Source organism: Microbacterium sp. UBA3486 (assembly GCF_002377845.1).
GTDB classification, from domain to species: domain Bacteria; phylum Actinomycetota; class Actinomycetes; order Actinomycetales; family Microbacteriaceae; genus Microbacterium; species Microbacterium maritypicum_A.
Genome location: NZ_DFQP01000039.1, coordinates 135,625 through 192,488 on the forward strand (window position 1 = coordinate 135,625; position 56,864 = coordinate 192,488).

53 protein-coding genes (1 of these 53 running past the window's edge) are annotated in these 56,864 nt (G+C 67.4%); 18 read left to right on the forward strand and 35 right to left on the reverse strand.

The genetic code is table 11. The annotated features are described in order from the left end of the window. Positions 1–460 precede the first annotated feature (460 nt). The 3 genes from ligA to B2869_RS05490 are packed head-to-tail and all read right to left on the reverse strand — an operon-like array spanning position 461 to position 5,115. Positions 461–2,794, reverse strand: a complete 2,334-nt coding sequence (gene ligA, locus B2869_RS05480; protein WP_292763516.1) for an NAD-dependent DNA ligase LigA — start codon at positions 2,792–2,794, stop codon at positions 461–463. Between the two features lie 38 nt (positions 2,795–2,832). Further along, entirely contained in the window at positions 2,833–3,930 is a 1,098-nt protein-coding gene (gene mnmA, locus B2869_RS05485; RefSeq protein ID WP_292763518.1) for a tRNA 2-thiouridine(34) synthase MnmA, read from the reverse strand. A gap of 9 nt (positions 3,931–3,939) precedes the next feature. Beyond that, complete coding sequence (locus tag B2869_RS05490) at positions 3,940–5,115, reverse strand: cysteine desulfurase family protein (RefSeq protein ID WP_292763520.1); 1,176 nt, start codon at positions 5,113–5,115, stop codon at positions 3,940–3,942. Between the two features lie 100 nt (positions 5,116–5,215). Here B2869_RS05490 and glgX point away from each other — a divergent pair, with 100 nt between their 5' ends. From glgX to glgB, 3 genes are read left to right on the forward strand one after another with little or no spacing between them, the layout of a single operon-like run. Continuing rightward, positions 5,216–7,288 (forward strand): glycogen debranching protein GlgX, encoded by a 2,073-nt coding sequence (glgX, locus tag B2869_RS05495; RefSeq protein ID WP_292763522.1) that lies wholly within the window; start codon positions 5,216–5,218, stop codon positions 7,286–7,288. Then, on the forward strand, positions 7,285–9,426 hold the full coding sequence (locus B2869_RS05500) for an alpha-1,4-glucan--maltose-1-phosphate maltosyltransferase (RefSeq protein ID WP_414683268.1): 2,142 nt from the start codon (positions 7,285–7,287) through the stop codon (positions 9,424–9,426). The genes glgX and B2869_RS05500 overlap by 4 nt, the downstream gene beginning before the upstream one ends. Further along, positions 9,423–11,627 carry a 1,4-alpha-glucan branching protein GlgB gene (glgB, locus tag B2869_RS05505; protein ID WP_292763524.1) on the forward strand — a complete coding sequence of 735 codons (2,205 nt, stop codon included), beginning with the start codon at positions 9,423–9,425 and terminating at the stop codon, positions 11,625–11,627. The genes B2869_RS05500 and glgB overlap by 4 nt, the downstream gene beginning before the upstream one ends. Before the next feature lie 28 nt (positions 11,628–11,655). Here glgB and B2869_RS05510 read toward each other — a convergent pair whose 3' ends face one another. Both B2869_RS05510 and B2869_RS05515 read right to left on the reverse strand, forming a co-directional pair. Continuing rightward, entirely contained in the window at positions 11,656–12,579 is a 924-nt protein-coding gene (locus tag B2869_RS05510) for a tetratricopeptide repeat protein (RefSeq protein ID WP_292763526.1), read from the reverse strand. Next, complete coding sequence (locus B2869_RS05515; RefSeq protein ID WP_292763528.1) at positions 12,576–14,522, reverse strand: glycosyl transferase; 1,947 nt, start codon at positions 14,520–14,522, stop codon at positions 12,576–12,578. The genes B2869_RS05510 and B2869_RS05515 overlap by 4 nt, the downstream gene beginning before the upstream one ends. A 181-nt stretch (positions 14,523–14,703) precedes the next feature. On the opposite strand from B2869_RS05515, the gene B2869_RS05520 reads away from it, so the two are divergent. After that, positions 14,704–15,765, forward strand: a complete 1,062-nt coding sequence (locus tag B2869_RS05520) for an AI-2E family transporter (RefSeq protein WP_021200487.1) — start codon at positions 14,704–14,706, stop codon at positions 15,763–15,765. 12 nt (positions 15,766–15,777) lie between these two features. Here B2869_RS05520 and B2869_RS05525 read toward each other — a convergent pair whose 3' ends face one another. The 9 genes from B2869_RS05525 to rpsB all read right to left on the reverse strand — a co-directional run bounded on the left by B2869_RS05525 (position 15,778) and on the right by rpsB (position 22,515). Further along, positions 15,778–16,500 (reverse strand): alpha/beta hydrolase, encoded by a 723-nt coding sequence (locus B2869_RS05525; RefSeq protein WP_029265441.1) that lies wholly within the window; start codon positions 16,498–16,500, stop codon positions 15,778–15,780. Continuing rightward, positions 16,497–16,784: a hypothetical protein gene (locus tag B2869_RS05530; RefSeq protein ID WP_029265442.1), complete on the reverse strand. Its 288-nt coding sequence runs from the start codon at positions 16,782–16,784 to the stop codon at positions 16,497–16,499. The genes B2869_RS05525 and B2869_RS05530 overlap by 4 nt, the downstream gene beginning before the upstream one ends. Positions 16,785–16,793: 9 nt before the next feature. Continuing rightward, the gene (locus B2869_RS05535; RefSeq protein ID WP_231479828.1) at positions 16,794–17,468 is read right to left on the reverse strand and encodes a transglycosylase SLT domain-containing protein; all 675 of its coding nucleotides are present in this window, start codon (positions 17,466–17,468) and stop codon (positions 16,794–16,796) included. A gap of 66 nt (positions 17,469–17,534) precedes the next feature. Continuing rightward, positions 17,535–18,113 carry a DivIVA domain-containing protein gene (locus B2869_RS05540; RefSeq protein ID WP_292763676.1) on the reverse strand — a complete coding sequence of 193 codons (579 nt, stop codon included), beginning with the start codon at positions 18,111–18,113 and terminating at the stop codon, positions 17,535–17,537. Continuing rightward, positions 18,113–19,258: a phosphatidate cytidylyltransferase gene (locus B2869_RS05545; protein ID WP_292763534.1), complete on the reverse strand. Its 1,146-nt coding sequence runs from the start codon at positions 19,256–19,258 to the stop codon at positions 18,113–18,115. The genes B2869_RS05540 and B2869_RS05545 overlap by 1 nt, the downstream gene beginning before the upstream one ends. A 5-nt stretch (positions 19,259–19,263) precedes the next feature. Further along, positions 19,264–19,818: a ribosome recycling factor gene (frr, locus tag B2869_RS05550; protein WP_021200482.1), complete on the reverse strand. Its 555-nt coding sequence runs from the start codon at positions 19,816–19,818 to the stop codon at positions 19,264–19,266. A 68-nt stretch (positions 19,819–19,886) separates the two neighbouring features. Beyond that, on the reverse strand, positions 19,887–20,603 hold the full coding sequence (gene pyrH / locus B2869_RS05555; protein WP_017830711.1) for a UMP kinase: 717 nt from the start codon (positions 20,601–20,603) through the stop codon (positions 19,887–19,889). A gap of 92 nt (positions 20,604–20,695) precedes the next feature. After that, positions 20,696–21,523 (reverse strand): translation elongation factor Ts, encoded by an 828-nt coding sequence (tsf, locus tag B2869_RS05560; protein ID WP_029259163.1) that lies wholly within the window; start codon positions 21,521–21,523, stop codon positions 20,696–20,698. 41 nt (positions 21,524–21,564) lie between these two features. Continuing rightward, entirely contained in the window at positions 21,565–22,515 is a 951-nt protein-coding gene (gene rpsB / locus B2869_RS05565) for a 30S ribosomal protein S2 (protein WP_029265446.1), read from the reverse strand. Between the two features lie 304 nt (positions 22,516–22,819). Between rpsB and B2869_RS05570 the strand changes: the two genes are divergently transcribed. Continuing rightward, entirely contained in the window at positions 22,820–23,344 is a 525-nt protein-coding gene (locus B2869_RS05570) for a murein hydrolase activator EnvC family protein (RefSeq protein ID WP_292763573.1), read from the forward strand. A 23-nt stretch (positions 23,345–23,367) separates the two neighbouring features. On the opposite strand, the gene B2869_RS05575 is transcribed toward B2869_RS05570, so the two are convergent. The 9 genes from B2869_RS05575 to B2869_RS05615 form a co-directional block, all read right to left on the reverse strand. Beyond that, a complete protein-coding gene (locus B2869_RS05575; RefSeq protein WP_292763575.1) occupies positions 23,368–24,270 on the reverse strand; it encodes a tyrosine recombinase XerC in 903 nt (300 codons plus the stop codon). 47 nt (positions 24,271–24,317) lie between these two features. After that, the gene (dprA, locus tag B2869_RS05580; RefSeq protein WP_292763577.1) at positions 24,318–25,529 is read right to left on the reverse strand and encodes a DNA-processing protein DprA; all 1,212 of its coding nucleotides are present in this window, start codon (positions 25,527–25,529) and stop codon (positions 24,318–24,320) included. Then, a complete protein-coding gene (locus B2869_RS05585; protein WP_292763579.1) occupies positions 25,526–27,055 on the reverse strand; it encodes a YifB family Mg chelatase-like AAA ATPase in 1,530 nt (509 codons plus the stop codon). The genes dprA and B2869_RS05585 overlap by 4 nt, the downstream gene beginning before the upstream one ends. Then, on the reverse strand, positions 27,052–27,414 hold the full coding sequence (locus B2869_RS05590) for a YraN family protein (protein ID WP_292763581.1): 363 nt from the start codon (positions 27,412–27,414) through the stop codon (positions 27,052–27,054). Before B2869_RS05590 ends, B2869_RS05585 begins: the two co-directional genes overlap by 4 nt. A gap of 157 nt (positions 27,415–27,571) precedes the next feature. After that, positions 27,572–27,898: a DUF2469 family protein gene (locus B2869_RS05595; protein ID WP_017830719.1), complete on the reverse strand. Its 327-nt coding sequence runs from the start codon at positions 27,896–27,898 to the stop codon at positions 27,572–27,574. 72 nt (positions 27,899–27,970) lie between these two features. After that, entirely contained in the window at positions 27,971–28,630 is a 660-nt protein-coding gene (locus tag B2869_RS05600; RefSeq protein ID WP_292763585.1) for a ribonuclease HII, read from the reverse strand. Beyond that, positions 28,627–29,352 carry a signal peptidase I gene (gene lepB / locus B2869_RS05605; protein ID WP_021200473.1) on the reverse strand — a complete coding sequence of 242 codons (726 nt, stop codon included), beginning with the start codon at positions 29,350–29,352 and terminating at the stop codon, positions 28,627–28,629. Before lepB ends, B2869_RS05600 begins: the two co-directional genes overlap by 4 nt. A gap of 117 nt (positions 29,353–29,469) precedes the next feature. Next, on the reverse strand, positions 29,470–29,817 hold the full coding sequence (rplS, locus tag B2869_RS05610) for a 50S ribosomal protein L19 (protein ID WP_017830722.1): 348 nt from the start codon (positions 29,815–29,817) through the stop codon (positions 29,470–29,472). A 169-nt stretch (positions 29,818–29,986) separates the two neighbouring features. Continuing rightward, positions 29,987–30,475 (reverse strand): MFS transporter permease, encoded by a 489-nt coding sequence (locus tag B2869_RS05615; RefSeq protein ID WP_167254211.1) that lies wholly within the window; start codon positions 30,473–30,475, stop codon positions 29,987–29,989. Positions 30,476–30,584: 109 nt separating this feature from the next. Between B2869_RS05615 and map the strand changes: the two genes are divergently transcribed. Beyond that, positions 30,585–31,367 carry a type I methionyl aminopeptidase gene (gene map / locus B2869_RS05620; protein WP_292763679.1) on the forward strand — a complete coding sequence of 261 codons (783 nt, stop codon included), beginning with the start codon at positions 30,585–30,587 and terminating at the stop codon, positions 31,365–31,367. An 827-nt stretch (positions 31,368–32,194) separates the two neighbouring features. Beyond that, on the forward strand, positions 32,195–32,788 hold the full coding sequence (locus tag B2869_RS05625) for a histidine phosphatase family protein (RefSeq protein ID WP_292763591.1): 594 nt from the start codon (positions 32,195–32,197) through the stop codon (positions 32,786–32,788). 47 nt (positions 32,789–32,835) lie between these two features. Here B2869_RS05625 and trmD read toward each other — a convergent pair whose 3' ends face one another. Genes trmD through rpsP form a run of 4 tightly spaced genes read right to left on the reverse strand, consistent with a single transcriptional unit; the run spans position 32,836 to position 34,838 of the window. Next, positions 32,836–33,555: a tRNA (guanosine(37)-N1)-methyltransferase TrmD gene (gene trmD / locus B2869_RS05630; RefSeq protein ID WP_292763593.1), complete on the reverse strand. Its 720-nt coding sequence runs from the start codon at positions 33,553–33,555 to the stop codon at positions 32,836–32,838. A 19-nt stretch (positions 33,556–33,574) separates the two neighbouring features. Next, entirely contained in the window at positions 33,575–34,183 is a 609-nt protein-coding gene (rimM, locus tag B2869_RS05635; RefSeq protein ID WP_292763595.1) for a ribosome maturation factor RimM, read from the reverse strand. Beyond that, positions 34,167–34,397 carry an RNA-binding protein gene (locus tag B2869_RS05640; protein ID WP_292763597.1) on the reverse strand — a complete coding sequence of 77 codons (231 nt, stop codon included), beginning with the start codon at positions 34,395–34,397 and terminating at the stop codon, positions 34,167–34,169. The genes rimM and B2869_RS05640 overlap by 17 nt, the downstream gene beginning before the upstream one ends. A gap of 6 nt (positions 34,398–34,403) precedes the next feature. Further along, entirely contained in the window at positions 34,404–34,838 is a 435-nt protein-coding gene (gene rpsP / locus B2869_RS05645) for a 30S ribosomal protein S16 (protein WP_021200460.1), read from the reverse strand. 210 nt (positions 34,839–35,048) lie between these two features. On the opposite strand from rpsP, the gene B2869_RS05650 reads away from it, so the two are divergent. After that, positions 35,049–36,200, forward strand: coding sequence for a glutamate--cysteine ligase (locus B2869_RS05650; RefSeq protein ID WP_292763600.1), 1,152 nt, complete (start codon positions 35,049–35,051; stop codon positions 36,198–36,200). An 18-nt stretch (positions 36,201–36,218) separates the two neighbouring features. On the opposite strand, the gene B2869_RS05655 is transcribed toward B2869_RS05650, so the two are convergent. After that, positions 36,219–37,190, reverse strand: coding sequence for a sugar-binding transcriptional regulator (locus B2869_RS05655; RefSeq protein WP_021200458.1), 972 nt, complete (start codon positions 37,188–37,190; stop codon positions 36,219–36,221). Positions 37,191–37,293: 103 nt separating this feature from the next. On the opposite strand from B2869_RS05655, the gene B2869_RS05660 reads away from it, so the two are divergent. The 3 genes from B2869_RS05660 (at position 37,294) to glpK (ending at position 41,389) form a co-directional block, all read left to right on the forward strand. Next, the gene (locus tag B2869_RS05660) at positions 37,294–39,003 is read left to right on the forward strand and encodes a glycerol-3-phosphate dehydrogenase/oxidase (RefSeq protein ID WP_292763606.1); all 1,710 of its coding nucleotides are present in this window, start codon (positions 37,294–37,296) and stop codon (positions 39,001–39,003) included. Between the two features lie 92 nt (positions 39,004–39,095). Continuing rightward, positions 39,096–39,848 (forward strand): MIP/aquaporin family protein, encoded by a 753-nt coding sequence (locus B2869_RS05665; protein WP_021200456.1) that lies wholly within the window; start codon positions 39,096–39,098, stop codon positions 39,846–39,848. A 26-nt stretch (positions 39,849–39,874) separates the two neighbouring features. Next, on the forward strand, positions 39,875–41,389 hold the full coding sequence (gene glpK, locus B2869_RS05670; protein ID WP_021200455.1) for a glycerol kinase GlpK: 1,515 nt from the start codon (positions 39,875–39,877) through the stop codon (positions 41,387–41,389). Here the strand turns inward: glpK and B2869_RS05675 are convergent. Beyond that, entirely contained in the window at positions 41,349–42,329 is a 981-nt protein-coding gene (locus tag B2869_RS05675; protein ID WP_292763609.1) for a LysR family transcriptional regulator, read from the reverse strand. The two genes, glpK and B2869_RS05675, sit on opposite strands and share 41 nt — an antisense overlap. Before the next feature lie 78 nt (positions 42,330–42,407). On the opposite strand from B2869_RS05675, the gene B2869_RS05680 reads away from it, so the two are divergent. Continuing rightward, complete coding sequence (locus B2869_RS05680; RefSeq protein ID WP_292763611.1) at positions 42,408–43,325, forward strand: EamA family transporter; 918 nt, start codon at positions 42,408–42,410, stop codon at positions 43,323–43,325. A 6-nt stretch (positions 43,326–43,331) separates the two neighbouring features. Here the strand turns inward: B2869_RS05680 and ffh are convergent, their stop codons facing one another. Together ffh and B2869_RS05690 are read right to left on the reverse strand one after the other, a co-directional pair. Continuing rightward, positions 43,332–44,891: a signal recognition particle protein gene (ffh, locus tag B2869_RS05685; RefSeq protein ID WP_021200451.1), complete on the reverse strand. Its 1,560-nt coding sequence runs from the start codon at positions 44,889–44,891 to the stop codon at positions 43,332–43,334. A gap of 52 nt (positions 44,892–44,943) precedes the next feature. Next, positions 44,944–45,528, reverse strand: a complete 585-nt coding sequence (locus tag B2869_RS05690; RefSeq protein ID WP_292763613.1) for a TetR/AcrR family transcriptional regulator — start codon at positions 45,526–45,528, stop codon at positions 44,944–44,946. 98 nt (positions 45,529–45,626) lie between these two features. Between B2869_RS05690 and lipB the strand changes: the two genes are divergently transcribed. Then, entirely contained in the window at positions 45,627–46,280 is a 654-nt protein-coding gene (gene lipB, locus B2869_RS05695; RefSeq protein WP_029265459.1) for a lipoyl(octanoyl) transferase LipB, read from the forward strand. Continuing rightward, the gene (lipA, locus tag B2869_RS05700; RefSeq protein WP_292763615.1) at positions 46,277–47,266 is read left to right on the forward strand and encodes a lipoyl synthase; all 990 of its coding nucleotides are present in this window, start codon (positions 46,277–46,279) and stop codon (positions 47,264–47,266) included. The genes lipB and lipA overlap by 4 nt, the downstream gene beginning before the upstream one ends. A gap of 35 nt (positions 47,267–47,301) precedes the next feature. Here the strand turns inward: lipA and B2869_RS05705 are convergent, their stop codons facing one another. From B2869_RS05705 to smc, 3 genes are read right to left on the reverse strand one after another with little or no spacing between them, the layout of a single operon-like run. Continuing rightward, positions 47,302–47,802 carry a DUF2004 domain-containing protein gene (locus B2869_RS05705; protein WP_017830742.1) on the reverse strand — a complete coding sequence of 167 codons (501 nt, stop codon included), beginning with the start codon at positions 47,800–47,802 and terminating at the stop codon, positions 47,302–47,304. Between the two features lie 44 nt (positions 47,803–47,846). Then, positions 47,847–48,719, reverse strand: coding sequence for a signal recognition particle-docking protein FtsY (gene ftsY / locus B2869_RS05710; protein WP_029259096.1), 873 nt, complete (start codon positions 48,717–48,719; stop codon positions 47,847–47,849). A gap of 57 nt (positions 48,720–48,776) precedes the next feature. Further along, a complete protein-coding gene (gene smc / locus B2869_RS05715) occupies positions 48,777–52,316 on the reverse strand; it encodes a chromosome segregation protein SMC (protein WP_292763621.1) in 3,540 nt (1,179 codons plus the stop codon). Between the two features lie 531 nt (positions 52,317–52,847). On the opposite strand from smc, the gene B2869_RS05720 reads away from it, so the two are divergent. From B2869_RS05720 to B2869_RS05735, 4 genes are all read left to right on the forward strand, one after another. After that, positions 52,848–53,132, forward strand: coding sequence for a hypothetical protein (locus B2869_RS05720; RefSeq protein WP_021200443.1), 285 nt, complete (start codon positions 52,848–52,850; stop codon positions 53,130–53,132). Positions 53,133–53,305: 173 nt separating this feature from the next. Further along, positions 53,306–54,385 carry a GNAT family N-acetyltransferase gene (locus B2869_RS05725; RefSeq protein WP_292763623.1) on the forward strand — a complete coding sequence of 360 codons (1,080 nt, stop codon included), beginning with the start codon at positions 53,306–53,308 and terminating at the stop codon, positions 54,383–54,385. Between the two features lie 101 nt (positions 54,386–54,486). Then, positions 54,487–55,182, forward strand: a complete 696-nt coding sequence (locus B2869_RS05730; RefSeq protein ID WP_292763625.1) for an ABC transporter ATP-binding protein — start codon at positions 54,487–54,489, stop codon at positions 55,180–55,182. After that, a complete protein-coding gene (locus B2869_RS05735; protein ID WP_292763627.1) occupies positions 55,179–56,501 on the forward strand; it encodes an FtsX-like permease family protein in 1,323 nt (440 codons plus the stop codon). Before B2869_RS05730 ends, B2869_RS05735 begins: the two co-directional genes overlap by 4 nt. A gap of 81 nt (positions 56,502–56,582) precedes the next feature. Here the strand turns inward: B2869_RS05735 and mutM are convergent, their stop codons facing one another. Next, positions 56,583–56,864: the end of a bifunctional DNA-formamidopyrimidine glycosylase/DNA-(apurinic or apyrimidinic site) lyase gene (gene mutM / locus B2869_RS05740; protein ID WP_292763629.1), read on the reverse strand. Its footprint extends 585 nt past the window's final position; 282 of the gene's 867 nt are visible here — the last part of the coding sequence; its start codon lies beyond the right edge, outside the window; the stop codon is at positions 56,583–56,585.

Genomic DNA, 56,864 nt, shown 5'->3' on the forward strand with positions numbered 1-56,864 from the left:
CCCGTTCCGCGCGCGAGTCGCGCGGCGACATCGATCAGCGGCTCCGGATGTGTGAGCAGCGCACGCTGCTCGGGGTGCGCGATGAGATGGGCCATCAGCCGATGCGCGCCCATGACCGCGGGCTCCCAGTATCCGCCGACGTGATGTCTGCTCAGGGGCAGGGTTCGAGATTCTCCGTCGACCGTCAGAGTCACGGAACCGTCGTCGGGATCGACTCCGGGGTCGGTCAGCATGGCGGCGGTCAAAGCGCCGAGCAGAATCGTGCTGACGAGCCCAGGAAGACGGAACCTCGTCGTGGGGACGTCCATGACGATCGTGTCGAGGTCGCTCCAGCTCACGATCCCGCGATTATCGACGCCCTCGCGAATGATCACGGCATCAGGGGTCAACCGCAGATGATGGCGACCGGGATCTCCGACGGCGAGAGCCTCCGGGACGACGATCAGGGGCCCGAAGCGCTTCACGCCCCTTCGCCCGTGGGAGGGAGGGCATCCGGCCCCTGGGTCACCAGGATATGGAACTGCGCCGCGTCGAGGATTCGAAGGCCGAGGTCCTCCGCCTTCGCCAGCTTGGAACCCGCGCCGGGGCCGGCGGCGACGAAGTCGGTCTTCTTCGACACGCTCGACGCGGCCTTGCCTCCCGCGTTGATGATGGCCTCCTGTGCGCCGTCTCGTGTGTAACCGTCGAGGGATCCGGTGGCGACGACGGTCAGCCCCTCCAGGACTCCGCCCGCGGCCACAGCCGCGCCGGGGCCGGGGTGCCCAGGCGTCGCCCACTGCACGCCCGCGTCCTCCCACTGCTGAACGATCTCCTGGTGCCAGTCCACCTCGAACCAGGCGAGAAGCGAATCGGCGATGATGCCACCGACGCCCTCGACCGCGGCGAGCTCGTCGCGTGACGCCGCGCGGATCGCGTCGAGCGACCCGAACCACTGAGCGAGCGCCCTCGCGGCGACAGGGCCGACATGGCGGATGTTCAGTGAGACGAGCAGCCGCCACAGGTCCTTCGTCTTGGCCTTCTCCAGTTCTACGAGCAGGGTGAGCGCCTGTGCGGAGGGCTGGGGTCCGTCGAGACCGGACTTCTTCTCAGCCGCAGTGGGGTTGCGTCGGAAAGGAGCGCGAGTTTTGACGACCCCGTCCTCGTCTTCCTTGGGGAGACCCGTCTCGGCGTCGCGAACGAACAGCTCGATGGGGACCAGCTGTTCGAGGCTGAGCGCGAACAGGCCCGCCTCGGTCTCGAGCGGTGGCACTGCAGGAGACGTCGGCTGCGTCAGGGCCGCAGCGGTGACCTCGCCCAGTGCCTCGACGTCGAGGGCGCCTCGCGAACCGATGTGCTCCACGCGTCCGCGCACCTGCGCCGGGCACGAGCGTGCGTTCGGACAGCGCAGATCGATATCGCCTTCCTTCATGGCTCGCAGGGGCGTGCCGCACTCCGGGCACTCGACGGGCATCACGAACTCGCGCTCGGTGCCGTCGCGCTTCTCGACGACCGGCCCGAGGACCTCGGGGATCACGTCGCCGGCTTTGCGCAGCACGACCGTGTCACCGATCAGCACGCCTTTCGCCTTCACGACGTCCTTATTGTGCAGCGTCGCCTGGCGGACCACCGATCCGGCGACATGTGCGGGGGCCATGACGGCGAACGGAGTCGCGCGACCGGTGCGACCGACCGACACGACGATGTCGAGCAGCTTCGTCTGCACCTCTTCCGGCGGGTACTTGTAGGCGATCGCCCAGCGCGGGGCCCGGCTCGTCGCGCCGAGCTCGTCGTGCAGCTCGAGCTCGTCGACCTTGACCACGATGCCGTCGAGCTCATGCTCGACATCATGCCGATGCTCGCCGAAGTACTCGACGAACGTGACGACCTCGTCGATCGTGCGGCTGACCTTCGTGTGCGGGCTCGTGGGCAGCCCCCACTCCGCGAGCAGGTCGTACACCTCGCTCTGCGCGGCGACCGGAGGGTTCGACCATGCGCCGACCCCGTGCACGTACAGCGCGAGCGACTCGATCCGCAACAGTCCTGCTTCGAGCTCGAGGCCGTTCTTCTTGTCGATCTGCTGGCGGAGTCCACCGCTCGCCGCATTGCGGGGGTTCGCGAAGGCCGGGAATCGCCGGGCGGCCGCAGTGCGCGCCTTCTCATCGTCGAAGGGCTTCTTCACCCCGCCGCGCGACTCCCACCGCTCGAGCGCGTCGGCGTAGGCCCGGTCGCGGAAGGCCGCCTGCGCCGCATTGAGCCGTTCGAACGCCGCCACGGGGATGAAGACCTCGCCGCGCACTTCGACGATCGGGGGATGCCCGTCGCCGCTGAGCCGATATGGGATCTCAGGGAGACGCAAAGCGTTCTCGGTGACGATCTCTCCGACGCGTCCGTCGCCTCTGGTGGCCGCGGAGGTCAGCACACCGTTCTCGTAGCGGAGGTTGATCGCCAGTCCGTCGATCTTGAGCTCGGTGAGCCAGGCGACCTCGCGGCCCGCTGCGGCCTTCGTCTTCGCTGCCCACTCCTTCAGCTCGTCGATCGAGAAGACGTTGTCGAGGCTGAGCATCCGCTCGGCGTGCTCGATGGTCGCAAGACCCGTCGCCTCGGCCGCGCCGACCATCTGGGTGGGCGAGTCCTGTCCCTGGAGCTCTGGGTGCAGACGCTCGAGCTCTTCGAGCCGGTGCATCCATCCGTCATAGGTGAAGTCATCGACGACCGAGGTGTCGCGGCCGTAGTAGGCCTCTTTGGCGTCGAGGATGCGAGTGGTCAGCTCTTCAGCTTCGGTTCGGGCGTCTTCCAGCGAGATGTTCTCCGGCACCCCGCCAGTCTACGAGCGGGTACCGACACCGGAAACGTCTACGCGCCGACGGGAACCGCCGAGACCGTCGTATCGATCGTGAACTGTCCGAGCACGCGCGTTCGGACGTAGAGCACAGCGGTCTGCCCCGGTGCGACGCCGTCGAGGGGAACTTCCGGTATGACGCGTACACCCCCGTCGGAGACCTCGGCGTGTGCGGCCACGGGCTCGGAATGCGCACGGATCTGCACATGGCAGGAGAAGGACGATTCGGTCGGTGCAGCGCCGGCCCAGCTGAACCGCTCCCCCGCGATCTCGGCGATGGCGAGGGCCTCCTTCGGGCCGACGACGACGGTGTTGGAGACCGGGCGCACTTCGAGAACGAACCTCGGCTTGCCGTCGGCGGCGGGCACACCGAGCTTGAGACCGCGGCGCTGCCCGACGGTGAAGGCGTGAGCACCCTCGTGGGATCCGACGACCTCTCCGCTGCGGTCGACGATCTCGCCGGTCGCCGTGCCGACCTTCTCGGCGAGCCAACCGCGGGTGTCACCATCGGGGATGAAGCAGATGTCGTGGCTGTCCGGTTTCTGCGCGACGCTCAGACCGCGTGCCTCGGCTTCGGCGCGCACGATCGCCTTCGAGGGCGTGGTGCCGAGCGGGAAGTAGGTGTGCGCGAGCTGCTCGGCGTTGAGGACGCCCAGGACGTACGACTGGTCTTTGGCGTTGTCGGAGGCGCGGTGCAACTCGAGACCCCCGTCGCCGTCGATCAACGTCGCGTAGTGCCCCGTGCACACGGCGTCGAACCCGAGCTCGATCGCTCGCTCCAGCAGTGCGGCGAACTTGATCTTCTCGTTGCATCGCATGCAGGGATTGGGGGTGCGACCGGCCTGGTACTCGGAGATGAAATCTGCGATCACGTCGTCGCGGAACCGCTCCGAGAAGTCCCAGACGTAGAACGGGATGCCGAGCACGTCGGCGGCGCGACGGGCGTCGAGGGCATCCTCGATCGTGCAGCAGCCGCGGCTGCCGGTGCGCAGGGTGCCGCCGGCACGGGACAGTGCCAGATGCACGCCGACCACGTCGTGCCCCGCCTCCACGGCCCTGGCGGCCGCGACGGCGGAGTCGACTCCACCGCTCATAGCCGCAAGGATCCGCATGAGACCAGTCTACGAGCGCGCGGCTGTGCCGGCGCCGGATGCGCGGGCATACGCGTCAGCGATCGTGGCGAGCACCGCATCGACGTCGGTATCGGTCGAGGTCCGACCGAGCGAGAACCGCAGCACGCTGCGCGCATCCCGTTCGCTGCGCCCCATCGCCATCACGACGTGCGACGGCTCGGCGACGCCCGCCTGGCAGGCGGATCCCGTCGAGGCGGCGACGCCGACGACGTCGAGGAGGAAAAGCAGGCTCTCCCCCACCGCGCCGGGGAACAGCACGTGCGCGTTCCCCGGGAGGCGCACGGTCGGATCCCCCAGCAGCTCTGCTCTCGGCACGGCAGCCCTGATGCCGGACACGAGGCGGTCACGCAGCGCGCTGAGTCGTGCGGTCTCGTCCGATCGTTCGCGCTCTGCGAGCTCCAGCGCCGTCGCGAAAGCGGCAGCGCCGGGGACATCTTGGGTACCCGCGCGCAACCCGCGCTGCTGAGCTCCCCCACGCAGCAACGCGGTGAGACGGGCCGTGCGTGCCGTGACGAGGACTCCCACGCCAACCGGCGCGCCGATCTTGTGGCCGGCGAAGCTCATGGCGATCAGACCGACCCCACCGTCGGCATCACCTCGCAGGGTGCGGAACGACAGCGGCACGTGTCCGAGCGCCGCGACGGCGTCGATGTGCAGGGGAACCCCCGCTCCCGCCGCCGCGGCTGCAAGGGAGCGGGTGTCGTTGATGGTTCCGGCCTCGTTGTTCGCCGCGAGGGCCGTCGCCAGAGCGGCACCGGGGAGCTCGGCGGCGAACTGCGCGGGATCGATCCGCGCGTCGGGCGCGACGGGCACTCGTCGCAGTGCTGCCCCTTCATCCACGAGCGCGGCGACCGTGTCCATCGTCGCGTGATGCTCGGCGTCGGGCATCACGATCGCCGACGTCCCGCCCACGCGGCCGTGCCACAACCCCTGAAGAGCGAGGTTGATGGACTCCGTGCCCCCGGAGGTGAACACGATCTCGATCGGGTCGGCCTCCAGCACCGCGGCGACCCGTTCGCGCGACTCCTCGAGCAGCCGACGCGCATCCTGACCCGCCCCGTGCGTCGACGACGCATTGCCGACCATCTGGGAAGCGGCGAGCCAGGCCTCCCGTGCTTCGGGGCGCAGTGGCGTGGTCGCCGCGTGGTCCAGATAGTGCCGCATCCTTCGATTCTCTCCCGAAACGAGGGCGGAAGGGTGCTGCCTCCAGGTACCGGGTGCGCGCTGACATGAGACGGCAACACATCGCGCCTAGTGTGTACTCATGCCCGAGTCCCGAGACCTCACCGTGCCCGGCGGACCTGCCCTCGACAACCTCGGCGTTCGTCTGCACGACGGCGTCGGTACCCTGCGTGTCTGGTCGCAGAACGCCTCCTCCATCGAGTTGGTCGTCTTCGACGCCACCGACCTCGACTGGGCGACGGACGAAGTGCCGCTCGAGCGACTCGCCGGGGGCGTCTGGGAGGTCACCACCGAACTGCTCCAACCCGGTGTGCGGTACGCCGTCCGTGTCGGGGGTCCGCACGGCCCCGGGAACACGTTCAACCCGGAGACGCTGCTCCTCGACCCCTACGCCCGCGGCCTCGCGCAGGGAGACGGATACGAGGAATGGCGCTCCGTGGTGATCGTCGACGGCTTCGATTGGGGCGATTCGCAGAAGCCTCGGGTGCCGTTGGACCGCACTGTCATCTACGAGGGGCATCTCAAAGGCCTCACCAAACGTCATCCCGATGTTCCTCCCGCACTGCACGGCACCTACGCCGGGCTCGCCCACCCCGCGATGATCGCGCACTTCCTCTCCCTGGGGATCACGTCGATCGAGCTGCTCCCGGTTCATGCCTTCGTGCCGGAACCTCGCCTCCTCGAGCGCGGTCTCACCAACTACTGGGGCTACAACACGCTGAACTTCTTCACCCCGCACACCGCCTACGCCACCGAGGAGGCCCGCAAGGAGGGGCCGGAGGCAGTGCTGGCCGAGTTCAAGGGCATGGTGCGGCTGCTGCACGAGGCAGGACTCGAGGTCATCCTCGACGTCGTGTACAACCACACGTCCGAAGAGGGCATCGGCGGTCCGCGCTCGAGCCTGCGCGGCATCGACAACGCGAACTACTACCGGCAGGATGAGTCCGGCGTCTACGTCGACACCACCGGGTGCGGCAACACCCTGAACACGGCGACCGATGCCGGTGCCCGACTCGTTCTGGACTCCCTGCGCTACTGGGCGCAGGAGATGCAGATCGACGGCTTCCGCTTCGACCTCGCCACGGCCATCGCCCGCGACGGCGCCCACACCTACACCCCGGAGCATCCGCTTCTCACCGCCATCGCGGACGATCCGATCCTCGCCGACACCAAGCTCATCGCCGAGCCATGGGACGTCGGTCTCGGCGGCTGGCAGACGGGCAACTTCCCGGCCGGCTGGCATGAGTGGAACGACCGCTATCGCGATCGGGTGCGCAACTTCTGGCTGAGCGACATCGACTACGCCCGGCGAGCATCTGCCCCGGTGGGCATCGGTGGATTCGCGACCCGTCTCGCCGGATCGTCGAACACCTTCAGCGAGGACCGCGGTCCGCTCGCCAGCGTGAACTTCGTCACGGCGCACGACGGCTTCACCCTGCACGACCTCGTCTCCTACGACGTCAAGCACAATGAGGCCAACGGCGAACAGAATCGCGACGGTGCGGACATGAACCGCGCGTTCAACCACGGAGTCGAGGGTCCGACAGACGACCCGACCATCCTCGCCTCGCGGCGCAAAGCCATGCGCAACCTGCTCGGAACGCTCCTGCTGTCCGCGGGCATTCCCATGCTCACCGCCGGCGACGAGGTCGGTCGCACCCAGCGAGGCAACAACAACGCCTATGCCCAGGACTCCGTCCTGACCTGGCTCGGTTGGGAGTTCGAGCCTTGGCAGGACGATCTGCGCGCCCACGTCTCCCGGCTCATCCGGCTGCGCCAGGAGAACCCCGCCTTGCGACCGAGCCGCTACGCGCGACTCGGCGAGCACATCCCCAACGCCTCGGTGATGGACTGGTACGACCAGAACGGGGAGACGATGGAGCAGGACCAATGGGCCGACCCAGGGAACCGGACGCTGCAGTACGTCGCCGCCTCCACTCCCGACACCGAGGCCTACAACCGCATCCTGCTGATCGTGCACGGTACCGAGTCGCCCATCGATGTGCGCCTGCCCGTCGAGATCGAAGACGCGACCCGCTTCGTCTCGCTGTGGTCGAGTGCTCAGGAGCGCCCTTCCGATGACGAAGAGGTCTTCGCGCCTGGCGATGTGCTGCCGGTCTCGGGCACGTCGATGAGGCTGTTCCGCATCGAATGAAGCCGGCCGACGACGCACCCTCCGGCGCGCTACCCGTGGCCACGTCCGCGCGGTACATTCGGGAGGTGGCTGCACGTGCTGGTACTCGGTCCTCGGCTCTTCGGAGCCCCGCTCAGATCCCGGCGCGCGCCCTGGGCGTTGCGGATTCTCCCGGTGCACTTCGGACGACCCGCATCCCGCTGCTCGACCCGTCGCCATCGGTACCCGGTGGCTTCAGGCCGAAGGCCTTCGTCGGCGAAGTGGTGCCCTTCAGCGTGGTCGCGTTCCGCGAGGGCCACGACGTCATCGGCGTGCACGTCCGGCTCACGTCCCCTTCCGGAGAAGAGACCCTGCATCGCCTCTCTCCCCGCGACGACGGCACCGACACCTGGTCGACGCCGATCGCGCTCGACGAACAGGGCGAATGGCTCTTCCGGTTCGAGGCCTTCTCCGATGACTTCGCGACCTGGGCGCACGCCGCGGAGCTGAAGGTCGCCGCCGGGGTCGACGTCCCGGTGATGGCAGCGCTGGGGGCAGATCTGCTGGCGCGGGCCGCCGCGGAGAAGGACCGCCCGGCACCGCAGCGGAAACGGCTCGGCGCAGACGCGGTATCCCTGCAGGACGGCGATGCCGCGACAACCATGGCGCTGGCGACGGATGCGGGACTGGTTCAGATCTTCCGCGACCGTCCCGTGACGACTCTGCGCTCCGCGACGCCGACACACACGCTGCATGCCGACCGGCGCGCGGCAGGTGTCGGCGCCTGGTACGAGTTCTTCCCCCGCTCCGAAGGCGCGCGGCGTCTGAAGGACGGCACCGTCAAGAGCGGCACGTTCCGCACCGCGACGCGGCGTCTGCCCGACGTCGCGGCGATGGGTTTCGACGTGGTGTATCTGGTGCCGATCCATCCGATCGGTTCCACCAATCGCAAGGGACGCAACAACACCCTCACCGCCGAGGCCGGAGACCCGGGTTCGCCGTACGCGATCGGCGCCGCGGAAGGCGGGCACGATGCGATCCATCCCGAACTTGGCACCCCGCAGGATTTCCGGGCGTTCGTGCGCGCGGCACGGAGGGAAGGGCTCGAGGTCGCGCTCGACCTCGCACTCCAGGCCTCGCCCGACCATCCATGGGTGCGTGAGCATCCGGAATGGTTCACGACCCTCCCGGACGGCACGATCGCCTACGCCGAGAACCCGCCGAAGAAGTACCAGGACATCTACCCTCTGAACTTCGACAACGATCCGGACGGCATCTACGCCGAGATGCTGCGGGTCGTGCAGCACTGGGTGGCGCAGGGCGTGAAGATCTTCCGCGTCGACAACCCGCACACGAAACCGCTCCAGTTCTGGGAATGGCTCATCGCAGAGGTGAACGCCGTCGACCCCGACGTGATCTTCCTCGCAGAGGCATTCACCCGACCGGCCGTCATGCGCGCGCTCGCCGCGGTCGGTTTCCAGCAGAGCTACAGCTACTTCACCTGGCGCAACACGAAGGCCGAGCTCGAGGAGTTCCTCGGCTCGGTATCCCACGAGACCTCCGACTACATGAGGCCCAACCTCTTCGTGAACACCCACGACATCCTCACCGAGTACCTGCAGTTCGGTGGCAGGGTGGCCTACAGGATCCGCGCCTGCATCGCCGCGACGGCAGGTCCCGTATGGGGCGTTTACGCGGGCTACGAACTCTTCGAGAACGTCGCCCGTCCCGGGTCCGAAGAGAACATCGACAACGAGAAGTACGAGTACAAGTTCCGAGACTGGGTCGGCGCCGAGGCTCGCGGCGAATCGCTCGCCCCCCTGCTGCGCCGACTCAACGAGATCCGGGGCGCTCATCCCGCGTTGCAGCAGCTCCGCAACTTCCGCGCGCACTGGAGCGACGACGACGCGGTGCTCGTCTACAGCAAGCATCTGGCGGCGCCGTTCACCGGCACCGGTCGCGGAGACACCGTCATCGTCGTCGCCAACGTCGACCCGCACTCGGTGCGGGAGACCACCGTGCACCTCGACACGACCCAGTGGGGCATCCTCCCGGGCGAGGCCTTCGAGGTGGAGGACCTCCTCACGGGAGCCGTCTGGACCTGGACCGATCACAACTACGTGCGGCTCGACGCCTTCGCCGAGCCGGTGCACATCCTGAAGGTGAGGGAGCGATCATGAGCTACACGGAAGACGTCGCCGCATCCACCGAATGGGAGGCGGTCTCATCAGCCACGTACCACGATCCTCACTCCGTTCTCGGCGCGCATGCCCACAAGGATGCGGCCGACCGCACCGTCACCGTGATCCGTGCCAGACGCCCGCTCGCAGAAGCAGTCGCAGCCGTCTTCGACGACGGCAGCAGACGGGAGCTCGCCCACGTCGCCCACGGCATCTGGGAGGGCCAGCACAGCGGTCCCCCGCTCCCTTATCGCATCGCCACGAGGTACGCAGATCACGATGAGACAGTGTCGGGCGACCCGTATCGGCATCCGCCGACGCTCGGCGACCTCGACCTGCACCTGATCGCCGAGGGGCGTCACGAACGCCTCTGGGAGGCGTTGGGTGCTCATGTGCGCACGTTCGACGGAGAGATCGGCGTCTCGTTCGCGGTCTGGGCGCCCAACGCCACTGCCGTGCGGGTGGTCGGCGATCACAACGACTGGAACGGCGAAGCCCACGCCATGCGCTCGATGGGCGTCAGCGGCGTCTGGGAGCTCTTCGTTCCGGGGCTTCCGATCGGCACCAGATACAAGTACCAGATCCGCACCCGCGAGGGGGCGTGGATCCTCAAGGCCGACCCGATGGCGCTCGCTGCCGAGGTTCCGCCCGACACGGCATCGATCGTGACGGCATCGACGCACAGCTGGTCGGATGGCGCGTGGATGACGCGCCGGGCGGCCACCCACGCCGTGGCGCAACCGTTGTCGATCTACGAGATCCACGTCGGCTCATGGCGTGCGGGCCTCGGATACCGCGAGATCGCCGACCCGCTGATCCAGCATGTGACGAAATCGGGCTTCTCCCACGTCGAGTTCATGCCGCTGGCGGAGCATCCGTTCGGTGGATCGTGGGGCTATCAGGTCAGCGGATACTACGCCCCCACGAGCAGGTTCGGCACGCCCGACGACCTGCGCTACCTCATCGACCGTCTCCACCAGGCCGGCATCGGCGTGATCATGGACTGGGTTCCGGGCCACTTCCCCAAGGATGCCTTCGCGCTCGCGCGCTTCGACGGTCAGCCGCTCTACGAGCACCCGGACCCTCGACGCGGAGAGCATCAGGACTGGGGAACGCTCATCTTCGATTACGGCCGCCCGGAGGTCCGCGGATTCCTGGTCGCCAACGCCCTGTACTGGCTCCAAGAGTTCCATGTCGATGGGCTCCGTGTCGACGCCGTCGCCTCGATGCTTTATCTCGACTACTCCCGGCAACCGGGCGAATGGGAACCGAACATCCATGGCGGGCGCGAGAACCTCGAGGCGATCCGTTTCCTGCAGGAAGTCAATGCCACCGCCTACCGGCTGCACCCGGGGATCCTGATGATCGCGGAGGAGTCCACCAGCTTCCCCGGCGTCACGGCTCCCACCGACCACGCAGGCCTGGGTTTCGGGTTCAAGTGGAACATGGGCTGGATGAACGACTCCCTGCAGTACATCTCACGCGACCCGATGTACCGCGGGCATCACGAGGGTGAGATGACCTTCTCCTTCGTCTACGCCTTCGGTGAGAACTATCTGCTTCCCATCAGCCACGACGAAGTCGTCCACGGCAAGGGCAGCCTGGTCGCAAAGATGCCGGGAGACCATTGGCACAAGCTGGCGAACGTGCGTGCGTACCTCGCCTACATGTGGGGGCACCCCGGCAAGAAGCTGCTGTTCATGGGGCAGGAGTTCGGCCAGCTGGCGGAGTGGTCGGAAGGGCGCGAGCTGGATTGGTGGCTCCTCGAGCAGCCCTCACATGCCCAGCTGCAGGACTTCATCGGCGAGATGAACCGTACCTACCGGGCGCAGGCCCCTCTCTGGGAACGAGACAACGACGGTTCGTCGTTCAGCCGCCTTGGTGCGCCGACCTGGGAATCTACGGTGATCGCGTTCGAGAGGCGTGACGCGCACGGCGGGCGCCTGGTCGTCGTGAGCAACTTCGCCGGGGTGGAACGCACCGGGTATCAGCTCACCCTTCCTCGAGAAGGAGTGTGGCAGGAAGTGCTCAACACGGACGCGGCGGACTACGGGGGTCGAGGGTCGGGCAACCTCGGGTTGGTCTATGCGAAACCCTCAGAAGGAGGAGCACCGCTCGCGACCCTGACGTTGCCCGCGCTCTCGACGCTGTGGCTGCGCTACCAGTCCGACCCTCACGTGCCTACGGTCAACCACGGCTGAGCGCGCCGGCGACTCGGCGCGTACCTCCCTAGAACAGCAGCGACGAAAGCCGGTTGCGCGCCGACACGACCCGCGGATCCTCCGCACCGATGAGCCCGAAGAGCTCGACCAGGCGCTCACGAATGGGCGTGCGCTGGTCGGACGGGAGCTGCGCGAACAGATCGAGTAGGCGACCGAAGGCGTCATCGACATGCCCGCCGGCGAGGTCGAGGTCGGCCACATCGAACTGCGCCTGGACGTCGAGCGGGCCGTCGGCCGCTGCGGCCCGTGCCGCCTGCAGATCGAGGCCCTGAACGCGGTCGAGCAGCCGCACCTGGCCGAGACCCGCGAGCGCGTCCGCGTCCCGCGGGTTCTCCGCGAGCGCCTTCTCGTACGCCGTGATGGCGGCCGCGTAGTCGCCGACCTCGATCGCCGCGAACGCCTCAGCGTGCAGCGGGGGGAGCTCCGGCTCCACGGGAGATTCCGGGTCCGCGCCCTCCTCGCCGACCGAGAGCGATCCGGTGACACCGTTCTGCGCCGCCACCTGCAGCAGCTGCGCGAAGACGTCGCGAACCTGCTGCTCCGGCACGGCCCCGGTGAACATCGGCACCGGCTGACCGGCGATCAGTGCCACCACCATCGGGATGGACTGGGCACGGAAGCTCTGCGCGAGCTGCGGATTCGCATCCACATCGACCTTGGCGAGCAGCACGCGTCCGCCGAGCTCGCGCGTCACCTTCTCGATGATCGGGCTCAGCTGCTTGCAGGGCCCGCACCACTCCGCCCAGAGGTCGACGACGACGGGAACGGTGCGCGAGAGCTCGAGGATCTGCCCGAACGTCTCGTCGGTCGCATCCACGACGACATCTGGCAGTCCCGGGGCGGGGGCGCCCTCTGCGGGAGATGCGGGCCGGTTGCGGAGACTCGACAGGTCGACGGCACCGCGCAGGGCGGCAGGAGAGATCTCACTCATTTGATCACCTTCACGGACAGGAGGTCCTGGTGGGCTGCCAGGAGCCGGATCTGCTCCGTCGAGCCCTTTGCCGGGACCGAGAAGAACAGCTGGAACTCGTAGGTCGTCTCGACGCCCTTCGCGGACTCGGTCGCGTCGGTGAGGGCCTTGGCTTGTGCATTGTCGCCGAAACGGATGGAGACGTCGTCTCCCGTCGGCGTCACCGTCTCGGTATCGGTGAGGGTGACGGCGACGATCGCGCCGCTGTCCAAAGTCGTCATCGAGATGGGGGCATCCGTCGTCGGAGCCATGTCGAAGGCGGCCTTCGACGTGTCGGCGGCGCCCTTGTCGGCGAGAGCCTGGATCACGGCCTGACGGCTGTCGGTGATCGACTTGGCGTAGGTCAACGCCAGATCGTCGAACATGTCGTAGAACTCGCTCTGCTCCCCCTGGTCCACCACATCGGCGAAGGTCGAGGCGAGGTTCGCAGGCGGGATCGTCAGGAACGCGGAATCGGAGGGGACGAGCGATGTCCCGAGCCAGGATGCAGCGACCTCGGGAAAGACGGCGTCAGCAGACATCTCGGCGATGTTCGAGACCTTGTAGTTCGACCAGGGGTCGGCCTGCGTCATCGTGAGGACCACCGGCGGCACCGTGTCATCCCCGGTCTTCGACAGCATCAGCACCGTGCGCGGCCACTGATCGGTCGCTTCCGGAAGCACGACCTCGACCTGATCGGTCGGGATCGCCGCGGGCGGAACGGTGTCCGGGAGCTTCGAGCGCAGCGCATATTCCGTGGTCCGTGCTGCGAGAGCGGGTCCCTCGAAGCGGGTAGCGAGCAGGTCGAGGTCGAGTGCCGCGTCGGCTTCGCTCACGGTGCCGGCAAGCGTCTTCAGGATGCGCTTGGCCTGCGCTTCAGTCACAGCAGGGGGCTTCTGGTTCTCCGGCGCGATCACCGTAGGACTCGGCGACGGGGTGGGCGAGGCGTCTCCCAGCTGCGGCCACGAGTCCGACGAGCACCCGGCCGCAAGCAGCGCCGTGAGTCCGAGAGCCGGAAGCGCGAGCATGCGACGACGGCGAGGGCGCGTGGCTGCGCGCATGGAGGTCTTCGCGTCGGGGTCCTTGCTCTCGTCCACGATCTCCGCTTCCTCGACGTCTCCGTCGGCCGGCGCCGCCGTTCCCGCGGAGGGCTCGCTGCGCGGAGTGCCGGACTCTTCGATCGCCGCGCGCTCAGACGGCGGAAGCACCGCGACGTCGATCGGTTCCGTCGCCGGGAGCGGACCCGGGCCCTTGCGCCGCGGGCCGCGGCCGCGGCGCTGATGGCGGATCGCGAGGACGTAGAGGATGAGGCCGAGCAGCAGCACGATTCCCCCGGCGACCATGAGAGGTCCCGCCCACGGCGTCGAGTTGTCCAGCGGCCAGGAGACCACGATGTCATCCGGCGCATCGGCTGTGCCGTCGTAGGCCACGAGCATGCTCGTGCCTTCGGGCAACTGCATGTTCTCGGCGGTGAGACGGTTGTCCTTGACGAACGAGTCGAGCCAGAGATCGGATCCCCGCGGGTCACGCCCCGCGGACTCCGCATCGGCGGAGTCGCCCTCAGCACCGTCGCTCGGAGCATCGGTCTCGCTGTCAGCAGAGGACGCCGTGACGTGCTCGACCGCCAGATCGCCGTTCTTCTTCAGCGTGACCTGGTTGTAGTCGGAGTCGGCGAGCCAGGCCTCCATGTCGGCGGTGCGACCATAGCTGCCGAAGATCTCGCCCTCTCCCCGGACGATCAGTGTCTGCGCGCCTGGATTCGCCCGAAGCACGTCGCCGTCGATGAGTACGAAGGGTGCCGGCTCATCGATCTCGACCTGAGTCTGCTGAGTGTCCGGCCCCATGAAGATGGTGCGCTGAGCAATCCCCGCGCCGATCAGCACGGCAGCCAGCACGAAGGCCACCACGGCCCATACGAAACGCACGAATAGTCTCCTCACGCATCGGCGGCACTTGCCGGCGACGCAACACTCGACATTTCAGACTAGCGAAATCAGCTGTGTGTTGCCCACGAGCAGGTTCAGTGCGGGCCGGACCGGCACGTCGTCGGCACCGAGCCGGACGCTCTGGATAGCCTTGCTGCATCCGTCCTCGAGGAGCCTCCGAATGAAGATCCACAATCCCTTCCGCACCGCCCTGGTGGCGACGCTCGGCGTGGGATTGGGCATCCTGCTGATCAACAGCGTGCAGAACCTCTCCACGGTGCTGCTCTATCTCGGCACGGCACTCTTCCTCAGTCTCGGACTCGATCCGCTCGTCTCCTTCCTGGAGCGCCGGCGTCTCCCGCGATGGCTCGCTGTCATCGTCACGATTCTCGCGGTGCTCGGCATCTTCGTCGGCATCGTGCTCATCGTCCTTCCCGTGCTGGTCGACCAGATCTCCCAGCTGATCGCCCAGATCACGGCGATCGTGCAACGCGGTACCGCGATCGACGACCTCAAGCAGTGGATGACGGACGCGTTCCCCAACCTGAGGGTCGATGATGTCTTCACCTACGTCGAGGACTGGCTCACCACGAACCTGACCGAGATCGGCGGCTCCATCGGCCAAGGGTTCCTCGTGGCGAGTGGCGCCGTGCTCAGCGGCCTGTTCGGCGCGTTCATCGTCCTCATCCTGACGATCTATCTCACGGCTTCCACGCCGTCCCTCAAGCGGGCGGTCTACCAGCTGGCTCCGGCGTCGAAACGTGACAGGTTCATCGACCTGTCCGAACAGATCACGGATTCGGTCGGCTATTACGTCATGGGGCAGGTGACGCAGGGTGTCATCAACGGCGTGCTCAGCGCGATCTTCCTGTCGATCATCCAAGCACCGTTCCCCGCCGTCCTCGCGGTGATCGCGTTCTTCTTCTCCCTGATCCCGCTCGTCGGCACCTTGACCGGCTCCACGATCATCGTGCTGGTATGTCTCATCCCCGGACTGGGCTCTCCGGCGACCGCGATCGCCGCTGCGATCTACTACCTGATCTACATGCAGATCGAGGCCTACATCATCTCGCCGCGCATCATGAGCCGTGCGGTCTCGGTACCGGGGGCTGTCGTCGTGGTCGCGGCACTCGCCGGAGGAAGCCTTCTCGGTCTGCTGGGCGCGCTGATCGCCATCCCGGTCGCCGCGAGCATCCTGATCATCTACCGGCAGGTGCTCATCCCGCGGATGAACGAGCTCTGAGCCTGCTGCCCGTCAGTCGTCGGCCGGCCAGTGCGTGGTGAGAGGCAGCGCCGCAGGATTGACCGCGGCCACGATCTCCGTCAGCACGCGTCGCGTCTGGGTCTCGCCCACCCAGAGGTGCTTCCCTCCGTCCACAGCGATCAACTGTGCGTGCGGGATCGCAGCGAACCTTTCGCGGGCCTCGGCGGGGCGCAGGTAGTCATCCAGCTCCGGTACCAGGACGACCACGCGGCGGTCGATCGTCGCCCACGCGGCGACCTCTTCCGGGGTCGCGCGGTGCAGGGGCGGCGAAAGGAGGATGATCCCCTCGATGTCGTGTTCCCGACCGTACTTCAACGCGAGTTCCGTGCCGAAGGACCATCCCAGCAGCCAGGGGCGAGGCAGAGCGCGCTCACGGGCGAAGTCCATCGCCGCCGCGACGTCGAACTGTTCGGACGCCCCGCCGTCGAAGGATCCGTCACTCGTCCCACGAGGTGAGGTGGTCCCCCTCGTGTTGAATCGCAGCACGGCCAGATCCGCCAGGGCCGGAAGACGTGCCGCCGCTTTGCGGATGATGTGCGAATCCATGAACCCGCCGGCCGTAGGCAGGGGATGAAGCGTCACGAGAGTCGCGACAGGCGTCGTGGTCTCCGGCACGGCGAGCTCTCCGACCAACGTGAGACCGTCAGCGGTCTTCAGCTCGATGTCTTCGCGTCGCGCCGGAAGCTCCAGTGGTCCTCGGATCTCGATGCTCATGCAAGCCTCCAACAGTGTGTGTGCCAATGACGCCGTGCGGCGAGGTCGGCCGCGTCGCCGAGCACGCCGTCCGCGCGCCAGGCGACGAGATGCGCGGTTCCGGCGACGATCGATCGACCGCAGCCCGGGCAGAGGTAGTCCTTCTGCGCCTGCGCTCCGGAAACCGGTTGCACGGTCCACTCACCGCCGCGGCGGGTCTCGGTACGCTTCCAGCCCGCGAGGAGGCGATCGAAGGATTCCTCGTGGTCAGGGCGCTCCGAAGGACGTCTGCGAGAGCGGGGCATACTGCCTGCTCACCACCAGTGGTTGTTGACCCAGAAGTTGTACGCACCGGCCCAGCTGCCGTAGCGGCCGGTGGCGTACCCGGTCGCCCAGCGAAGGTTGTCGACCGGATTGTAGCCGTTGCCGGGCACCTTGCTGCACGGCAGGGCCTGCACCAGACCGCAGGCACCGGAGGACTTGTTCGTGGCGTTCGGGTTCCAACCGCTCTCGCGGGACACGACGTAGTCGACGTACTGCCAGTCGCTCTGCGCGATGCCGGCTGCCGCCATCCACTCTGCAGGAGCACCGCCTCCCGTGTAGGGAGGAAGGCTACCTCCGGAAGACTTTCCGGAGGACCCCCCACGGGGTGCTGCAGCCACGGTCGGGACCGGAGCCGGCTTCGGCTTCACATAGACCTCGAATCCTCCGCGCACGACGGGCGCGATCTCGGCACCTTCGACGGTGACGGTGAGGTTCTGAGTGTCCGCGAGCGCAAGCGAATAGGCGGAGTCCGGCGACTCCTCAGGGGCGGGTGCGGCCAGAGCCACGCCGGTCGGTGCGACCAATGCACCGGCGAAACCCACGACGGCGAGGGCACTGAAGACCCCGACGACACCACGGCTGCGAGACCAGCGTCGTGTGCCCGTGCGCGCCGAACGAGCCTTCACCGCGGGCACCGGTGAGAGGTCGTTTCTTTCGAGATTCATGTCGTTTCGGGAGTTCACGATGAGGGACAGTCTACGCAAGAGTGCCTGGATCGACCATCAGGAACCTCAGCGAACGGCGAGAATCACGTCGATCGTGGCGTCCAGAAGGGCATCCACCTGCTCTTCGCGGTATCCCCCACGCTGCATCCGGAACGCCGCCGAGCGCAACTGCTCGGCGGTCAGCGCATCGCCGTCACGGAGATACCGCACGATACGCGTCGACACATGATCGACCTCATCGAGACGGTACCCGAAGGTGAGTACTCCGGTACGGGCGAAGCGGTGGCGCCGTGGTCGCGCCAGGTGATCCAGGATCACCTGCGCGTCTGCTCTGGCCTGCTCCACCCAGGCACCTGCTCCCGCGGATCGCACCGCGCGTTCGCGTTCTCGAGCGGCGAAGGCGTCTTCGACACGGCCGAGCGCCGCGTCGACATCCGCGACGACGTATCCGTTCTTCACCAGCGGGAAGGAGGCCGTCCGCACATCGTCCGCGCTGAGTTCATCGCCGCCCGCCTCGAACGCGCGGCGGGCAGATGCGAGGAACGTGTCGACGGCTGCCCGGTGATAGCCACGCACCCGACCTGAGGTGAGTGCGAATGCCGGCGGCGTCGATTCCGCCTGTTCGTCGAGCTGATCTTCGTTCATCACAGAACCACCCAAGGAGAGAAGAGGAAGTACAGGCAGAGCGCAGGGATCGTCGAGGGCAGAATGCTGTCGAGTCGATCGAGCAGCCCTCCGTGCCCGGGGAGCCAGGAGCTCATGTCCTTGATGCCGAGGTCGCGCTTGAGCATCGATTCACCGAGGTCCCCCAGTGTCGCGGAGAGCAGGATCGACGCGCCGAAGATCACGCCGCACCACCACGGCAGCTCCAGGAGGAAGATCGCGAGCAGCACCCCCGCAGCGAGCGAGGCGATGACGGCGCCGCCGAAACCCTCCCAGGTCTTCTTCGGGCTGATCTTCGGAGCCATCGGGTGACGGCCGAAGGCGAGACCGGCGGCGTACGCGCCCGTGTCGGCCGCTACGGCGATGGCGATGAAGCTGAGGACCCACCATTGACCGCCCTCCTGCTTGAGGAGGATGAGCGCGATTCCCGCGAGGAAGGGGACGTAGACCTGCACGAACCCGCTCGTCACGGCGTCGGCGAGGACGTCCCCGTAGGTGCGGCCGTCCTTCTCCACCATCTGCGCGATGAGCCGCCACACGATGACGAACGCGACGGACACGAAGAGCATCACCCAGCACAACCAGGGCTCGGCGAAGTACGCAGAGAGCACGAGGAACGCGGCGGCGATCAGCTGAGGGACCACGTCGACGCGGCGACCCGAGCTCCGCAGCGCTCGGGAGAGCTCGTAGACCCCGAGCAAGGCGGCCGCGAGAGCGAACGGGACGAAGAGCACCTTGAGGAAGAGCAACGATCCCAGGAGCGCAGCGCCGAAGGCGAGACCGATCAGAATGGCCAGGACGAGATCGCGGCCCGTGCGCTCCTTGATACGTTCGTTCGCCTGGTCGAGCTGGTCGCGTGCATGGGAGACATGGCTGCCGAGTTCATCCCGTGCTGCGCGCCACTGTTCCCGGATAGCGTTGTGATCCGCCGTGTCCAGGGGACCGACGCCGCCCGAGGGCATGCGCTCCGAAGCTGCGGGAAGCGGTGGGCGCGGAGGGACGGCAGCCGCGTCGAAAGACGGGAACGCGGCGTCAACGAGCGGGACGCCGTCGGATGGGGTCGTCCCGTTCGCGCCGTGACGCGTGAACGGCCCATCGTCGTCGGCATCTCGCGTTTCGTCAGACATCCCGACTACACCTCGAGGAGTTCTGCCTCTTTGCGCTTCAGCGCGTCATCGATGAGCTCGACGTGCTGACGCGTCAGGACGTCGAGCTCCTTCTCGCCGCGCGCGATCTCGTCCTCACCGAGCTCGCTCTTGAGGGCATCGAGCTCGTCCTTCGCCTTGCGACGGATACCACGGACGTGGACCTTCGCGTCCTCAGCCTTGGTCTTGACGAGCTTGACGTACTCCTTGCGGCGCTCGGCCGTGAGCTCCGGCATCGTCACGCGAACGAGGTTGCCGTCGTTCGTCGGGTTGGCTCCGAGGTTGGGCATGTCGCGGATCGCCTGTTCGATCGCCTTCAGCGCCGACTTGTCGTACGGCGTGATGATGAGGGTGCGTGCTTCCTGGTTCGCCAGCGAGGCGAGCTGGGCGATCGGCGTGGGAGTGCCGTAGTAGTCCACGAGGACCTTCTGGAACATCTGCGGGTTCGCACGACCGGTGCGCACCGTGGAGAAGTCCTCCTTGGCAGCTTCGACCGCCCGGTTCATGCGAGTGGTGGTTTCAGCGAGGACGTCCGCGATCACGGTGACTCCTATCGTCGGGGTGTTCTGCAAATTCTATCGGGCGAAGTCGTCTCCGCCGTGTCACACACTCAGGCGGTGACGAGGGTTCCGATCGGCTCGCCGAGGAGCGCACGGGTCACGTTCCCGGCGGGCTCCATGCCGAACACGCGCATGTCCATGCTGTTGTCCATGCACAGGCTGAAGGCGGTCGAGTCGACGACCTTGAGACCACGCTGGAGTGCATCGCGATAGGTGACGCGCTCGATGCGCTCAGCGTCGGCATGCTTGTTGGGGTCGGCGGTGTAGATGGCGTCGACGCCGTTCTTGGCGACGAGGACCTCGTCCGCGCCGATCTCGAGCGCGCGCTGTGCTGCGACGGTGTCAGTGGAGAAGTACGGGAGGCCGGCCCCGGCACCGAAGATCACGACCCGCCCCTTCTCGAGATGACGCTCGGCCCGGCGCGGGATGTACGGCTCGGCGACCTGCGTCATCGAGATGGCGGACTGCACGCGGGTGGCGGCCCCGGCCTGCTCGAGGAAGTCCTGCAGGGCGAGCGCGTTCATGACCGTGCCGAGCATGCCCATGTAGTCGGCGCGACCGCGGTCCATGCCCCGCTGGCTCAGTTCTGCGCCGCGGAAGAAGTTGCCCCCGCCGACGACGATCGCGACCTCGACACGGTCCACCGCAGCAGCGATGTCACGGGCGATCTGCGAGACCACGTCGGGACTGACACCCAGCTGTCCCGCTCCGAATGCCTCTCCGGAGAGCTTGAGAAGGACGCGTCGGCGTCCGGTGCGTTCAGTCATGGGTGGGTGTCCTCTCGTCCCGATTCAAGATAGTGCCTCGTGGGCATGAAGAAGGGGTTCGGATCTTGGCGATCCGAACCCCTTCGACGGTGCTACGCGCCGACCTTGAAGCGCGCGAAGTCCGTCACGGTGATACCGGCGTCCTTCGCCACCTGGGCGACCGACAGCTTGTTGTCCTTGGCATAGTCCTGCTCGAGCAGGGCGACCTGCTTGATGAACGCAGAGACGCGGCCTTCGACGATCTTCGGGAGAGCCGCTTCCGGCTTGCCCTCGTTGCGGGAGATCTCAGTGACGATCTCGCGCTCCTTCTCGACCGCGTCAGCCGGCACGTCTTCACGCGACAGGTAGGACGGGTTGGCGAACGAGATGTGCTGCGCAATGCTGCGCGCGGTCTCGGCATCGTCACCCGAGTAGGCGACGACGACGCCGATCTGCGGCGGAAGGTCCTTGCTCGTGCGGTGCAGGTAGACCTCGACCTTGTCGCCGGTGATCGTGCGCACGCGGCGCAGCTCGACCTTCTCGCCGATGATCGCGGCTTCTTCGGAGATGACCTGCTCGACGCTCTTGTCGCCGGCAGAGGCGGCGAGGGCGGCGTCGACCGAGTCGGCCTTGACCGCTGCTGCGGCGTCGGCGACCTTGTCGGCCAGCGCGATGAAGCGCTCGTTCTTCGCGACGAAGTCGGTCTCGCAGGCGAGCTCGATGAGCGTCACGGCGCCGTCCTGCTCGCGAGCGACGATCAGTCCCTCGCTCGTGGAACGGTCAGCGCGCTTCGCGTTGCCCTTCGCACCCTTGAGACGCAGGATCTCGGTGGCCTTCGCGACGTCTCCGTCAGCCTCCTCGAGCGCCTTCTTGGTGTCGACCATTCCGGTGCCGAGCTGCTCACGCAGCGCCTTGAGGTCAGCGATGGTGAAGTTGGCCATGTGTGGTGGCTCCTTGCTTCGTTAGGTGTGTGTACGAGGGATTACTTGGCGTCAGCAGCCTCGGCGGCGGCGACCTCAGCGGTCTCCTCACCGGAAGCGGCGGCGATCGCCTCGTCGTGCGCCTCAGCACCGGCCTCGTCGGCAGCGGTCTCGTCGGCGGCGGGCGTCTCGACGACGGCAGCGGCGTCGTCTGCCGTAACGACCTCGGCGGCGTCAGCGGACTCCTGAACCTCCTGTGCGGGAGTCTCGAGGAGCTCCTTCTCCCAGTCGGCCAGCGGCTCGGCGTCGCCGGTCTCCGGGTTGTGCTTCTGCTGCAGGCCCTCGGCCGCGGCGTCGGCGATGATGCGCGTCAGCAGCGAGACGGAGCGGATCGCGTCGTCGTTGCCGGGGATCGGGTACTGGAAGTCATCCGGGTCGGCGTTCGTGTCGAGGATGCCGATCACGGGGATGCCGAGCTTCTTGGCCTCATCGATCGCGAGGTGCTCACGTTTGGCGTCGACGACCCAGATGGCCGAGGGCGTCTTGGTGAGGTTGCGGATACCGCCCAGCGACTTGTGCAGCTTGTCGAGCTCGCGCTTCTTGAGCAGGAGCTCCTTCTTGGTGAAGCCGCTGTTCGCGGGGACCTCGTAGTCGAGCTCCTCGAGCTCCTTCATACGAGCGAGACGCTTGGAGATCGTCTGGAAGTTGGTGAGGAGTCCACCGAGCCAGCGCTGGTTGACGAAGGGCTGACCCACACGGGTCGCCTGCTCGGCGAGGATCTCCTGCGCCTGCTTCTTGGTGCCGACGAAGAGGATCGTGCCACCGTGGGCGACGGTCTCCTTGACGAAGTCGTAGGCCTTGTCGATGTAACCCAGCGACTGCTGCAGGTCGATGATGTGGATACCGCTGCGCTCGGTGAGGATGAAGCGCTTGACCTTCGGGTTCCACCGACGGGTCTGGTGTCCGAAGTGCACGCCGCTGTCGAGCAGCTGGCGGATGGTGACCACAGCCATGGTCGTCTCCTGGTTCTGGCGCGGTTCTGCGCCGTTGAGGTTGCAAGCCGATCGGATGATCGGACTTCCTGGTGCCCGGCTCACGCCCGCCTTATCGAGGAGAAGGACCTGTGGGAGTGGATGCCGCGAAGTGAATCGCTTTGGGCACGCGTAGTCACCTCGATTTCGAGGTGCTCCCCCAGCATACAGGATCGCGCGGGCACTCTCCCTGCACCTCACGCCGCACGCCGGTCTTGTTCCGGTGTCCCGCGGCGGCCGACCATTCCGGTGCCCGCGACGGAGTGCACCCGACCAGACTCGCACCATGCGCACAGTCCCCCGAGCCCTTTCCCTTCTCGTCGTCGCTCTGCTGCTCGCTCTCACCGCGCCGGCTCCCGTGGCGGCGGCGGAAGCTCCCTCGACAACCGAATGGCCTCGCTGGAGCTGGCCGGTGGCCGGGCCTCGCGCTGTCGCGGCTCCGTTTCGCGCGCCCGCGCACGAGTACGGTGCCGGCCATCGCGGCGTCGATCTGGCCGCCGTGGTCGGCGAAGAGGTGTCCGCCCCCGCGGACGGTGTGGTCGCCTTCCGCGGCACCGTGGTGGATCGGCCGCTCCTCACCATCGACCACACCGGCGGCCTCGTGACGACTCTCGAACCCGTTCGGTCGACGCTCGTCGCGGGTGATGTCGTCACGGCCGGGCAGGCGCTCGGAGTCTTGGATATCGGTGGGCACACCGCCGCGGGTTCCCTCCACCTCGGCGTGCGGCTGGACGGCGACTACATCAATCCCCTGCTGCTCTTCGACGACGTTCCGAGAGCCGTCCTGCTCCCCTGCTGCGAAGCACGCTGAGCGACGGGGGGCTTAGCGAGAGATCATGCGCGGGGATGGGCCAGTCGATAGGTCGCCGTCAGACGCTCGGTGGAGACGTGGGTGTATATCTGCGTCGTACCGAGGCTGGCGTGTCCGAGGATCTCCTGGACCGCCCTCAGATCGGCTCCCCCGTCGAGCAGATGAGTGGCCGCGGTGTGCCGCAGAGCGTGAGGACCGATCGTCTCGGCGCCCACGATCGGCGCGAGAACCCGTGCGACGAGTTCGTATACGGCCCGCGGCCCTACCCTGCCACCGCGGCTGCCCAGGATCACAGCAGGGGTGAAGGTTCGGGCGCGCGCGACGAGTACCGGCCTGCCGCGCCTCAGGTACGCCGACAATGCGTCGCGCGCCGGAGCGCCGTAGGGCACGATGCGCTCCTTCGCGCCCTTGCCCAGCACTCGCGCCGTCCCGCGGTCGAGATCGAGATCGTCGATGTCCAGTCCGCAGAGCTCGGAGACACGGATACCGGAGCCGTACAGCAGCTCGAGGATGGCGTGGTCTCTCAGCGCGATCGGGTCGCCCTCTTCGGTGGCGTCGCGGTGAGAATCCAGAAGCGTCGACATCGCGTCCCGCGAGGCGACCGTCGGCAACGTCCTCCCCCTCTTCGGGGCGACCAGGCGCAGGCTCGGATCATGGGTGATCAGCGCCTGCTCCTGAGCCCAATTGAAGAAGGAGCGGGCCGTGGCGGCGCGGCGAGCGAGGGTCGATCTGGCATCGCCACGCTGAGTGGCGCGCCACAGCCAGTCCCGAAGCACCTCGAGGTCGATCGACTCAAGGGGAACACCACCCGCCGCGGCGTCGAGGTCTCGCAGGTCCGAGCGATAGGCCTTGACGGTCGCGGCGGACAGCCGGCGCACCTTCTCCAGGTGTTCGGTGAACGCCTCCGTCGCGGCAGCGAGATCCATGAGTCCAGCTTGCCCCGCGCATGCTCTGTCCGCGGCAGCCTCGCCGTTCATCGTGCACGGGAAGCCGACGCTCTCGCGGGGCGCTGACGATGCCACCCTCCGTCGTCGTGCGCGACGTCGCCCTCGAGATGAAGGAGCCCGAGTACGGCCCGAACCCGATCAGGAGACAGGCCGGAGCGACGCGCCACCTCGTCTAGGGACAGACGCGTCCGGGTACCCAACGCATCGAGCACGCGGCTGTGGCTCGAGTCCCGCCCGGACCCGTCCTCCTCGACGCTTTCGTGGATCGCGCCGTACAACTCCCTCACCTCCTGCGCGGAGGTCACACAGTGTGCGTCGTACTCGCGGAGCAGACGATGACACCCCGCCGACGAGGCAGACGTCACTGCACCGGGCACGGCGCCGAGTGGGCGACCGAGAGAGGCCGCGTGGCCCGCGGTGTTCAGCGATCCACTTCTCCACCCCGCCTCGACGACGACCGTCGCATGGCCGAGCGCCGCGATCAAACGGTTTCGAGCGAGGAACCGCCACTTGGTGGGCGCCGTCCCACACGGCGGCTCACTCACGAGAGCCCCTCGTTCCGCGATCTGACGCAGGAGACTCTGATGGCCGGCAGGATATGCGCGGTCCACGCCGCCGGCGAGGATCGCGATCGTGGCGCCCTTAACGCCGAGTGCGGCACGATGCGCGGCCCCATCGATCCCGTAGGCACCACCGGAGACGATCACGGCGCCGGCGGCCGCGAGGTCACCCGCCAGTTCGGTCGCCACGTGCTCGCCGTACCCGCTGCAGGCTCGAGCCCCGACGATCGAGACTCGGGGCTCGCGGACGAGCAACTCCACGCGGCCGCGCACCCACAGCACGCTCGGGGCGTGGGGGCCGAGATCCGTGAGACCGCGGGGCCATGCGGCGTCTCCCGGGATCACGAGCTGCGCTCGCACGGCGACAGCTCCGCGAAGAGCGGCCATGACCGCCCGAGGATCGGCGCGTGGACGCCAGCGGGCGCGACCGTCGACCAGCGCGCGCGTCGACGTGGCGCTGGCACCGCCCGGAGGGAGGAGCGGCGACGAATCTCCCACAGCAAGAGAAAGCGCATCCGCTGCACCGAGCGATTCGATCAACGATCCGGCCACCGCATCGCCGGGCTCGGCGATCACAGACCAGGCGACACGCGCGACGCAGTCGGCCAGCTCATCACCGGGATGGAGGGTGCGGGCGAAGGCGAGGATCTCGGAATCAGCGAGGAGGACGTCCATCATCGCGGGAGCCCCCTTCGGAGAAGCAGCGCCCGTCCGACCTCGTCGATCCCGGGGCGATCGAGCTCCGCCAGATCTGCCATCGTCCAGGCCACGCGCAGAACGCGATCGTATCCACGGAGCGTGAGGGCGCCGCGCTCGAGGGCTCGATCGAGTGGAGCGCGCACCGCAGGAGCCAGTCGGAGTGCCCCCTGACGCAGACTGGTCCCCGGCGCTTCTGCATTGCGCCGCCACCGCGTACTCCTCCACCGACGGGCCGCTCGTTCTCGGGCCGCAGCGACGCGTTTTCGAGCCTGCGCCGTCGTCATCGACGGGGAATGATCGCTCATCGCTCGCGATGCCGCGACACGACTCACCTGCAGATCGATGTCGATACGGTCGCGAAGCGGTCCGGACAAGCGCGTGGAGTATCGCCTGATCGACATGGGTGGGCAGATGCACTCCGCGCCGCGGACACCGTGGTTCCCGCACGGACAGGGATTCATAGCGAGCAGCAACTGGAATCTTGCGGGAAACGTGGCGGTGAATCCCGCCCGATGCACCTCGATCGCCCCGGATTCGAGCGGTTGTCGGAGCGCATCGAGTGCGACCCGGGAAAACTCGGCGGCCTCGTCCAGGAACAGCACACCGCGGTGGGCGCGTGCGATCGCTCCCGGTCGCGCCGTGCGCGAGCCCCCTCCGACCAGCGATGCGACAGACGCGCTGTGATGCGGCGCCTCGATCGGCGGGAGCACATCGAGCGCTGCGACGGGCTCTCCGCTGAGTGACCGCACCGACGCGACCTCGAGTGCCTCCTGCTCCGTGAGGGACGGCATGATGCCCGGAAGCCTGCGCGCGAGCATCGTCTTCCCCGCGCCTGGAGGTCCGCTCAACAGCAGATGATGACCCCCGGCAGCGGCGACGATCAACGCTTCCACGGCATCCTCCTGACCGACGACATCGGCGAGGTCGAGCGTGTCACGTGGTCCGCTCCGGGCTGATGCCAGCACGACCGCCTCCACATCGGGCACTTCGACATCGGCACCGTGCCAGACCGCGACCTCTGCGAGTGAAGCGGCTGCGCGCACATCGACACCCGGTACCAGACGTGCCTCGGCTTCGTTTCCCCGTGGCACGATCACCGATTCGAATCCGGCGCGTGCCGCTGCGAACACCGCCGGTAGAACCCCGGGCACCGGCCGGATCCTGCCGTCGAGACCCAGCTCGCCGATGTGGACCGTCGCCGAGATCGACCGCGGTGAGATGACACCGCCTGCGGCGAGGCAGGCCATGGCAATCCCCAGGTCGAACCCGGCGCCGTGCTTGGGGAGGCTCGCCGGCGACAGATTCACCGTGAGCCGTCGCCGCGGAAGATCCAGCCCGGCGTTCTTGCAGGCGTTGTGCACGCGCTGGACGGCTTCGCCGAGGGACTTGTCCGGGAGCCCGATGATCCGGAACTCCGGTGTCTGGTTCGACATGTCGGCTTCGACCTCGACGAGATGCCCATCGACGCCGGTGAGCGCGACCGCCCAGGTACGCGAGGTCGTCACGCGATGTCCACGAGGTGCTCGAGCGAGCCGGAAGCCGGATCGGACCCGATGATGCCGATCGCTTCGAGCCGGATCACGCGCCCTCGCGCCTCCTCCGGATTCTCCGTCGCCCATGCCTGAGCGAGCTGCCAGAGCCGACGTCGCTTGCGAGCGTCGATGGCCTCGAACGGGTGCCCGTAGACAGCGGTCCGTCTCGTCTTGACCTCGACCACCGCGAGGTGGTGGTCGCACACGGCGACGATATCGATCTCTCCCTGCGCACACCGCCAGTTCCTCGCGAGCACGGTGTACCCGCGACGCCTCAGATGCTGAGCGGCCCGCTCTTCCCCTGCTCTTCCGAGCTCGTCCTTCGCTGCCATACGGCCAGCTTCACGCGCACGCGGATCGCACGCGGCCGGCGCCGACGCACAACCCCGATGGTTGGGGAGAACTCGAACTTGCAGTGCGGGGTGCAGGAACACCGAGATCCGCAACGCGCCGAGGGGGCTCCCCGAGATGCGCCGTCGAGAGGCGCCGTCACTCGCCGTCGAGCGAGAGCTCCTGAGGGAGCTCGAACTCCCGGCGCTGCAGCTCCTCGACGTTGACGTCTTTGAATGTCAGCACTCGCACGGCCTTCACGAAGCGGTCAGCTCGGTAGATGTCCCACACCCAGACGTCGGTCATCGAGATCTCGAAATAGAAATCATGCTCGGTGTCACGACGGACGACGTTGACCTCGTTCGCCAGATAGAACCGCCGCTCGGTCTCCACGACGTACTGGAACTGCGACACCACATCCCGGTACTCCCGGAACAGTGCCAGCTCGAGCTCGCGGTCGTAGTCGTCGAAGGCTTCCTCATCCATGATGTGTCCATCCTAGAGTCGCGAACACCGGGGTGCGTCATCCGGCGGTCGGCCACGCGCGCCGCGGTCGACTCAGAAAAGGGTGGGAACGTCGGCGATCGCCCACGACGCGCGGTGGTAGCGGGAGAGCCCGATGGCGCGGATCGCGTCGCGATGCTCGAGGCTGGCATACCCCTTGTTGCGGTTCCACTGATACGCGGGATACGTCTCGTGGAGCTCCGCCATGTGCTGGTCCCGCGCGACCTTCGCGATCACGGACGCCGCGGAGACGGAGGCGCAGTCCCGGTCGGCTTTGATCACCGGGCGCACGTGGAGCGGCACCGGATGCACCTTCGACACATAGTCATGGTTACCGTCGAGCAGCACGAGAGCGTCCTCGAGTGCGACCCCTTGATCCGCGACGGCCTGCACCGCACGCGACGCGGCAAGACCGAGCGCCCGCATGATGCCGACCTCATCGACTTCCTCCGCACTCGCCCACCCGACGGCCGACGCCTGCACCCATGCGGCTGCGCGTGCTGCGACCTCAGGTCTGCGCTTCTCCGTCACGAGCTTGGAGTCGCGGAGGCCTTCCGGCACACGCCGACGCGCGCCTGCGGCATTCATCGCGGCTGCGCCCACGGCGACAGGACCCGCGAGTGCCCCTCGGCCGACCTCGTCGAGCGAGATGATCACCTCGCACTCACCGAGGAGGCGCCTCTCGAGAGTGAGTTTCGGTGCGACGACGGTCATTCCGGATCCGGGACGCCGTTGAAGATCTCGTGGTGCCCGTCGATCGGTCCCAGCCTGTTCAGCGGCCACGTCGTGAGGAACGCCTTTCCCACGATGTTCTCCATCGGCACGAATCCGCCACTGGGGAGATCCTGGTGCGCACGGGCGTCACGAGAACGATCGCGGTTGTCTCCGAGCAGCCAGACGGAATCCTCCGGGACCACGACATCGAAGGGCTCGTTGGACGCGGCCGTGTCCCCGGGAGGCAGATTGAGGTAGCTGAGCTCGTCGATGGGCGCGCCGTTGATCGTGATCTGGCCGAGTGCGTTGCAGCACACCACATGATCGCCCGGCAGACCGATCACGCGCTTGACCAGGTGGTCCTGCGAGTCCGTCGCGGAGATGCCCACGAAGTTCAGCACCCAATCGACGGCCTCGACGAGCGGCGGCTGTGCGGGGGTCTGCGGCTGACCGTCGAGCCACCCGCCCGGATCCTTGAAGACGACCACGTCGCCCCGCTCGTAATCGGTCCATCGCGGCGTGAGCTCATCGACCAGGATGCGGTCGTTGATCAACAGGGTACGTTCCATCGATGCGGAGGGGATGTAGAACGAACGCACGACGAAGGTCTTCACCACGAACGAGACCAGCGCGGCGATCACGACGATCACCAGGACGTCGCGAAGGAATACGAGGAACCCGCGACGACGTCTGGACGTGGGCGCGGACGGGGATTCGGTCATCAGGTTCCTTCACGATCATGCACCGTCGTGCGGCGACGGTATCTAGGTTCGCACACCGGTGGGAGAACAAAGCACCCCGGGACGTCGTGTCCCGGGGTGCTGTGGAGATGCTGCGACTCAGCGGTCGCGCTTCTCCTTGATCTTCGCCTTCTTGCCGCGCAGCTGGCGGAGGTAGTAGAGCTTCGCGCGACGCACGTCACCGCGGGTGACGACCTCGATGTGGTCGATCACCGGGGAGTGCACCGGGAAGGTACGCTCGACGCCGACCTGGAAGCTGATCTTGCGGACCGTGAAGGTCTCGCGCACGCTGTCGCCCTGGCGACCGATGACGACGCCCTGGAAGACCTGGATACGAGAGCGGCTGCCCTCGGTGATGTTGACGTGCACCTTGACGGTGTCACCGGGGAAGAAGTCCGGGATGTCCGAACGGAGGGAAGCCGCGTCGACGGCGTCGAGGATCTGCATGATCGTCTCTCTCTGCACCCGCCACAGGTCGCATGCATGTATTCAAAGGAACAAGAAAAGGAGTGAGCTGTACGGAGCAGACGCGTCCGCGGGCTCCCCTGTGGCAGAGCCGGTCACAGCACAAACATTCATTCTGCCACGGATACGGCGCCCGGCCAAAACGACGACGTCAGTCGCGGGAATCGGTCTCCCGCACCACGATGACCTCGTGCGCGCGCGTCGGCGGTGCCGGCTCATCGACCGTCGGGATCGTGGACCACGTGATGGTCTCGCGCAGTCGGGTACCGCTTCCCTTCGCCTCGTTCCACAGCTGCCACAGCTGCAACCAGATCAGGGCGATCCCCGCCACGATCGCACCGGTGAGCAACCAGGGGAACGCCCCGTCGATGAAGAATCCGACGGCGATCGTGAGCCCGTTCCACACGGTGAACCCCGCCACGTCCCACCAGGAGACGGCACGCTCGATGCGGACGGACGGCCGTGAACGCGTGAGCAGCGTCAGCAGGAGCTGGCCCAGGAAGACGGACGGCATCGCAATGAGCAGCACCCAGAGGATCGACCAGCCGCCTTGGAAGACTCCCCACCCGATCAGCAGCCAGAGCGGCAGCAGGAACGCCGCCGGAAGGAGCCAGCGGAAGAAGGCCTGTCGCAACCACATGCTCAGATCGTACGTCGCTGCGTCCCCGCGTGTCCCGGTGTTCGCTGAGAGCGGTCGGGGATCCGCCGGTGCGGGATCAGGGAGAATAGAGATGACGAGAGGACACCCGATGATCGAACTGCGCACCCCCGCCGAGATCGATGAGATGCGCGCCGCAGGGCGCTTCGTGGCTGAGACCCTGGCGACGCTGCGCGACGAGACGAAGGTCGGGACCAATCTCCTCTCGATCGATCGACGCGCACACGACATGATCCGCAAAGCCGGAGCCGAGTCCTGCTACATCGACTACCACCCCTCGTTCGGTGCGAGCCCGTTCGGCAAGGTCATCTGCACCTCGGTCAACGACGCCGTCCTGCACGGGCTCCCCCACGACTACACGTTGCGCGACGGTGACCTCGTCACCCTCGACTTCGCCGTCTCCGTCGACGGATGGGTCGCGGACTCCGCAGTCTCGTTCGTCGTCGGGACCGCGCGCGAAGAAGACCTCCGACTCATCGACACCACCGAGCGAGCCTTGGTGGCAGCGATCGATGCCGCGACGGTCGGTAACCGCATCGGCGACATCTCGTCAGCGGTCGCTGCCATCGCCCACGGTGACGGCTACTCGATCAACACCGACTTCGGCGGACACGGCGTGGGGCGCACGATGCACGGGGATCCGCATGTCCCGAACGACGGCCGCGCCGGACGGGGCTTCCCGCTGCGTGCGGGCCTGGTGCTCGCGCTGGAGCCCTGGTTCCTTGCGACGACCGACGAACTGGTCACGGACCCGGATGGATGGACTCTGCGCAGCGTCGACGGCTCCCGCGGCGCGCACTCGGAGCACACGATCGCCATCACCGACGATGGGCCCCTCATCCTCACGGACCGGTCGTTCCTCGGCGTCGACTGATCGAGTGCGGCCGTTCTCTCGGGCGCGGCGGTAGACGTAGACGTCCGTGACCTGCGGAAGGTCGAGCATCTCTCTTCCACAGGTGTCCACTGAACTGTCGAGCACCGCCCCGATCTCCCCCAGCATCCGCGCACGCGTCGACTCCTCGGCGACGAGCAGGCTGCTCACCGTCGCCCATCGACGAAGATAGCGTTCGCGCGAGATGCGCTCGGCCCAATGGATCTCCTCCCGGCGGACGAGTTCGAAATGGGGAAGCTCTTCAGCCGTACCGTCGGTCGTCGCGTCGGCCTCGGACACCGCCGGATGAGCGATGCGGTGACAAGCCCGGTCCCAGGTGCACGTCGGATCGGAGCGATTCCAGAGCAGCCCGAGCGCCCCTCGGGGGGACCAGCACGCGAGCGATCTCGTCGCAGGCCGCGTCACGATCGAACCAGTGGAACGCCTGGGCAACAGTGACGACGTCCACTCATGCATCCCCGAGCGGTATCCGCTCCGCTGCTCCGATCTGAGCTTCCACGTCGGGGAGTTTGACTCGCAGCACCTGCAGCATGCGCTCCGACGGCTCCACGGCCACCGTGCGCCGCGCACGATCGACGAGCATTCGGTGAACTTGCCGGTCCCGGCACCCAGGACCAGCCCGACGTCGACGGTTGTCGGAACGATCATGGCCGCCGCTGCCTCCGGAAATCCGGGGCGGTATCTGTCGTCATCGTCACCGATGATCTCGAACGACCTTGCGAGCGCATGTTCAGGCGTGACTCGACGCTACCAAGGCTCATCTCACAACCCGCGGGCCCGGGAACCGCGGCGTATGCCATTCTGAATCCATGATTCCGCAGGACCGTCATGTGCCGGAGCGTGTGCTCCTGGCTCGGCACGGGCAGACCGCGTGGAACGTCGAGCACCGACTCCAAGGCCAGCTCGACTCTCCACTGACAGAAGCCGGCGTCGCCCAAGCCCGCGCGATCGCGGACCGCCTCGTGGGCGCTCACGTGCTCACCGTGTGCACCAGCCCTCTCGGCAGAGCGATGCGGACGGCGATCATCATCGCCGATCGGATAGGAGCGGAACTGATCGAGGTGCCGGAGCTCGCAGAGGTCGACCACGGTGAGCTCGCCGGGATGACATGGGAAGAGATCGACGACGTCTACCCGACCGCCAGAGAGGAACGTGCCGCCAACCGTTATGGCTGGGCATTCCCGGGCGGGGAGAGCTACGCGCAGGCCCGGTCTCGGGCGCGGAAGGCGCTCAGCAACTGCGGGTGGGCGGCCGAGGGCGTCCCCCTGCTCGTGAGCCACGAGATGATCGGACGCATGCTGCGCGCGGAGTTACGAGGACTGGACGCATCGAGTGCGCTCGGTCTGCGGCATCCGCACGGTGTGGTCTTCGATATCGAACGCCGGTCCGAGCGGATTCTCTGAGGCGGACGCTGACGGCGGGCCCGACGGTAATCAGTTCTTCCGGTCGATCACGAGGACGGGGCTTCGCCCTCCGCAAGCAGGTCGGGTCGACGGGTTCTGGTCCGCACGAACTGCTGCTCGCGACGCCAGGCGGCGATTGCGGCATGATTGCCACTGAGCAGGACGTCCGGCACGGCACGCTCACGCCATGACGCGGGCTTCGTGTAGGACGGATACTCCAGGAGTCCGTCCTCGTGCGACTCCTCGACGAGGCTCTCGGGGTTGCCGACGACACCGGGGATGAGTCGGCCGATCGCCTCGATCATCGCCATGGTCGCGACCTCGCCCCCGTTGAGGACGTAGTCGCCGAGGCTGATCAACCGGACCTCGCCGAGATCGGCGGCGAACTCGAACACGCGTTCGTCGATGCCCTCGTAACGACCGCAGCCGAACACGAGATGCTCACGGGTCGCCAACTCACGTGCGGTCTTCTGGGTGAAGACCTCCCCCGCCGGCGACGGGAAGATGATGGTCGGTCGCTGCCCGTCCTCGGTGTCGGAGGAACCGGCGATCTCGTCGAGCGCGAGCCCCCAGGGCTCCGGCTTCATGACCATGCCGGCGCCGCCGCCGTACGGCGTGTCGTCCACCGTCCGGTGACGATCCGAGGCCCAGTCCCGCAGGTCTCGCACACGAAGGTCGATGAGACCCGTGCTCTGCGCCTTGCCGAGCAGGGACAGCGTCAGGCCGTCGAAGTAGGACGGGAAGATGGAGAGGACGTCGATGCGCACGGAGGAACCGTATCAGCGGTCACTCGGACGCGTCGGCGTCCGGGGCGACCTGCGGCTCGGCGTCCGCGATCTCTTCGAAGAGTCCCGGCGGCGGCGTCACGATGACGCGGCCCGCCTGCACATCGACGGTCGGGACGATGGCGGCGACGAACGGAACCATGACCTCGTCTTCGCCGGCCTTGACGATGAGGAGATCCTGTGCCGGGAAGTGTTCCACCCTTACGACCCGCCCGATGACCGTGTCGTCTCGGACGACATCGAGTCCGACGAGCTGATGGTCGAACCATGCGTCGTCCTCGACCTCGTCGGCGTCCTGGTCGATCCACAGGATCGCCCTGACGAGGCTGTCGGCAGCGTCACGGTCGTCGACGTCTTCGAAGAAGACGACGGGATTGCCGTTCATCACGCGGTACTCGCGCACCGTGATCTGCTTGCCGTGCCACGGAGATGCCTCGGGCACCTGCAACGTGAATCCGGCGCCGGGGGTGAAACGACCCTCGGGATTGTCCGTGTACAGCTCGAGCTTGAGCCCACCCTTGAGTCCGTGCGCCTTGACGAGGCGTCCGACACGCAGCTGGTTCTTGCCCTGATTGCGGTCCTTCGGCACCACGTCAGTCGTCCGCGACATCGACGCGGACCCGACGCCCGTCAGCGAGTGCGTTGACGAGGGTACGAAGGGCCTTCGCAGTGCGGCCGCCGCGCCCGATCACGCGTCCACGATCATCGGGGTGCACGCGCACCTCGAGGAGGTCGCCTCGCGGCGACGTGGATTCGTTGATGCGAACATCCTCCGGGTGATCGACGATCCCCTTGACGATGTGTTCGAGCGCGGCGGCGAGCACGACGGATTACTCTGCGTCTGCTGCGGGAGCCTCAGCGGCCTCCGCGTCGGCCGCGGCGGGAGCCTCCTCCGCGGGAGCCTCGGCCTTCTTCTCGACCTTGGGCTTGACGACGGACTTCTTGGACGCGTCGATCTCGAAGGGGACCTTCGGCTCGGCGACCTTGAGCGTGGACTTCGCGTCCTTGTCGCCCTTGAACTTGCCCCAGTCGCCCGTGATCTTGAGGATGGCGGCGACCTGCTCGGTCGGCTGCGCGCCGACGGAGAGCCAGTACTGCGCCCGCTCGGAGTCGACCTCGATGAACGAGGGCTCCTCGGTGGGGTGGTACTTGCCGATCTCCTCGATCACGCGACCATCGCGCTTGGTCTTCGAGTCGGCGACGACGATGCGGTAGTACGGCGCACGGATCTTGCCCAGGCGCTTGAGACGAATCTTGACAGCCACGATTCTCCTGAATTGTGTGGAAGGAAACGAACCGGTCGCCTGGAGAGTGGGGTGCACACCCGGCGGAAGCTCAAATGAGTGTGGACACCTGCTGGATAGAGGGTCGAGCAGGTGGTCCAGCCCTCTATTCTGCCAGATGCGCGCGCCAGGCGCGAAACGTGGCGAAACCGGCGTTGCCGTGTCGCGCGCCTCGCGTGCCAGACTGTGCGGGTGAAGCTCGAGTTCGCCTCCTCCCCCCGGTCCACCGTCGGCCTCGAATGGGAGATCATGCTCGCGGACCCCGCGAGCGGTGACCTCGTCGGTCGCGCCCCCGAACTTCTCGCCGCGCTCGAGGCCGAGAGCGCCGATGAGCGTCATACGGTCACCGGCGAACTGCTCACCAACACGATCGAGGTCACGAGCGGGATCGGCGATTCGGTGGCTCATGCGGTCGACGACATCGCGAACGCCATCACCGCGGTGCGGGCCGCGACCGATCCGGCGGGTGTCGAGCTGCTCTCGGCCGGAAGCCACCCCTTCGCGCAGTGGTACGACCAACAGGTGACGGACAAGTCGCGCTACCACACACTGATCGAGCGCACCCAGTGGTGGGGACGCAACATGATGATCTGGGGAATCCACGTGCACATCGGCGTCGAGGACCAGCGCAAGGTCTTCCCCATCATCAACGCTCTCGCCGGGTTCCTCCCGCACCTGCAGTCGCTGGCGGCGTCGAGCCCGTTCTGGGCGGGAGAACGCACCGGATATGCCTCCAACCGCGCACTCGTGTTCCAGCAGCTTCCCACCGCCGGCCTGCCGTGGCCGCTGCACGACTGGTCGCAGTACGAGTCCTACCTCGATGACATGGTGCGCACAGGTGTCATGGCCGACGCGACGGAGGTGCGCTGGGACATCCGTCCCGCTCCGCGCTGGGGCACCATCGAGGTCCGCGCGTGCGACGGACTCTCCACCCTGCCGGAACTGGCATCGGTCGCGGCCCTCGTCCAGGTGCTCGTCGAGGACTTCTCGCGACAGCTCGACGAGGGGAAGACGCTTCCGGAGCTCCCCGCCTGGTTCCACCGCGAGAACAAGTGGCGCGCCGCGCGCTACGGGCTGGAGGCCCGCGTGATCGTCGACGCCGACGGCACGCAGCGCCCGGTGCGCGAGCATCTGGCGGAGACGCTCGAAGCCCTCACCCCGACAGCCGTCGAGCTCGGCTGCGGTCGCGAGTTCGGCGGCATCGCCACGATCCTGGAGGGAGGCGCGAGCTACGCGCGACAACTCGCGGTGGCGGATGCCGCGGGGGGCGACCTCTCAGCGGTGGTGCACCACCTGATCCGCGAGTTCCGCTCCGGACCGGAGTCCTCCACCGACGAGCCCTAGCAGTCGAGGGCAGTGAGCTCAGTCCTCGACGAGGCGCCTCGCGAGCCCTTCGTCCAGGACGACATCCGTGATCAGGCCAGCGGCCAGGGCCGCGCGGAGACTCACCAGCTTCGGGATTCCCGAGACGACGCACACGCGACGCGGGACGCGACGCAGACGATCGAGGCCGGGGCCCGTGGCTCTGGCATTAACACGGATGTCGCGCCAGGACCCGTCGGAACGGAAGAACACCGTCGCGACGTCGCCGATGGCGTGGTCCTCCCGAAGGCTGCGATAGTCATCGCGTCCGAGATAGCCCCCGACGTAGACCCGACTCGGAACCTCGGCGGCGGGCGAGCCGAGGCTGAACACGGCGACGTCCATCTTCGCCTGCAGATCGAGCACACGACGAGTGCTGCGCTCACGCCACATGGCCTCGCGCGTGGCAGGGTCATCGAAGAACGCGGGAACGGGGAACTGCTGCACCTGGGCGCCGAAGGCGCTGCCGAACCGCTGCAGGATGTCGCTGGAGTACTCCACACCGGTCGTCTGCGTGTTCCCGGCCCCGTTGAGCTGCACGAAGGTCGTGTTGTGGGTCTCCTTCTGCGTGAGCCCGCGACTGACCGCACTGATGGTCGAGCCCCACGCGACGCCGATCACCATGTTCGAATCGACGAACTGCGACAGCAGCCGGCCGGCGGTGAGCGCGACTCGCTCGAGACGTTCGACCTCGCTGAGGATCTCCGGCATCGGCACGACGTGCGCCGCCACCCGATGTCTGTCGCGAATCCGATGCTCGAGCATGCCGAGGCGCTCGAGCGGGGAGTTGATCCGGATGTCGACCAGTCCGCTCTCCCGCGCGAAGCTCAGCAGCCGCGAGACCGAGGACCGGGACGTGCCGAGCTCTTTCGCGATGACTTCCATCGTCTTGTCCTGCATGTAGTAGAGCTGCGCGGCGGTGAGCGCCGCGATCAGCTTGCTGTCGCGGGATTCCGCGCTTGCACCGGCCATGATGACCTCCTCGCCCTCGATCCTTGCACATATGTGCAGTGGGCTTGCGCGGGATGTCACACAGGTCGATGCTGGTTGGCAAGTAAGGAAGAGAGGGTCGACGATGATCGATTCGACACACTCGTCAGCGGAGCGCGCGGAGATTCGCGCCGTCCGTGAATCCGGACGCACCAGCGTCCTCGTCATCGGCGGGGGGATCAACGGCATCTCCACGTTCCGCGACCTGGCTCTGCAGGGCGTCGATGTCGTGCTCGTCGAGCGAGGGGACTTCGCCTCCGGCGCATCCTCCGCATCGAGCCACATGATCCACGGCGGGATCCGCTACCTCGAGAACGGTGAGTTCCGGCTCGTGCGCGAGTCCGTCGAGGAGCGCAACGGCCTGCTCAAGATCGCTCCGCACTACGTCAAGCCGCTGCAGACGACCATCCCGATCTACTCGACCTTCTCAGGCATCCTCTCCGCTCCCCTGCGCTTCCTCACGCACAAGAGCGGAAAGCCTCAGGAACGGGGCGCGTTCCTGATCAAGGTCGGCCTCACGATCTACGACACCTTCTCCCGTGACGGAGGGATGGTGCCTCGCCATCGCTTCCTCGGTCGCAAGAAGTCTCTCGCCGAGCTTCCCTCGCTCGACCCGAAGATCAAGTACACCGCCACGTACTACGACGCCTCGATGCACGACCCCGAGCGCCTCGCGCTCGACGTGCTGCAGGACGGACGCACGGCGCACCCGGGAGCGCACGCTCTCAACTACGTCGAGGCCATCGCCCGCGACGGCGACAAGGTCGTCCTCCGCGATCGCGAGAGCGGCACGGAGTTCACGGTGCGGGCCGACGTGGTCGTCAACGCCTCCGGTCCCTGGACCGACCTGACCAATGACGCGCTGGGAACAGATACCCGCTTCATGGGCGGCACCAAGGGCTCGCACATCGTGCTGGATCACCCCGAGCTGCTCGAGGCGACGCGGGGGCGCGAGATCTTCTTCGAGCACTCCGACGGGCGCATCGTGCTCATCTACCCGCTCAAGGGACGTGTCCTGGTCGGCACCACCGACATCGATGCCGACCCGCGCGAGGTCCCGGTGTGCACCGAGGAGGAGGTCGACTACTTCTTCGACCTGATCCACCACGTCTTCCCGACGATCCCCGTGGCACGCGACCAGATCGTGTACAAGTTCTCTGGTATCCGTCCGCTGCCGCGCCATGAGGACACCGCTCCCGGATTCGTCTCCCGCGACTATCGCATCGAGGTCGACGAGAAGGGCGCAGTCCCGCTCGTGAGCCTCGTCGGCGGAAAGTGGACGACGTTCCGCGCGCTCGGCGAATCGCTCTCCGATGTCGTGCTCGGCCTCATCGACCGCACCCGGACCGTCTCCACCGCAGGACGCGCGATCGGCGGCGGCCGGGAGTTCCCGCGTACCGAGAAGGCCAAGCGCATCTGGATCCAGGAGAACCTTCCCGGCGCCGGTGCCCGCGCCGATCAGCTGCTCGCCCGCTACGGCACCCGGGCCGCCCAGGTCTGGGAGTACGTCGAGCAGGGAACGGACGCTCCGCTTGCCGGCGGCGACCTCTCCACGCGCGAACTCGAGTGGATGGTGCAGAACGAGATGGTGGCGCGCCTCGAGGATGTCGTCCTGCGTCGCACCAGCATCGCGTTCACCGGTGGCGCCGATGCCGAGGTCCTCGACGAGATCGCGGACGCGCTCGCGCCGATGCTCGGCTGGGATCGCTCGCGTCACGACGCCGAGCTCGAGCAGACGCGTCAGCTGCTGAACGAACGACACGGACTCGATATCCCGTCCCGCACCCGCGGCTGACGGGGTCTCGGACTGCCGCCCTCCTCGCGGCGCAACTCCCATAACGTGTCGGGGCAGAGGGGCCCCGACACACAAGAAAGGTCAAAGAAGACATGGCTGATGTGAATCTCGGTCTCTACTTCCTCTCCGAGCTGGTCGGCACAGCGATGCTCGTGCTGCTCGGATGTGGTGTCGTCGCCAACGTGGCCCTCGCGAAGAACAAGGGCTTCGGCGGCGGCTTCCTGATGGTCAACTGGGGATGGGGCCTCGCGGTCTTCGCCGGTGTGCTCGTCTCCGCCTACTCCGGTGCGATCCTCAACCCGGCCGTCGGCATCGGCCTGCTGCTCGCGGGCAAGATCAGCTTCGTGATGTTCCTGACGGCCACGGCCGCTGAACTCGTCGGAGCGATCCTCGGTGCCATCGTCACGTGGCTCGCATACAAGCAGCACTTCGATGAGGAGCCCGACCCGGCCAACAAGCTCGGCGTGTTCTCGACCGGCCCCGCGATCCGCTCGTACGGCTGGAACCTCGTCACCGAGATCATCGGTACCTTCGTGCTCGTGTTCGTGATCTTCGCGTTCGCCGACTACGGCGACATCGAGGTCGGCACCCCCGGCGGCCTCGGACCGCTCACCGCGCTCCCCGTGGCACTCCTCGTGGTCGCGATCGGCGCCTCCCTCGGTGGCCCGACCGGCTACGCGATCAACCCGGCACGTGACCTCGGCCCGCGTATCGCTCATGCGATCCTCCCGATCAAGGGCAAGGGCTCCAGCGACTGGTCCTACTCGTGGGTCCCGGTGGTCGGTCCGCTCATCGGTGGTGCGATCGCCGCCGCTGCAGCGCCCGTCCTGCTGCACCTCGCCTGAACGACCTGAATTCAAAGGAGAACACAATGGCTGACTACATCCTCGCCATCGACCAGGGAACCACTTCGAGCCGCGCGATCATCTTCGACAAGAAGGGCAGCATCATCGCGACGGGCCAGAAGGAGCACGAGCAGATCCTGCCGAAGGCCGGCTGGGTCGAGCACGACGCTTCCGAGATCTGGCGCAACGTCCAGGAGGTCATCGGCCTGGCTCTGAGCCGCGCCGACCTCACCCGCCACGACATCGCTGCAGTGGGCATCACCAACCAGCGCGAAACCGCGGTGGTCTGGGACAAGACCACGGGAAAGCCCGCCTACAACGCGATCGTGTGGCAGGACACGCGCACGCAGGCGATCGTGGACCGGCTGGCTGCTGACGGCGGCGTCGAGCGGTTTAAGCCGATCGTCGGACTGCCCCTGGCGACGTACTTCTCGGGTACGAAGATCGCCTGGATCCTGGAGAACGTCGATGGAGCCCGTGAGAAGGCGGAAGCCGGCGACCTGATCTTCGGCACGACCGACAGCTGGGTTCTCTGGAACCTCACCGGTGGCGTCGACGGCGGCGTGCACGTCACCGACGTGACCAACGCGTCGCGCACGATGTTCATGGACCTCGAGACGCTCGAATGGCGCGACGACATCCTCGAGGCCTTCGGTGTGCCGCGGTCGATGATGCCGGAGATCCGCTCGTCCTCGGAGGTCTACGGCGCGGCGGAGGACTCCTCGCTGCTTCGCGAGACCCCGATCGCCGGCATCCTGGGTGACCAGCAGGCGGCGACGTTCGGTCAGGCGGCATTCCAGAAGGGCGAGAGCAAGAACACCTATGGAACGGGCTGCTTCCTGATCTTCAACACGGGCGAGGAGATCGTCCACTCGAAGAACGGTCTGCTCACCACCGTCGGCTACAAGCTCGGCGACCAGCCCACGCATTACGCCCTCGAGGGCTCGATCGCCGTCACCGGATCGCTGATCCAGTGGCTGCGCGACCAGCTCGGCATCATCTCGTCGGCCCCCGAGGTCGAGGAGCTGGCCGACAAGGTCGAGGACAACGGCGGGGTCTACATCGTGCCGGCGTTCTCCGGTCTGTTCGCTCCGTACTGGCGTCCCGACGCCCGAGGCGCGATCGTCGGACTCACCCGTTACGCGAACAAGAACCACATCGCCCGCGCGGCGCTCGAGGCGGTCGCCTTCCAGACGCGTGACGTGCTGGATGCCGTGAACGCAGACGCCGGCGTGGACCTCACGGAGCTCAAGGTCGACGGCGGCATGGTGGCGAATGATGCGCTCATGCAGTTCCAGGCAGACGTCCTCGGCGTGCCGGTCGTTCGCCCGGTGGTCGCGGAGACCACGGCGCTCGGTGCGGCCTACGCGGCCGGACTCGCGGTCGGATTCTGGAACGGGCTCGACGACCTCTCCGCCAACTGGCAGGAGGACAAGCGCTGGGAGCCGTCCATGGAGGAAGCCGAGCGCGACCGCCAGCTGCGCCTGTGGCGCAAGGCGATCACGAAGTCGATGGACTGGGTCGACGACGACGTGAAGTGATCTGACCCGACGACGAAGCGGGTCCGGAGTTCGTCTCCGGGCCCGCTTCGTCGTGTGCGGGTGCATCAATGACGTCATCCATCACGGCCATGAAGGCGCGGGCGACGTTCCGTGGCGAGACGCCACCCCAGGCGAGGTGCTCGACGCGTACAGGGCCGCCGCGCACCTCCACCGTGGCCACGTCGAAACCGGAGCGATCGACGGTGCCCGGCGCCAGCAGGGTCACTGCCAGCCCTGCCTCGACGAGTCCCAGGATGAGGGTCGCGGAGTCGGCCTCGAAGGCGACGTCACGCGTCAGGCCCGCAGCAGCGAACGCCCCGTCGCTCTGCGCACGACCGGAGGTCGCCGCGGGGAAGTCCGCGAACGTCATCCCCGCGACATCGTCGAGCGCGATGCTCTCCGCATCCGCGAGTTCGTGCCCGCGGGGGAGAACGGCGACGAGCGGATCCCGAGAGAGCACACGCGACTCCACACCCGCCGGTTCGACGCCCTCTCGCAGTCCGAGCAGCGCGATGTCGAGCTTGTCGTTCCGGAGCCTGCGGGCGAGGACATCGCTGTTCCCTACCTGCAGTTCCACTCTGACGAGCGGGTAGGCCCCGCGGTAGGCGACGAGCACCGCGGGGAGGTCGATGGCGGTCACCGTGGGGATGACGCCGATTCGCAGCGTGCCTTCCACGATGCCGTCGACGGCGGCGGCGTCCTCCTTCGCCTGATCTGCTGACCGAAGCGCGCGACGCGCGTGCGCGACGAACGCTTGACCTGGCTCCGTCAGCCGCACTCGGCGACTCGACCGTGCGAACAGACGGCGGCCGAGTTCACGCTCGAGTGAGGCGATCTGGTGGCTCAACGCCGATTGGGTGACGAAGCATCGTTCGGCCGCCCGGGTGAAGCTCAGCGTCTCGGCGACTTCGACGACATAGCGGAGCTGTTGAAGTTCCATGCATACATGATGACTGTTCATGTATGCGGTGACAACCATGCGTTGGACTCATTCCTTCTTCCCTCGCAGGCTGGAAGCATGAACCGCCTGCCTCTGGTGCTACTGACCGCCCTCGCCCCCGCCGCATGGGGCACGACCTACCTCGTCACGACAGAACTGCTCCCGGCCGGGCACCCGCTGTTTGCCGGGCTCCTCCGTTCCCTCCCCGCGGGGCTCCTGGCAGTCCTCATCAGCAGACGCCTCCCCCGCGGCGGGTGGTGGGGGAAGTCGTTCATCCTGGGAGCGCTCAACATCGGCGCCTTCTTCCCGCTGCTGTTTCTGGCCGCGGAGCGGCTCCCCGGCGGCGTCGCAGCCGCCGTCGCGGGCGCGCAGCCGCTTATCGTCCTCGTCCTTGGAGCGCTCGTGCTTCAGGAACGAATCCGGCCGCTCGCCGCCGCCGCTGCCGTCGTCGGCGCAGGCGGAGTGGCCCTGGTGGTCCTGGGCCCCGCCGCCGAGCTGGATCTCTGGGGGATCCTCGCCGCTGTCGGAGGCGTCACCGCGACGGGAGCGGGAATGATCCTGACGAAACGATGGGGCCGGCCGGTAGACGTCGGGCCCGTCGCCTACGCCGGGTGGCAGCTCAGCGCCGGAGGGCTTCTGCTGCTGCCGTCGACACTGATCGTCGAGGGCGTGCCGCAGACCATCGACGGGAGCGCCGTGTTCGGATATCTGTGGCTCGGGACGGCGGGCGGGATCGTCGCCTACACGCTCTGGTTCCGCGGCGTCCAGCAGCTCCCGGTCATCGCGCCGGGGCTCCTCGCGCTGCTCTCCCCCATCGTCGCAACGACGCTCGGCGTCGTGGTCGCCGGGGAGCGATTCAACCCCCTCCAGGCCATCGGGCTCGTCCTGACTCTGGGCGCACTCGTGCTGGGGCAGCTGGCCTCGCGGCCCAATCGGCGCACTGCCGCGCCCACCCTGCATGCAACGGCCGCGGATGCTCTCACGGCGCCGCGCTGAGCGGAGTCAGCCCTTGCCGAAGAGCTTCTGGATCTCGGCGAGGTCGGCTTCGCTCGGAGCCTGAGCCGCCCCGCCACCCAAGCCGAATCCGGAGCCGGTCGGCGTCGCGGACGATGCGATCCCCGCGTTCTCGGCCGCGCGCTTGGCCGGGTTGCCTGAACGCGATCCACCGGAGGACTTGCCCTTCTTGCCGCGCTTGGAAGACGCGCCGGGACGCCCCATCCCGGGCACCGGCCCCATACCGGGGATGTTCGGGGTGCCGCCGCGCGCCACCGTCTTCATCATCTTCGCGGCCTGCTCGAAGCGCTGCACGAGCTGGTTCACGTCGGTGACGGTCATACCGGAACCCTTGGCGATGCGCAGACGGCGCGATCCGTTCAGGACCTTGGGGTTGCGGCGCTCCCCCGGCGTCATCGAGCGGATGATGGCCTCCGTGCGGTCGATCTCCCGCTCATCGAAGTCGTCGAGCTGCTGCTTCATCTGGCCCATGCCCGGGAGCATCCCGAGCATCTTCTTCATCGAGCCCATCTTCTTCATCTGCTGAAGCTGGTCGAGGAAGTCCTCGAGGGTGAAGGCCTCGGTCGCGAGCTTCTCGGCCATCTTCATGGCCTCTTCCTCATCGAAGGCCTGCTGGGCCTGCTCGATGAGGGTGAGGATGTCGCCGAGGTCGAGGATGCGGCTCGCCATGCGGTCGGGGTGGAAGGGCTCGAGGTCCTCGAGTCGCTCACCGGTCGAGGCGAAGATGATCGGACGGCCGGTCACGGAGGCCACCGAGAGCGCGGCGCCACCGCGGGCGTCGCCGTCGAGCTTGGAGAGCACGACTCCGGTGAAGTCGACGCCATCCTGGAACGCCTTGGCGGTGTTCACGGCGTCCTGACCGATCATCGCGTCGATGACGAACAGGACCTCATCGGGGTTGACCGCCTTGCGGATGTCTGCCGCCTGCTTCATGAGCTCGGCGTCCACGCCGAGGCGGCCGGCGGTGTCGATGATCACGACATCGTGCTGCTGACGACGTGCGTAGTCGACGCCGTCTCGAGAGACCTTCACGGGATCTCCGACGCCGTTGCCGGGCTCGGGGGCGTAGATCGACGCACCGGCCTGCTCCGCGACGACCTGAAGCTGGTTGACCGCGTTCGGACGCTGGAGGTCGGCGGCGACGAGCAGAGGCGTGTGCCCTTCGCCCTCGAGCTGCTTCGCGAGCTTGCCGGCGAAGGTGGTCTTACCGGAGCCCTGCAGACCGGCGAGCATGATCACCGTCGGTGCCGTCTTCGCGAACTGCAGACGGCGCTGCTCTCCGCCGAGGATCTGCACGAGCTCTTCATTGACGATCTGGACGACCTGCTGCGCCGGGTTCAGCGCCTTGTTGACCTCATCGCCGAGTGCGCGTTCGCGGACCTTCGCGGTGAACTCCTTGACGACGACGAGCGCGACGTCGGCATCGAGCAGGGCGCGTCGGATCTCGCGGACGGTGCCGTCGACGTCGGCCGCGGTCAGCTTTCCCTTCGTGCGCAGATTGCGGAAGGTCTCGGTGAGCCGATCGGAGAGCGTGCCAAATGTAGCCATGGTGCTCTGATTCTACGCGAGCCGAGGCCGGTCGCTCAGCCCCGCGCGGGAGTCAGGACCAGGGAAGGTCATGGATCGTTCCCAGGGCTTCCCGCAGGACCGTCTCCGGCGTCCCCCGTCCGGCTCCCTGTTCCGCCCACACGCGCAGCGAGGAGAGCACGGCGGCCGCGTGTGCCGCCCCGAGGATGTCGGCACGGATGACGTCGACTCCCGAGGCGGACGCCGCGCGTGACACCGCCGCGGACAGACGGGCGAGGCGGAGACCGGTGTCACGGATGAGCTCGCCCTCCACCCCCATCGCTGCGGCATTGCGCAGCGCCAAGGCAAGGGGGTCCGGTGCGAAATCGTGCACGATCGACAGCAGTATGTCGTGAACCGCGTCGCCCGTCGCCGCCCTGCCGAGCTGTTCCAGCGAGGCGATGGCCTTTCCGATCCGTTCGTCGACGCCCGACCACAGCACGTCGCTCTTGGACGCGAAGTAGTTGAAGAAGCTGGACCGGCTGACGCCCGCGCGCTGCGTGATGTCCGCCACAGATGTCGCGTCGTATCCGCGCTCCAGGAAGAGCTCGCACGCGGCTTCTGCGAGGGTCTCCCGCGACGACGCCTTGGGCCGCCCGGCTCTGCCAGTGGAACTCATGTCCTCACGTTATCGCGGGGGCGGGTCGAGAGCGCCGCCCCGCTCGCCGAGGGGTATTGTTGTCCTCAGTCCATTTACGCAATGAAGGCGGTTCTGTGATGCTCGAGATCCTCACGCCCGGGTTCGCTCCGACGTTCGTGCCGTACATCGACGGGTGGGAGCTTCAGCGTCGCGTCCACGCCGATGTCGTCGACGGCACCCGTCCCGACACGCTGATCCTCCTCGAGCACGAGGCCGTCTACACCGCGGGCAAGCGCACGGAGCCCCAGGAGCGGCCACAGGACGGCACCCCCGTGATCGACGTCGATAGGGGCGGGAAGATCACCTGGCACGGGCCGGGGCAGCTCGTGGGCTATCCGATCGTGCGACTCCCCGAGCCGATCGATGTCGTCGCGCACGTGCGCCGTCTGGAGCGTCTCCTGATCGACGTGCTGCGCCCCTTCGGCGTCGACGGCTATCAGGTCGAGGGCCGCAGCGGGGTCTGGGTACGCCGGCCACTCTCGGAGGACAAGGTGGCGGCGATCGGAGTGCGCGTGCAGCAGGGGGTCACGATGCACGGCTTCGCCATCAACTGCGACAACTCGCTGGCCGGCTTCCGCGGCATCATCCCGTGCGGCATCACCGATGCCGGCGTCACTACGGTGAGCGAGGTCGTGGGGTCCGCCGTCCCGCCCCTCGACCTCGTCGACGCCGTCACCCGCGCCTTCCTCGCCGAGTACGCGACCACCGAACTGACAGGAGCCCTCGCATGACCGCCGCCCCCGAGGGTCGCAAGCTCCTCCGCCTCGAGATCCGCAACGCCGAGACACCGATCGAGCGCAAGCCGGAGTGGATCAAGACGAAGGCGAAGATGGGCCCGGAGTACACAGCGCTGCATTCGCTCGTGAAGAGCGAGGACCTGCACACGGTCTGCCAGGAAGCGGGCTGCCCGAACATCTACGAGTGCTGGGAAGACCGAGAGGCGACCTTCCTCATCGGTGGCTCCCAGTGCACCCGCCGCTGCGACTTCTGCCAGATCGACACGGGCAAGCCCGCCGACTACGACACCGACGAGCCACGCCGGGTTGCGGAGAGCGTCGTCCGGATGAACCTCCGGTATGCCACCGTCACGAGCGTGGCCCGCGACGACCTCCCGGACACCGGCGCCTGGCTCAACGCCGAGACGGTGCGCAAGATCCATGAGCTGAACCCGAACACCGGTGTGGAGCTGCTCGCCAACGAGCACAACGCCGATCCGGCGTTCCTGGGGCAGATCTTCGACGCGCGCCCTGAGGTGTTCGCGCACAATGTCGAGACGGTGCCCCGCATCTTCAAGCGCATCCGGCCGGCGTTCCGCTATGAGCGCTCGCTCGACGTCCTGACCCAGGCCCGGGACGCCGGACTGATCACGAAGTCCAACCTCATCCTCGGGATGGGTGAGGAACCCGAAGAGGTGGTGCAGGCGCTCAAAGATCTGCACGACGCCGGATGCGACATCATCACGATCACGCAGTACCTGCGGCCGACACCACGCCACCACCCGGTCTCACGCTGGGTGAAGCCGGCCGAGTTCGTCGAGTTCAAGGAGGAGGCCGAGCGCATCGGGTTCCTCGGTGTTCTGGCGGGTCCCCTCGTGCGGTCGTCGTATCGCGCCGGTCGACTCTGGGCGCAGTCCATGACGTCGAAGGGACGCGAGATCCCCGCACACCTCGCGCATATCGCCGAGAGCGCAGGCCTCGGATTCGCGCAGGCCGTCTGACCTGGACGCTGCCCGGACCCCGTCCGGGCAGCGGATCAGTCCGCGCTCATGACGGACTGAACGCTGCCGTCCGAGCCGAGATTCACGAGCAGCACGTCGTCCGTCGAGCTGTCGTCGAGCGCATACTCGAGCACCGCGAACGGTTCGGAGCCTCCGTGCTCATCGGCGAGGATCGTCATGCTCATCAACCGGAGCGATCGGATGATGTCGACGGCGGCGTCGCCCGAGACATCGACGAGGACATCCGGCAGATCGTCGCCGTACGTCTCCTGCTGCTGGAGGATGTACTCGGTCACCTCGCTCGTGCGGTCATCGACTTCGGCGAGCATGCCACGCCGGGCCGTGTCGTCGACGCTCTCGAGGCCTGCGATGAGCGAGGCGGCGATGTCGAGCGCATCCGCGGAAACGTCGTCCTGATCCGGCGCGGTCAGATCGACGGTGACACTCTGGTCGCCGAGCTCCACTGTCTCCGACCAGAAGATCGAGCCGTCCGGGCCTGAGGACAGGAGTCCGAAGTAGTCGTGTTCGATCGCCATAACGCTATGAAACCAGCCTCGTGCTCACTGCGGTAGTCCCGTCATCAACCGACCAACGACTGGACGAACACATGGGGGGTGAAACCGGTCAGGTCGTCGATCCCCTCGCCCTGTCCGAGCAGCTTCACCGGGATACCGGTGCGCTCCTGTACCGCCAGCACGAACCCGCCCTTGGCCGACCCGTCGAGCTTGGTGAGGACGAGTCCCGTGACGCCGGCGTGCTCGAGGAAGGCCTCGGCCTGCATGACACCGTTCTGGCCCGTGGTGGCGTCCAGCACGAGCAGCACCTCGCTGATCGGCGCCTGCTTCTCGATCACGCGCCGGACCTTCGAGAGCTCGTCCATGAGGCCGCCCTTGGTGTGCAGACGCCCGGCCGTGTCGATGATCGCGATCTCGATGCCTTCGCGCTTGGCATACTCGACCGTCTGGAACGCGACGGATGCCGGATCCTGACCTTCCTGCTGAGGCCGCACGATGGCGGCTCCACCGCGCTGCGCCCAGGTGGCGAGCTGGTCGACGGCGGCCGCGCGGAAGGTGTCGGCCGCGCCGACCACGACACTGCGCTGATAGCCACGGAGGAACTTCGTGAACTTGCCGATGGTCGTCGTCTTCCCGACGCCGTTGACGCCCACGACGAGGACGACGGCTGGACGCTCGGTGAGCTTCAGCGTCGTGTCGAACTTCGCGAAGTGCTCCTCCAACGTCTCCCGCAGCATCCGCTGGAGATCCTTGGGGTCGGTGGTGCGGTACCGGTCGACCTTCGCACGCAGCTCATCCACGACGCGCTCGCTGATGTCCGGGCCGAAGTCGGCCGTCAGGAGAGCGGTCTCCAGGTCCTCCCAGGTCGTCTCATCGATGGTGGGCTTGACGAACATGCCGCGCAGTGCGCGACCAAGAGACCAGGACTTCTCCGCCATCACTCCAGCCTACGGGTTGCGCGGGTGGATGCTCCGCGCGCAAGCCCGTGCGCGCCCCTATACGGCCGCTGCCCGGTCGCCGACACGCTGACCCACGACAGCGGATACGCCGTCCTGCCGCATCGAGACGCCGTAGAGGGCATCGGCGATCTCCATCGTGCGCTTCTGGTGCGTGATCACCAGCAGCTGGGAACTCTCCCTCAGTTGTTCGAACACCGTCAGCAATCGCCCCAGGTTCGCATCGTCGAGCGCCGCCTCGACCTCGTCCAGGATGTAGAACGGACTCGGGCGCGCCTTGAAGATCGCGACGAGCAGCGCCACGGCCGCCAGGGATCGTTCGCCGCCCGAGAGCAGTGACAGACGCTCGATCTTCTTCCCTACAGGGCGGACGGACACTTCGATGCCTGTCGTCAGCATGTTGTCGGGATCCGTCAGGGAGATGCTGCCGGTTCCACCGGGGAACAGCAGAGGGAAAACCTGACCGAATGCCTCCTTGGTGTCTTCGAAAGCACTCGCGAAGATCGTCTGCATTCGGTCATCGAGATCGGTGATGATCGTCAGGAGGTCCTGGCGCGTCTGGGTCAGGTCTGCCAGCTGCTCGGTGAGGAAGGCGTGCCGCTGCTCCAGCGCGGCGAACTCCTCGAGCGCCAGCGGGTTGACACGGCCGAGCTGTGCGAGCTTGCGTTCCGCCTCCGCGAGTCGTCGCTGTTGAATCCGGCGGTCGAAGGGTATCGCCGTGTCGTCGTGCCCCCCTTCGGCGGGTTCAGCACCGGGATCCCGTGGAACAAGCTGATCAGGGCCATATTCCGCAATGAGAATATCTTCATCGAGAGCGAGCTCGGAGGAGACGCGCTCGAGCAGGCTGTTCAGATGCAGCTTCTTCTCGTGGATCTGCAGCTCGAGTCCGTGCACGCTCTCGGTGAGCCCGGCGAGGCGCTCTCGCAGGGAACTCTCCTGCGCGCGCAGGCCGACCAGTTCCTGATTCTGCGCCGAGCGCGCGGTCTCGGCCTCGCCCAGGGCGAGACGTGCCTCCGTCACCGATCGATCCAGCGAGTCGAGGATGCGCGGCAGTTCCTCGACCACCCCTGAGGCCGCCTCGCGCTGCGCGCGACGGATGACTGCTCGCCGTGCCGCCTCGGCCGCGGCATCGCGTTCATGCTCACGCTGGCGCTCCAGAGACACCACCCTGGACTGCGCTGCACGCACACGCTCACGCAGCGTCTCGATCTCGAGCCGCGCCCGCACCTCGCCCTCGCGAGCGACCTCGAGCGCCTCGAGCAGGCTGTCGCGCGCGGAAGCGTCGAGTACCGGCCTCGGCGTCGCGATGGCATCGTCCAGCGCCGTCCTCGCTGCTTCGGACTTCGCCTCGGCCTCGGCGACGGCGGATTGCGCCTGTGCCAACCCGGTCTCGAGGCGTTCACACTCGGCGACGGCGGACTCATGGCGCACCGTGACCCGGTTGAGCTGCTCGGCGTGCGTGGCGAGAGCAGCATCGTGTTCACGGAGTGCGCGCAGGGCGTCCTTCGCGTGACGCCTGGTCGTCTCGACAGCCTCCTCGGCGTCGCGGCGGGCCTCACGAAGCGAGTCGACCACGATCTGGATCTCCGCGAGACGTTCGGCAGCGGCATCCCGCTCGGCGGCGAGTTCCAGACGGGATCGCTCTCCGCCGGAACCGGTGCGCAGGGTCTGCGCGGTGAGGACGTCACCGGCCACCGTGACGATCGTCGTCGCCGTGTCACCCGCGACATCGAGCGCTGTCCGCGCCGATCGCGCCGAATCCAGGTCGTCCGCGATCAGGACATGCGAGAGCACGCCGAGGATGCCGTCGGGCGCTGTCACGGCATCGACGGCGGGCGTGACTCCGGCGATCGTCGGAGTCGCGACGTCGCCACGGACCGCATTCGCGATGACGAAGTCCACCACTCCCCTGCGTTGCTCCGCCGCTTCCTTCGCCGACGCGAAGGCGTCGTCCACGGAGTCGATCAACACGCCCTCCGCGAGCGGACCGAGGACCGCGGCGATGGCCGCCTCGAAACCCGTTCGGACCTGCACAGCGTCGCCGACGAGTCCCCGCACACCCTTTCCGCCCGCTTCGACGATCTCCGCCGCCCCACCGGACAACGCCAGAGCACTGCTCAGCGCCGAAGCCTTGGCCGTGAGCGCATCGACCTCGCGCTCTGCCGAGTGCAGACGTTCACGCAGCGTCTCACGCTCCGATTCCGCGGCGGTCGCTGCACGTTGCGCACTGTCGTACGCAGCGGCATGTTCGACGGCCGTGCCCTCAGGAGCTTCCGCGTCGTCGATCGCGTCGAGTTCCTCGGCGGCTTCGCGCCTGCGTGCGTTGGCCGCCTCGAGCGCGTTCTCCTGGCGGAGAACGGCGCCACGCACTGCGGCGAGGGCTGAGGCTGCGGCATCTGCGGTCCCGCGCAAGGTGGAGAGGCGCATGTCGTACTCGGAGACCAGGGCGCTCTGCTCGGCGATGTCGACGTCGAGCGCGTCGAGTTCCGCTCGGGCGTGCACCACCTCTCGGCTGGCAGCCGCCGCGGCGTCCTGAGCATCTCCGAGCCCGGCGGAGATCGCGTCGATCTCGTCCTTCGCCTCGTCGATCGTGGCCTGCGTCACGGTGACGGCAGTGACCGCGGCGTCGTCATCGTCGGTGCCGAGGAGAGCGAGACGCTGATTCGCCAGGGTGTAGAGCCCGCGCATCCGCTCCTGAACCTGCTCGAGGCCGAACGCCACGCTGCGTGCCTGATCGACCGCGACCGAGTTCTGATCCTGCTCGAGCCGCGCGATGTTCGCCCGCACCGTCTCGGCTTGATCCGAGAGCACCAGACGCTCGGTGTGACGCTCCTGCTCGGTGCGTGTGTGGTCCGCGAGTGCGGCGCGCAGTGCGACCACGTCGTCGGCGAAGATACGGGCTTTCGCGTCGCGCACGACGGCAGCGATCGTCTGCGCCTCGCGGGCGATCTCGGCCTGGCGTCCCAACGGCTTGAGCTGCCGGCGGATCTCTCCGGCGAGATCGCTCAACCGAGTGAGGTTGGTCTCCATCGCGTCGAGTTTGCGGAGGGTCTTCTCCTTGCGGCGGCGGTGCTTGAGGATTCCCGCGGCTTCCTCGATGAACCCTCGACGATCCTCGGGCGACGCCTGCAGAACCGTGTCGAGGCGACCCTGACCGACGATGACGTGCATCTCCCGGCCCAGTCCGGAATCGCTCAGCAGCTCCTGCACGTCGAGGAGTCGGCATCCCTCGCCGTTGATCGCGTACTCGCTGGAGCCGTTGCGGAACAGCGTGCGGCTGATCGTCACTTCCGCGTACTCGATCGGCAGGGCACCGTCGGCATTGTCGATCGTGAGCTGCACCTCAGCACGACCCAGCGGCCCGCGCGTCGAGGTTCCCGCGAAGATGACGTCTTCCATCTTGCCGCCGCGCAGTGTCTTCGCACCCTGCTCACCCATCACCCAGGCCAGCGCGTCCACGACGTTCGACTTGCCCGAGCCGTTCGGTCCGACGATGCAGGTGACGCCGGGTTCGAACACGAAGCTGGTCGGCTGCGCGAACGACTTGAACCCTTTGAGCGTCAGGCTCTTCAGATGCATGGGGGCACCGCTCGTCCGGGGAGAATCACGCGGCTACGCTACCGGAATTCCGGGCCTGGAGCCTCATCCCGCGCGGACGGTGGGAGAACTCGGGAACCGCGCGACACGCCGAGGAGAACCGCAGGTGCTTGACGTCCGCCGCGCGGATTCGCTACCGTGTCCTCCGGATCGCCACACGAAAGGAGGTTACCGATGATTACGACTCAGCTCAACGCACAGGCCACTGGCCTCGCCGCGCCCGCGCATTTTGCGCCGCGCTTTGCGTTCTCGGTAACCGCCGGCGTCCGCATCAGCGCTCTCTCGTAGAACCGCACCCCGAGATCTCGGGCCCGTAGTGGGCCCTCTCCGGCCGGCTCTTCCGCGCCCCGTCTGCTGATCTGCACCGCAGATCACGACTTCGTCTCCGCGTATGGCGTCCACGCTCCGTGGCATCCGCCGACCCACGCTTCCTCCGCATCGTTCCCGACCGCTCCGCTGTCGGCGTGCGGTGCTTCCGCATCCATCACCACCATCCCTTTCGAAGGAACCATCGTGAACACCACGTTGCATCGCAGCGACATCCACCCGCCCGATACCGAGGACCGCGAGGTCCTCCAGATCCCCCGCCCCGACGAACTGCGCCGCTTGTCGCTCGCCGATCGTCTCTCCCTCCGGATCGGCCTCTGGCTCTTCCAGAGGGCGCAGCGCCCCCGACGTCCGCGTCGCGGCCTGCGCATCGATCCGGCAGACATGTTCCTGCTCGGTGAGCAGCGTCATCGTTCGGCAGCGGAATCGTACGCACTGCTGACGTATGACATGCAGCGCGGAATGCGTTGACGCCGCGATTCAGCGGTCGCCCTCCGCATCACCGTCCCCCTCTGAGTGCGCCCGCCCGTGTAGTCCGCGGGCGGGCGCGCACAGAGGTTCCGTCTCCTCGCGGCGCGAACGTCGAATCCCGTAGACACCCGGCCTCGATCATCACCCTGAGCACCTGCACGAAAGAAACTGACATGAAGACCACCGAACCGACCATCACACCGCTGATCGTGCCGGTATCCCTGGATGCCGACGACGCCGCGGAGTTCCGCGCGTACGGAGACCTCAACCGACTCGTGTGCGACGAGCAGGTGGGACTCCCCGATCTCGCCCCGGACGCCGCGCAGATGCTGCCGAACTGGCAGGACGACAGCGACGCGCTCGACCGTGGGTTCGTGGCACGGATCGATGACGAGATCGTCGGCATGGTGACGGTCACACTCGCCCAGGAGGCCGAAGCCCATGCGGCCGAGATCGACCTGTTGGTTCCGCAAGCGCACTGGGGGCTCGGCGTCGAGGCCGCTCTGCTCGACCGCGCCGAAGAAGAAGCACGCGCTCACGGGCGAACCGTCCTGCAGATCTGGAGTCTCCACCGTCCCGTGGAAGCCGACCGGATGCTCGTGCCTCGAACGGGATGGGGACGCATCCCCGCCACCCCGCTCTCCGAGCTCGCCGAGGACCACGGTTACTCGCTGGAACAGGTCGAGCGCAACAGTGAGTATGACCTGCACAGCGACGTCGGCCCGCTCCGCGATGCTCTGGCGGACGCGAGCGCGTTCGCCGGGCCGGACTACCGCATCGTCGAGTGGAACATGCCGACGCCTCCGGAGTGGCGGGACGGCTTCGCCGCCGTGCTCGCACGTCTGTCCACGGATGCCCCGAGCGGCGACATGGACTTCGCCGAGGAACACTGGGACGCCGACCGCGTCATCCGCCGCGAAGCGCGACTTCTCGGTGCGGGTCAGACGGTGTCCGTGGCCGCCGTGCAACATGTGCCGAGCGGCCAGCTCGTCGCCTACAACGAGTTGCTCATCGCCGCGGATCGCACCGGTGTCACCCATCAGTTCGGAACGTTGGTCAGCAAGGAGCACCGAGGGCACCGCCTCGGCACGATCGTGAAGTGCGCGAACCTGCTCCGATGGCGCGAGCTCATGCCTCTCTCGACCGTCGTCTCCACCTTCAACGCCGAGGAGAACCGACCGATGCTGAGCATCAACGAGGCGATCGGCTTCGTGCCCGTATCGTACGCGGGCGCGTGGCAGAAGAAGATCTGAGGTACGCGCGGACCCGATCTCATTCTTCGGGATGACGTCGGGCCCGCGCGGTCATCCGCCGGGGCGACGACGGCGCAGGATCGCTCGGCGAGGCTGGAACCATGAACATCCCCGTGATCGAAGCCCACGCCCTCATCAAGAACTTCGGGACGACCCGCGCTCTCGCCGGCATCGACCTCGCGATCCATCGTGGCGAGGCCGTCGCGATCATGGGCGCCTCCGGATCGGGGAAGACCACGCTCCTCCACGTGCTGGCCGGGATCACCGCCCCCGATTCCGGCAGCGTACTGTTCCGCCCCGCCGAGGGCGCCCCGATCGAGGTCACCGCACTCGGCGAGTCCACACGGTCGCGTCTGCGTCGCGAGAGGTTCGGCTTCGTCTTCCAGCAGGGGCTTCTCATTCCCGAGCTGACCGCCGTCGAGAACGTGGCTCTCGCATCCATGATCAACGGCGTCCGTCGTCAGGATGCCGTACAGCACGCAGCATCCTGGCTCGCGGCCCTCGGACTCGCCGGTATGGAGGAACGCCGCATCGGCGAGCTCTCCGGCGGTCAGGCGCAACGCGTCGCGATCGCCCGCGCACAGGCCACCGGCGCAGAGCTCGTCTTCGCCGACGAACCGACCGGTGCGCTCGATTCGACCACCTCCTCCGAGGTGATGGACGCCCTGCTGTGGTCGACGACCGGGCAGGGGCGGACACTCGTCGTGGTCACACACGACCCGGAGGTGGCCGCCCGCTGCTCCCGTACGATCGCCGTGCGCGACGGACGCATCATCTCCTCGGCGGTGGCCGCATGAATCGCAACGTGCTGACGCTCCTCCTGCGTCCGGCGCCCGGACAGGGCAGCGTCCTCGCATTGCCCGTCGTCGCGTTCGGGGTCGTGACCACATTGGTGCTCACGGTCATCGGGGGCGCACAGTCCTTCTGGGGATGGACCGATGAGTTCGCACCCTTGTACCAGGCGCTTGCAGCGATCGCTCTCGTTCTCCTGGTCGTGCCGCTGATGTCCCTCGGCGGGGCAGCGGCTCGTCTCTCCGCGCGTCGACGCGATGAACGGCTCTCCACCCTCCGTCTGCTCGGTGTGTCACCTGGCGGGGTGACGATCGCGACGGTCACGGAGTCCGTCCTCGTCGCGGCGGTCGGCGCCCTCGCCGGCGTCATCGCGCATGTCGCCATCAGTCCGCTCATCGGGCTCATCCCGTTCCGCGGGGAGCCGCTCGGGTTCGCGGCCGTGGTCCTGCCTCCGATGCAGACCGTCATCGTCGTGGTCGCCGTGCTCGCGCTCGCAGCCACCAGCGCCGTCATCGGCCTTCGTCGTGTCGTCATCTCGCCGCTGGGCGTCCGTACGCGCACCGATGTGCCGAAGGTGCACTGGATTCGAGCAGTACTGGCAGCCGGAGCGATCGCCATCGCGTTCGCACTCATCAAGGTGTTCCCCTCGGTGGGCGGAGTCGTGATGACCATCGTCGTCCTCGCGGGACTGTTCGGTGCCGCACTCGGTGTGTTGAATCTCGTGGGACCGTGGGTGCTCAAGGTCGCGGCATCGCGTCAGCTGCGTCGCGCCGAGCGACCCGAGCGGCTGCTGGCCGCACGCATCGTGCTGGACTCGCCCAAGGCAGCCTGGCGCCAGGTGGGTGGAATCGCCATGGCGAGCTTCATGGCCGTCTTCGCCGGCACCGGAGTGGCGCTGATGAGCATGATGAGCGATTCCGACGCCGCCGCTGCCGACATCGCGCTCGCCGACGACATCCGCACGGGACTCATCATCACGCTCATCGGCTCCTTCCTGATGGTCGCGGCGTCCGTCGGCGTCAATCAGGCCTCGGACGTTCTCGACCAGAGCGAACTGCACCGCAGCCTGCACCACCTCGGAATGCCGCTCGACACCGTGGACCGGGCACGACGACGCGCGATCATGTCGCCTCTGCTGGTGACGGCGATCGGGTCGGCACTGGTGGCAGCGCTCCTGGTGTTCCCGCTGGTCGGTATCGCGCTGATCACGGCTCCGGTCTCTCTGATGACCATCGCGCTCGTGGTCACCGTCGGGATCGGTGTGGTGTGGGCGACCACATGGGCCACCCGCCCGCTGCTCCAGCGCTCCTTCCAGACGGCGTGACCGCCACTCCGCACCTGCGGCGACTGACGGGCCGGGAGCCTGACGCACACAGCGTTCAGGCTCCCGGCCCGAGCACGCGACCTACTTCGGCAGCCGCTGGCACCGCGGGCAGAAGTGCGAACCGCGATTCATGAAGCTCTCCCGGATGATCGGCGTGCCACATCGCGGGCAGGGCTTTCCCTGCTGTCCGTAGGCATTGAGCGAGTGCGCGAAGTACCCGGCCTGGCCGTTCACATTCACGTACTGCGCATCGAAGCTGGTGCCGCCCTCCGCGAGCGCCTTTGCCAGTACGAGCCGCACCTCGTTCAGCAGTCGGCGCACCGCCTGTGTGGAGAGTCGGTCGGACGGTGTCTCTGGGTGGAT

Excerpts from the sequence above, each read along its gene's own strand:
- B2869_RS05575 (WP_292763575.1), bottom strand. The coding sequence starts at position 24,270 with ATGGATCTCGCTGCCGCGACGGAGGCGTTCACCGAACACCTGGAGAAG.
- rimM (WP_292763595.1), bottom strand. The coding sequence starts at position 34,183 with ATGTCGCGGACGACTGACGTGGTGCCGAAGGACCGCAATCAGGGCAAG.
- B2869_RS05600 (WP_292763585.1), bottom strand. The coding sequence starts at position 28,630 with ATGACCGTCGTCGCACCGAAACTCACTCTCGAGAGGCGCCTCCTCGGT.
- B2869_RS05680 (WP_292763611.1), top strand. The coding sequence starts at position 42,408 with ATGAACCGCCTGCCTCTGGTGCTACTGACCGCCCTCGCCCCCGCCGCA.
- glgB (WP_292763524.1), top strand. The coding sequence starts at position 9,423 with ATGAGCTACACGGAAGACGTCGCCGCATCCACCGAATGGGAGGCGGTC.
- B2869_RS05660 (WP_292763606.1), top strand. The coding sequence starts at position 37,294 with ATGATCGATTCGACACACTCGTCAGCGGAGCGCGCGGAGATTCGCGCC.
- B2869_RS05490 (WP_292763520.1), bottom strand. The coding sequence starts at position 5,115 with ATGCGGCACTATCTGGACCACGCGGCGACCACGCCACTGCGCCCCGAA.
- B2869_RS05525 (WP_029265441.1), bottom strand. The coding sequence starts at position 16,500 with ATGAGCATCGAGATCCGAGGACCACTGGAGCTTCCGGCGCGACGCGAA.
- B2869_RS05725 (WP_292763623.1), top strand. The coding sequence starts at position 53,306 with ATGAAGACCACCGAACCGACCATCACACCGCTGATCGTGCCGGTATCC.
- lipB (WP_029265459.1), top strand. The coding sequence starts at position 45,627 with ATGCTCGAGATCCTCACGCCCGGGTTCGCTCCGACGTTCGTGCCGTAC.
- ffh (WP_021200451.1), bottom strand. The coding sequence starts at position 44,891 with ATGGCTACATTTGGCACGCTCTCCGATCGGCTCACCGAGACCTTCCGC.
- B2869_RS05500 (WP_414683268.1), top strand. The coding sequence starts at position 7,285 with ATGAAGCCGGCCGACGACGCACCCTCCGGCGCGCTACCCGTGGCCACG.
- B2869_RS05655 (WP_021200458.1), bottom strand. The coding sequence starts at position 37,190 with ATGGCCGGTGCAAGCGCGGAATCCCGCGACAGCAAGCTGATCGCGGCG.
- smc (WP_292763621.1), bottom strand. The coding sequence starts at position 52,316 with ATGCATCTGAAGAGCCTGACGCTCAAAGGGTTCAAGTCGTTCGCGCAG.
- dprA (WP_292763577.1), bottom strand. The coding sequence starts at position 25,529 with ATGATGGACGTCCTCCTCGCTGATTCCGAGATCCTCGCCTTCGCCCGC.
- B2869_RS05590 (WP_292763581.1), bottom strand. The coding sequence starts at position 27,414 with ATGGCAGCGAAGGACGAGCTCGGAAGAGCAGGGGAAGAGCGGGCCGCT.
- B2869_RS05615 (WP_167254211.1), bottom strand. The coding sequence starts at position 30,475 with ATGTGGTTGCGACAGGCCTTCTTCCGCTGGCTCCTTCCGGCGGCGTTC.
- B2869_RS05545 (WP_292763534.1), bottom strand. The coding sequence starts at position 19,258 with ATGTCTGACGAAACGCGAGATGCCGACGACGATGGGCCGTTCACGCGT.
- glpK (WP_021200455.1), top strand. The coding sequence starts at position 39,875 with ATGGCTGACTACATCCTCGCCATCGACCAGGGAACCACTTCGAGCCGC.
- rplS (WP_017830722.1), bottom strand. The coding sequence starts at position 29,817 with ATGCAGATCCTCGACGCCGTCGACGCGGCTTCCCTCCGTTCGGACATC.
- B2869_RS05730 (WP_292763625.1), top strand. The coding sequence starts at position 54,487 with ATGAACATCCCCGTGATCGAAGCCCACGCCCTCATCAAGAACTTCGGG.
- lepB (WP_021200473.1), bottom strand. The coding sequence starts at position 29,352 with ATGACCGAATCCCCGTCCGCGCCCACGTCCAGACGTCGTCGCGGGTTC.
- B2869_RS05535 (WP_231479828.1), bottom strand. The coding sequence starts at position 17,468 with ATGAATCTCGAAAGAAACGACCTCTCACCGGTGCCCGCGGTGAAGGCT.
- pyrH (WP_017830711.1), bottom strand. The coding sequence starts at position 20,603 with ATGACTGAACGCACCGGACGCCGACGCGTCCTTCTCAAGCTCTCCGGA.
- B2869_RS05690 (WP_292763613.1), bottom strand. The coding sequence starts at position 45,528 with ATGAGTTCCACTGGCAGAGCCGGGCGGCCCAAGGCGTCGTCGCGGGAG.
- mnmA (WP_292763518.1), bottom strand. The coding sequence starts at position 3,930 with ATGCGGATCCTTGCGGCTATGAGCGGTGGAGTCGACTCCGCCGTCGCG.
- B2869_RS05540 (WP_292763676.1), bottom strand. The coding sequence starts at position 18,113 with ATGAACGAAGATCAGCTCGACGAACAGGCGGAATCGACGCCGCCGGCA.
- B2869_RS05520 (WP_021200487.1), top strand. The coding sequence starts at position 14,704 with ATGAAGATCCACAATCCCTTCCGCACCGCCCTGGTGGCGACGCTCGGC.
- lipA (WP_292763615.1), top strand. The coding sequence starts at position 46,277 with ATGACCGCCGCCCCCGAGGGTCGCAAGCTCCTCCGCCTCGAGATCCGC.
- B2869_RS05510 (WP_292763526.1), bottom strand. The coding sequence starts at position 12,579 with ATGAGTGAGATCTCTCCTGCCGCCCTGCGCGGTGCCGTCGACCTGTCG.
- B2869_RS05705 (WP_017830742.1), bottom strand. The coding sequence starts at position 47,802 with ATGGCGATCGAACACGACTACTTCGGACTCCTGTCCTCAGGCCCGGAC.
- rpsB (WP_029265446.1), bottom strand. The coding sequence starts at position 22,515 with ATGGCTGTGGTCACCATCCGCCAGCTGCTCGACAGCGGCGTGCACTTC.
- B2869_RS05735 (WP_292763627.1), top strand. The coding sequence starts at position 55,179 with ATGAATCGCAACGTGCTGACGCTCCTCCTGCGTCCGGCGCCCGGACAG.
- B2869_RS05675 (WP_292763609.1), bottom strand. The coding sequence starts at position 42,329 with ATGGAACTTCAACAGCTCCGCTATGTCGTCGAAGTCGCCGAGACGCTG.
- B2869_RS05665 (WP_021200456.1), top strand. The coding sequence starts at position 39,096 with ATGGCTGATGTGAATCTCGGTCTCTACTTCCTCTCCGAGCTGGTCGGC.
- B2869_RS05595 (WP_017830719.1), bottom strand. The coding sequence starts at position 27,898 with ATGGATGAGGAAGCCTTCGACGACTACGACCGCGAGCTCGAGCTGGCA.
- map (WP_292763679.1), top strand. The coding sequence starts at position 30,585 with ATGATCGAACTGCGCACCCCCGCCGAGATCGATGAGATGCGCGCCGCA.
- B2869_RS05530 (WP_029265442.1), bottom strand. The coding sequence starts at position 16,784 with ATGCCCCGCTCTCGCAGACGTCCTTCGGAGCGCCCTGACCACGAGGAA.
- glgX (WP_292763522.1), top strand. The coding sequence starts at position 5,216 with ATGCCCGAGTCCCGAGACCTCACCGTGCCCGGCGGACCTGCCCTCGAC.
- ftsY (WP_029259096.1), bottom strand. The coding sequence starts at position 48,719 with ATGGCGGAGAAGTCCTGGTCTCTTGGTCGCGCACTGCGCGGCATGTTC.
- tsf (WP_029259163.1), bottom strand. The coding sequence starts at position 21,523 with ATGGCCAACTTCACCATCGCTGACCTCAAGGCGCTGCGTGAGCAGCTC.
- B2869_RS05625 (WP_292763591.1), top strand. The coding sequence starts at position 32,195 with ATGATTCCGCAGGACCGTCATGTGCCGGAGCGTGTGCTCCTGGCTCGG.
- B2869_RS05570 (WP_292763573.1), top strand. The coding sequence starts at position 22,820 with ATGCGCACAGTCCCCCGAGCCCTTTCCCTTCTCGTCGTCGCTCTGCTG.